Origin of the sequence: Chryseobacterium sp. KCF3-3, from assembly GCF_045865955.1 — a bacterium.
Taxonomy (GTDB): Bacteria; Bacteroidota; Bacteroidia; order Flavobacteriales; family Weeksellaceae; genus Chryseobacterium.
The window spans coordinates 1,555,150-1,612,820 of record NZ_AP035792.1 but is presented as its reverse complement, the minus strand read 5'-3'; the positions used below and the strand labels follow the sequence as shown (position 1 = coordinate 1,612,820).

The 57,671-nt window shown below is 35.5% G+C and carries 42 protein-coding genes (1 of these 42 running past the window's edge); 28 read left to right on the top strand and 14 right to left on the bottom strand.

The window, feature by feature from the left end:
• From ACKTTZ_RS07185 to ACKTTZ_RS07145, 9 genes are all read left to right on the top strand, one after another.
• A protein-coding gene (locus tag ACKTTZ_RS07185) for a DUF4138 domain-containing protein (RefSeq protein ID WP_407848083.1) crosses the window boundary here: on the top strand, positions 1 to 212 show its end. Its footprint begins 679 nt before the window's first position; the window shows 212 of its 891 coding nt (coding positions 680-891); its start codon lies beyond the left edge, outside the window; its stop codon occupies positions 210 to 212.
• An 84-nt stretch (positions 213 to 296) separates the two neighbouring features.
• Positions 297 to 2,285, top strand: coding sequence for a type IV secretion system DNA-binding domain-containing protein (locus ACKTTZ_RS07180; protein ID WP_407848081.1), 1,989 nt, complete (start codon positions 297 to 299; stop codon positions 2,283 to 2,285).
• A 29-nt stretch (positions 2,286 to 2,314) separates the two neighbouring features.
• Complete coding sequence (locus tag ACKTTZ_RS07175; protein ID WP_407848079.1) at positions 2,315 to 3,151, top strand: M23 family metallopeptidase; 837 nt, start codon at positions 2,315 to 2,317, stop codon at positions 3,149 to 3,151.
• Positions 3,141 to 4,325, top strand: coding sequence for a hypothetical protein (locus ACKTTZ_RS07170; protein WP_407848077.1), 1,185 nt, complete (start codon positions 3,141 to 3,143; stop codon positions 4,323 to 4,325). Before ACKTTZ_RS07175 ends, ACKTTZ_RS07170 begins: the two co-directional genes overlap by 11 nt.
• The gene (locus ACKTTZ_RS07165) at positions 4,279 to 4,950 is read left to right on the top strand and encodes a hypothetical protein (protein WP_407848075.1); all 672 of its coding nucleotides are present in this window, start codon (positions 4,279 to 4,281) and stop codon (positions 4,948 to 4,950) included. Before ACKTTZ_RS07170 ends, ACKTTZ_RS07165 begins: the two co-directional genes overlap by 47 nt.
• 81 nt (positions 4,951 to 5,031) lie before the next feature.
• Positions 5,032 to 6,438, top strand: coding sequence for a hypothetical protein (locus ACKTTZ_RS07160; protein WP_407848073.1), 1,407 nt, complete (start codon positions 5,032 to 5,034; stop codon positions 6,436 to 6,438).
• 5 nt (positions 6,439 to 6,443) lie between these two features.
• Entirely contained in the window at positions 6,444 to 7,148 is a 705-nt protein-coding gene (locus ACKTTZ_RS07155) for a hypothetical protein (RefSeq protein ID WP_407848071.1), read from the top strand.
• 916 nt (positions 7,149 to 8,064) lie between these two features.
• Complete coding sequence (locus tag ACKTTZ_RS07150; RefSeq protein WP_407848069.1) at positions 8,065 to 9,711, top strand: NUMOD4 domain-containing protein; 1,647 nt, start codon at positions 8,065 to 8,067, stop codon at positions 9,709 to 9,711.
• Between the two features lie 99 nt (positions 9,712 to 9,810).
• Positions 9,811 to 11,013 (top strand): IS256 family transposase, encoded by a 1,203-nt coding sequence (locus ACKTTZ_RS07145; RefSeq protein WP_407846215.1) that lies wholly within the window; start codon positions 9,811 to 9,813, stop codon positions 11,011 to 11,013.
• Between the two features lie 127 nt (positions 11,014 to 11,140).
• Here the strand turns inward: ACKTTZ_RS07145 and ACKTTZ_RS07140 are convergent, their stop codons facing one another.
• From ACKTTZ_RS07140 to ACKTTZ_RS07130, 3 genes are all read right to left on the bottom strand, one after another.
• Complete coding sequence (locus ACKTTZ_RS07140) at positions 11,141 to 12,109, bottom strand: hypothetical protein (protein ID WP_407848067.1); 969 nt, start codon at positions 12,107 to 12,109, stop codon at positions 11,141 to 11,143.
• A gap of 86 nt (positions 12,110 to 12,195) precedes the next feature.
• Positions 12,196 to 12,450 (bottom strand): hypothetical protein, encoded by a 255-nt coding sequence (locus tag ACKTTZ_RS07135; RefSeq protein ID WP_407848065.1) that lies wholly within the window; start codon positions 12,448 to 12,450, stop codon positions 12,196 to 12,198.
• 7 nt (positions 12,451 to 12,457) lie between these two features.
• Entirely contained in the window at positions 12,458 to 14,836 is a 2,379-nt protein-coding gene (locus tag ACKTTZ_RS07130; RefSeq protein WP_407848063.1) for a cysteine peptidase family C39 domain-containing protein, read from the bottom strand.
• Between the two features lie 787 nt (positions 14,837 to 15,623).
• On the opposite strand from ACKTTZ_RS07130, the gene ACKTTZ_RS07125 reads away from it, so the two are divergent.
• The 15 genes from ACKTTZ_RS07125 to ACKTTZ_RS07055 all read left to right on the top strand — a co-directional run bounded on the left by ACKTTZ_RS07125 (position 15,624) and on the right by ACKTTZ_RS07055 (position 39,570).
• Positions 15,624 to 20,303 (top strand): hypothetical protein, encoded by a 4,680-nt coding sequence (locus tag ACKTTZ_RS07125; protein WP_407848061.1) that lies wholly within the window; start codon positions 15,624 to 15,626, stop codon positions 20,301 to 20,303.
• Between the two features lie 111 nt (positions 20,304 to 20,414).
• A complete protein-coding gene (locus ACKTTZ_RS07120; protein ID WP_407848059.1) occupies positions 20,415 to 25,547 on the top strand; it encodes a fibronectin type III domain-containing protein in 5,133 nt (1,710 codons plus the stop codon).
• Positions 25,548 to 25,552: 5 nt separating this feature from the next.
• Positions 25,553 to 26,083: a hypothetical protein gene (locus tag ACKTTZ_RS07115; RefSeq protein ID WP_105701701.1), complete on the top strand. Its 531-nt coding sequence runs from the start codon at positions 25,553 to 25,555 to the stop codon at positions 26,081 to 26,083.
• Between the two features lie 172 nt (positions 26,084 to 26,255).
• Positions 26,256 to 26,966 (top strand): hypothetical protein, encoded by a 711-nt coding sequence (locus tag ACKTTZ_RS07110; protein WP_407848057.1) that lies wholly within the window; start codon positions 26,256 to 26,258, stop codon positions 26,964 to 26,966.
• 8 nt (positions 26,967 to 26,974) lie between these two features.
• The gene (locus ACKTTZ_RS07105) at positions 26,975 to 27,673 is read left to right on the top strand and encodes a hypothetical protein (RefSeq protein WP_407848055.1); all 699 of its coding nucleotides are present in this window, start codon (positions 26,975 to 26,977) and stop codon (positions 27,671 to 27,673) included.
• Positions 27,674 to 27,689: 16 nt separating this feature from the next.
• Positions 27,690 to 28,388: a hypothetical protein gene (locus tag ACKTTZ_RS07100; RefSeq protein ID WP_407848053.1), complete on the top strand. Its 699-nt coding sequence runs from the start codon at positions 27,690 to 27,692 to the stop codon at positions 28,386 to 28,388.
• A gap of 13 nt (positions 28,389 to 28,401) precedes the next feature.
• Positions 28,402 to 29,106, top strand: a complete 705-nt coding sequence (locus tag ACKTTZ_RS07095; protein ID WP_407848051.1) for a hypothetical protein — start codon at positions 28,402 to 28,404, stop codon at positions 29,104 to 29,106.
• Positions 29,107 to 29,146: 40 nt separating this feature from the next.
• Positions 29,147 to 31,240, top strand: a complete 2,094-nt coding sequence (locus tag ACKTTZ_RS07090) for a hypothetical protein (RefSeq protein WP_407848049.1) — start codon at positions 29,147 to 29,149, stop codon at positions 31,238 to 31,240.
• A gap of 25 nt (positions 31,241 to 31,265) precedes the next feature.
• A complete protein-coding gene (locus ACKTTZ_RS07085) occupies positions 31,266 to 34,484 on the top strand; it encodes a SprB repeat-containing protein (protein ID WP_407848047.1) in 3,219 nt (1,072 codons plus the stop codon).
• 27 nt (positions 34,485 to 34,511) lie between these two features.
• Positions 34,512 to 35,870: a PKD domain-containing protein gene (locus ACKTTZ_RS07080; protein WP_407848045.1), complete on the top strand. Its 1,359-nt coding sequence runs from the start codon at positions 34,512 to 34,514 to the stop codon at positions 35,868 to 35,870.
• 2 nt (positions 35,871 to 35,872) lie between these two features.
• Positions 35,873 to 37,627: a hypothetical protein gene (locus ACKTTZ_RS07075; RefSeq protein ID WP_407848043.1), complete on the top strand. Its 1,755-nt coding sequence runs from the start codon at positions 35,873 to 35,875 to the stop codon at positions 37,625 to 37,627.
• A 241-nt stretch (positions 37,628 to 37,868) separates the two neighbouring features.
• The gene (locus ACKTTZ_RS07070) at positions 37,869 to 38,639 is read left to right on the top strand and encodes a DUF2314 domain-containing protein (protein WP_407848041.1); all 771 of its coding nucleotides are present in this window, start codon (positions 37,869 to 37,871) and stop codon (positions 38,637 to 38,639) included.
• Positions 38,640 to 39,017 (top strand): hypothetical protein, encoded by a 378-nt coding sequence (locus ACKTTZ_RS07065; RefSeq protein WP_407848039.1) that lies wholly within the window; start codon positions 38,640 to 38,642, stop codon positions 39,015 to 39,017.
• A 50-nt stretch (positions 39,018 to 39,067) separates the two neighbouring features.
• Positions 39,068 to 39,376 carry a hypothetical protein gene (locus ACKTTZ_RS07060; RefSeq protein WP_407848037.1) on the top strand — a complete coding sequence of 103 codons (309 nt, stop codon included), beginning with the start codon at positions 39,068 to 39,070 and terminating at the stop codon, positions 39,374 to 39,376.
• A complete protein-coding gene (locus ACKTTZ_RS07055) occupies positions 39,376 to 39,570 on the top strand; it encodes a hypothetical protein (RefSeq protein ID WP_407848035.1) in 195 nt (64 codons plus the stop codon). The genes ACKTTZ_RS07060 and ACKTTZ_RS07055 overlap by 1 nt, the downstream gene beginning before the upstream one ends.
• A 215-nt stretch (positions 39,571 to 39,785) precedes the next feature.
• On the opposite strand, the gene ACKTTZ_RS07050 is transcribed toward ACKTTZ_RS07055, so the two are convergent.
• Positions 39,786 to 40,133, bottom strand: coding sequence for a hypothetical protein (locus ACKTTZ_RS07050; RefSeq protein ID WP_407848033.1), 348 nt, complete (start codon positions 40,131 to 40,133; stop codon positions 39,786 to 39,788).
• Between the two features lie 633 nt (positions 40,134 to 40,766).
• On the opposite strand from ACKTTZ_RS07050, the gene ACKTTZ_RS07045 reads away from it, so the two are divergent.
• The 3 genes from ACKTTZ_RS07045 to ACKTTZ_RS07035 are packed head-to-tail and all read left to right on the top strand — an operon-like array spanning position 40,767 to position 47,682.
• Positions 40,767 to 43,634, top strand: a complete 2,868-nt coding sequence (locus ACKTTZ_RS07045) for a SusC/RagA family TonB-linked outer membrane protein (protein ID WP_407848031.1) — start codon at positions 40,767 to 40,769, stop codon at positions 43,632 to 43,634.
• Between the two features lie 11 nt (positions 43,635 to 43,645).
• Positions 43,646 to 45,100, top strand: coding sequence for a RagB/SusD family nutrient uptake outer membrane protein (locus ACKTTZ_RS07040; RefSeq protein WP_407848029.1), 1,455 nt, complete (start codon positions 43,646 to 43,648; stop codon positions 45,098 to 45,100).
• A complete protein-coding gene (locus ACKTTZ_RS07035; RefSeq protein WP_407848027.1) occupies positions 45,100 to 47,682 on the top strand; it encodes an alpha/beta hydrolase family protein in 2,583 nt (860 codons plus the stop codon). The genes ACKTTZ_RS07040 and ACKTTZ_RS07035 overlap by 1 nt, the downstream gene beginning before the upstream one ends.
• 30 nt (positions 47,683 to 47,712) lie before the next feature.
• Here the strand turns inward: ACKTTZ_RS07035 and ACKTTZ_RS07030 are convergent, their stop codons facing one another.
• The 4 genes from ACKTTZ_RS07030 to ACKTTZ_RS07015 all read right to left on the bottom strand — a co-directional run bounded on the left by ACKTTZ_RS07030 (position 47,713) and on the right by ACKTTZ_RS07015 (position 50,885).
• Entirely contained in the window at positions 47,713 to 47,967 is a 255-nt protein-coding gene (locus ACKTTZ_RS07030; RefSeq protein WP_273637287.1) for a DUF6520 family protein, read from the bottom strand.
• A 32-nt stretch (positions 47,968 to 47,999) separates the two neighbouring features.
• Positions 48,000 to 49,508, bottom strand: coding sequence for a DoxX family protein (locus ACKTTZ_RS07025; protein WP_407848025.1), 1,509 nt, complete (start codon positions 49,506 to 49,508; stop codon positions 48,000 to 48,002).
• Between the two features lie 131 nt (positions 49,509 to 49,639).
• Entirely contained in the window at positions 49,640 to 50,443 is an 804-nt protein-coding gene (locus tag ACKTTZ_RS07020) for a hypothetical protein (protein ID WP_407848023.1), read from the bottom strand.
• Positions 50,444 to 50,639: 196 nt separating this feature from the next.
• Positions 50,640 to 50,885 carry a hypothetical protein gene (locus ACKTTZ_RS07015; RefSeq protein ID WP_407848021.1) on the bottom strand — a complete coding sequence of 82 codons (246 nt, stop codon included), beginning with the start codon at positions 50,883 to 50,885 and terminating at the stop codon, positions 50,640 to 50,642.
• Between the two features lie 277 nt (positions 50,886 to 51,162).
• Here ACKTTZ_RS07015 and ACKTTZ_RS07010 point away from each other — a divergent pair, with 277 nt between their 5' ends.
• The gene (locus tag ACKTTZ_RS07010) at positions 51,163 to 52,896 is read left to right on the top strand and encodes an AraC family transcriptional regulator (RefSeq protein ID WP_407848019.1); all 1,734 of its coding nucleotides are present in this window, start codon (positions 51,163 to 51,165) and stop codon (positions 52,894 to 52,896) included.
• Between the two features lie 465 nt (positions 52,897 to 53,361).
• On the opposite strand, the gene ACKTTZ_RS07005 is transcribed toward ACKTTZ_RS07010, so the two are convergent.
• The 6 genes from ACKTTZ_RS07005 to ACKTTZ_RS06980 all read right to left on the bottom strand — a co-directional run bounded on the left by ACKTTZ_RS07005 (position 53,362) and on the right by ACKTTZ_RS06980 (position 57,128).
• Positions 53,362 to 53,817 (bottom strand): hypothetical protein, encoded by a 456-nt coding sequence (locus ACKTTZ_RS07005; protein WP_407848017.1) that lies wholly within the window; start codon positions 53,815 to 53,817, stop codon positions 53,362 to 53,364.
• Positions 53,818 to 53,921: 104 nt separating this feature from the next.
• Entirely contained in the window at positions 53,922 to 54,398 is a 477-nt protein-coding gene (locus ACKTTZ_RS07000; protein WP_407848015.1) for a hypothetical protein, read from the bottom strand.
• Between the two features lie 389 nt (positions 54,399 to 54,787).
• The gene (locus ACKTTZ_RS06995) at positions 54,788 to 55,744 is read right to left on the bottom strand and encodes a zincin-like metallopeptidase domain-containing protein (RefSeq protein ID WP_407848013.1); all 957 of its coding nucleotides are present in this window, start codon (positions 55,742 to 55,744) and stop codon (positions 54,788 to 54,790) included.
• A 302-nt stretch (positions 55,745 to 56,046) separates the two neighbouring features.
• Positions 56,047 to 56,529 carry a hypothetical protein gene (locus ACKTTZ_RS06990; RefSeq protein WP_407848011.1) on the bottom strand — a complete coding sequence of 161 codons (483 nt, stop codon included), beginning with the start codon at positions 56,527 to 56,529 and terminating at the stop codon, positions 56,047 to 56,049.
• Positions 56,480 to 56,707 (bottom strand): hypothetical protein, encoded by a 228-nt coding sequence (locus tag ACKTTZ_RS06985; protein WP_407848009.1) that lies wholly within the window; start codon positions 56,705 to 56,707, stop codon positions 56,480 to 56,482. The genes ACKTTZ_RS06990 and ACKTTZ_RS06985 overlap by 50 nt, the downstream gene beginning before the upstream one ends.
• A gap of 61 nt (positions 56,708 to 56,768) precedes the next feature.
• Entirely contained in the window at positions 56,769 to 57,128 is a 360-nt protein-coding gene (locus ACKTTZ_RS06980; protein ID WP_407848007.1) for a DUF6876 family protein, read from the bottom strand.
• Positions 57,129 to 57,671 lie beyond the last annotated feature (543 nt).

Here is a 57,671-nt window from a genome sequence, read left to right as displayed (position 1 = left end):
CCAATGTACAGTCCATAGAGGTAGAACCGATATTTAGATTGTATAATGTAAAGAGATTCAAAAAATCTTATCGGAATATTTTTGTGTTCAAAAAATTCACTTATCCTAATAATAAGGTATTGAACATCCGGCTGATTGAAAACCAGATTAGTGGACGGACGATCAACCTGGAAGTAAAATACTCAGATATTTTACAGGCAGATACATTCTAACCCATATTGCCATATTAACCAAACAGTGCAGCCCCGGAAATTCCGGGCTGTCTGCTTTTTATATTCTTAACCAAAGACCATATTATGCAGGAAAGTAAAGAACAACAGAAGATTTACGGCTTCTTTCAGAAAGCGGTGTATATGCTGGTATTGATAGAATGTATCATTTTGTTTTTTGGTGGAACCGAAATTCCGATTCTTCCAAAACTATTAAAGTCGTTTGCCAAAATGCCTTTTCTATTCCCGCCACTCCATGCGAAGTTTGCAGAAATTGTACTGATTATCCTGATTGCCATCGGAACAAAACCGAAGAAGAATCAAAATATCAATATTAACCAATCTATTATGCTTCCCATTATTTGCGGGTTACTGATGATGTTTGGATCACTGATGTTTATTGATGACACCTTTAATAAAGAGGCTATTCTTCTTGCTCCGCATTTCAATCTCTATCAGGCGGGATATCTGCTTCTCTCATTTTTAGGAGTGCTGATTACCTTATTGGGAGCGGATAATATCGGCAAGATTATGAAACATAAGCTGGGTAAAGACCGCTGGAACATTGAGGAAGAGAGCTTTAACCAGAATAAAGAGCTGATTAATACTAATTATTCGATCAACATTCCGTACCTGTTCTATTATAACAAACGGATGAACAAAGGCTGGATCAACATCAATCCTTTTAAAGGCACAATCGTAATCGGAGTTCCCGGAAGTGGAAAATCCTTTGGAATTATAGCCCCGGCCATCCGGCAATTGATTCAGAAAGGTTTCTGTCTTTGTATTTATGACTATAAATACCCTGACTTGGGTAAGATTGCCTATTACCATTACCGATTGAAAAAACAGCATGAAAAGGAGTATAACTATGATTTTGCGGTGATTAACCTCAATGAAGTTGAAAAATCCCGGCGTGTGAATCCCTTAAAAAAAGAATACCTTACTACTTTGGCAGAAGCACAGGAAATGGCGGAAGCGATGGTGTCTTCGCTACAAAAAGGAGGCAGTTCAGGGGGCGGAAGCGATCAGTTTTTTACACAATCGGCAATTAATTTTCTCTCTTCCTGCATTGCATTCCTGGCAAAATACGAGAATGGAAAATTTTCTACCCTTCCTCATCTGCTGGCTTTTATGAACCGCAGTTATGAGGAAATATTCAATACGCTATTTACCAATATAGAACTGCATTCACTGCTGTCAACCTTTAAGTCAGCCTATGACAATAAAGCTTTTGATCAGTTGGAAGGGCAAATCGGTACACTGAAGATTTTTTTATCGAGACTTGCAACCAAAGAAAGTTTCTGGGTATTCTCCGGAGATGAAGTGAATTTAAAAATTTCAGATCATAAAAATCCCACTATTATAGTGCTGGCATCCGACCCCAATACCCAGGATATTAACTCGGCGCTTTATTCCACAGTTTTGAATAGGTTACTCAAACAGATCAATTCCAAAGGGAACCTTCCCAGCGGAATTATTGCTGATGAGCTTCCGACCATTTACATCCATAAAATCGACAACCTGATTGCCACAGCCCGGAGCAATAAAGTAGCTGTTTTATTAGGATTGCAGGAGATCCCGCAGTTTAAGCAGTTTTATAAGAAAGAGGTTGCTGATACCATTACCGCTATTATCGGAAATATCCTGAGTGGAAGTGCAAGGGATAAAAGCACACTCGACTGGCTCGAAAAAGTATTCGGAAAGGTGAAGCAAAAATCACAGTCGATGTCGATCAATAACAATCAGACTACAATTTCCATACAGGAGAAAATGGATAACCTTATTCCTGCCGGAAAAATCGCCGGGCTTCGATCCGGGGAAATGGTTGGGATTGTAGCCAAAGACGTGCAGAATGAAACACAGGAATATACAACTTCGGCTATTCATGGGAAGATTAACCTTGATATGGAAGCTATCAAAACCGAAGAGCAGAATTATGTTGACCTTCCGGTGTATTACAGTTTTACAGATGAATCCGGAAACGACAACAAAAATAAAATCCTGATGTCCAATTTTCTGCGTATTAACAAGGAAGTTGAACTTATTATCGGGGAATTCTCGCGCAGTGCGTGATACAATTTTATTAATACCTAAAAAAGTAAATGAAAAAAATAATAATCCTCATTCCTTTATTTCTTTTCTCAAAATTCTATTCACAGTTCAATACGGTTTCCTACAGAGGCAAACTTAACAGCATTGCGGTTGCCCCGCTTTCTGAGAATCGTTTCAGCGGACATTTTCTATCCTACCACATTGAAGGGAAAACAATAAAAAAAAGAAAGGAAGCAAAAGAAGCAGAAAAAAGGAAGAATTCAGAACCTATAGAGACAAAAGAGCCCTTAAAAGAATCTAAAGTTCAATCGGCAGATTTTTCTAAAGGGTTATCACCGGAAGCCGATGATCCGGAAGAGGATCTGCCTTTAAGAAATCATAAAGAAATAGCAGAGAAAAGACTGCGGTATAAAAAGCTGGACCTGATTACTGCCGACAACTATGATTTTAAAGAGGAGCAGGTCGTGTTTATGCCTTTACAGAGAATGATTATCACCTCAAATTATGGGAACCGCTTTCATCCGGTCGATAAAACAGAAAAGTTTCATGCGGGTATTGACCTGCGTGCAAATAGTGACTATGTATTTGCTGTTTTGGATGGTACTGTATCCGATGCCGGCTACAGTGGTGGCGCAGGAAAATATATTAAAATCCGGCACGGTGATTTTGAGACTGTCTATATGCACCTTTCCAGGACATTTTTTTCTGAAGGTGATATCATCTATGCCGGGGATATTATTGCACTGAGTGGTAATACCGGAAAAAGCACCGCACCGCATTTGCATTTTGCTGTCAAGGAAAACGGGAGATATATCAATCCCATTCAATTTTTAAATGATTTAATACAAACCAATAACGCTTTAGCAGACTATAACAATGGAAAATAACACAACATTTCTCACCGACGATTTAAAGAGATTCGGAATCATGACTGAAGACAACCAGTTCTCTAAAAAACTCTCGCAGCAGGAAGTCTACAACTTCCTGAAAGGCGGGGTCCTTATTGCCGAGAATGATCAAAACCGGCTGACCTTTAAAATAGCTGAAGATAAGCTCAGTGTTAATGCTTATAATAAAGACTGGGTCAGTCATAAAGATTTGTCCTCCGCGGAATTAATGGAGGTTTCTTCTAAGAATGCCAACCTTTATAAAGTAATGGCTGATTATGGCACCATAACCCATATCGGGAAGAGCCATTTCAATAATAACCCCGAAAATGAGATTACCCTCTTTGTGGAAGTTGAAAACGAAAGGGGAAAAACGAGGTTTTTTGGTAATAAACTGGAAGAGAGTCTCAAAAACTTTAAGATCGGAGATCGTGTCCAGATTACCCAGACCGGAATCGAGAAAGCTACCCTGCATGCCAATATAGAGGGAGAAATAAAGGAGATTACCAGATACGACAATCTTTTTATCATTCGCCATTTTGATGAAAAAAATAAAGAGTTCCAATCCAGGCTTTTTGAATTAGACACAAAAGACAAAACCATCAAAGATATTGATACCACCAAATATGAGCTGCAAACGGTAAACGGACATACGCTATCGGAAAAACAGCTTCAGCTGCTGCGTAAGGGAAAAGAGGTAAAACTAGATGATGAAACCACAATCCAGCTCAGTCCTAAAGCAGATAATGAAAAGAACCTTTCTGCTTCGGTAAAAGTGTTGCTCATTACTTCCCTTGCTCTGGACGGAGGAATTACATTCCTGATCATTAAAGGTATCCAGAAACTGGCAAAAATGCAGGAAGAAAACCGTAAGCAGCACGAGAGCAAAAAATACCTTACGGAACTTCAAAAGCTTAAAAGCTTTCTTCAATCCAAAGCAGAGCAGTATCCTGATAATAAGCAAATTATTGCTGATTTGAATATTGTTGGAAAGGAAATTTCTAATGTTCAGGGCAAGGTTTCTGAAACTCAGAATCAGGAAAAGAATGATGATACCGTAAGGTTAAAGGTAGGTGATCCTGACCTGTTTGAAGATGCCAATCAGAAGAAAGAAGAGAAAAGGAGAAATGAAGAAGATAGCCGAAAATCAACCTCTTTTTCCAGAGGAAGATAATATTAAGTTTATAGCAATGCAGCTGGATTTAGAGACCCTTCAATTATTCGAGGGGAAGATCAGTGAGGGCGGCAATCTGTATTTTTCCGGAAGTAATGAAAACTCATGGTGTATCGTTTATCGTGATTTTACAAGTATAGAAACAGAGGATTTTTATAAGATCATCAATCCTTTCGGGGATATGCTGATTTACAATATGTATTGCTTCCGGTATATTCAGGAAGCAATACTATTTTTTCAGGTTAAGAAAGAAGGGTATTTTAGAAATTCTCGAATTATTATTTCAGGAATAAAAAGCAATCAATTTATTACATCCTATTTGCATAGGAATTATATCCAAAATAAGCAGAATATTCCCAAACTCCATTTTTTTCATTCCTTAGAAAACTTTGATCTGGTTGCTTTATACCTCGAACTTCTGGATAAAGGAATTACATGCAGAATCGTAAAATATAATAACAAAAATTTTCTAAAAATCCAATATGGGAGCATACAAATCCAACTCGGCTTCGAGCAGATCAGTAAATCCAGGATTTGTTTTCTGTTAGGAATTAACGACCAGAAATACAGTATCCGAAATTATTATTTATCACGGTATATAGCTAGCCAGAGCCTATTGTGGTAAATCATTAATTCCCAAAAGCCATTATACCCGGAAATTACAACAAATAATAATTTATCCAATAATAACCCAAATACAAAACCTATGGAACAAGAACAAATTGAAAAAACACCTGAAAGAATTAAAGAAATTATTTCTGCTCTTTTACCAAAAGAAAAAGATTTGTTATTGCAGTATGCAAAAAAAACAGCTGAAGACCTTGATAATTTTTTTGCTGACAGCTCCACCTGGAAAGAATATGACCAATACGAAAAATTAAAAGCAGGCTATTCACAAGAAGAGATTTTAAAGATTGAAAAAATGGTGGGTGACAATACTTTTACACATTCTGTTAATAAAACAAGTGAAAAAGTACATATTGATAGATTTATAACCCTTATTGAACAAAATTCAGAAATTATGAAAAATAACCTATTTGAAAACAAAAAAGCAGATTTACAGGTAAAAATTGAATTACCGGGGCAGGAAAAACCATTCTTCGATAAAATGTCAACGCCCAATAATCTGGTCACTCAGATTCAAAAAGCAGGACAAAAGCTCGAAGAAAAAGAAAGCCTTAGCATAAATATCAACGGTGCTTCCTTTGAAATTCCGAAAGAAAAAACGGAAAAAGGAAACATTTCCGAGACAGTCCAATCGGAATATGAAAAAGCACAGAAAAATAATACCCAGGCAAAAGAAGCAATCGATAATGATGAAGCAAAACGGACTGAATCCCAACAGAATGAAGCTCCGGCAAAACAGAAAGAAAAAACAAACTTTGGATACCTGAAAGACCAAATCAAATATCTTGGAATGGGTGAAGATCCTGCCATGCATAAAGAGCTGGCAAAAAAGACAGGTTCAGGAGTCAAAGAGTTTTCTATGGTAGTCGCTTCAGATAAAGCTTCTTTTAAAAACAACAAGGTAGAATTTACTCTTAATTTTCAAAAATCTTCTACAAACAATAAAGTTTATCTAAATACTTTTCTGGCTACCCTTAAGAACGAAGAAAAGAATATGGAGCTCACTCATACATTTTCAGCAAATGGCAGAATTACAGCTAAAGAAGCTATTAATCTTTTGGAAGGAAGATCGGTGAAAACAGAAATTAATAGTAAGCATTCTGATGAAAAAGAAGATGCTTTCATAAAGCTTCTGCTGGGCGAAGAAAAAAATGAAAAAGGAAATTTTAAACTTCAGGTATTTAATAAAAATTATGGCATTGATGTGGAAAAAATTATGGCTAAGTCCAAATTGGTTTTTGATGATGAAAAGCATAAAGAGATCACTCAAAAATCATTGGAAAAGGGAAATATTGTTTCAGTAAAGTTCTCGGATCAGAATAATAAAGTGACAGAGGGGAAAGCGATTCTAAATCCCCAGTACAAAATGCTCAATTTGTACGATAGCAAAATGAAGCGGGTCAATTCTAATGAACAAGCCTTTCAAAAGGATAATTCTGAGACAAAGGAAGTGAAAAACCAGCAAAATTATTCGCGTAAAATGTAGCAGCTATGAAAAATTGCTTTTTAATGGTAATCTTTTCCCTTTTCGTTTCCTGCAATAAAGACAGCAAAATCCGGAGTGAAAAGGGAGGTATTGATGTAATTACCAATATTTACTACAATGCTTCTAAGGGGCTGGATGACCATCAGCAGATTATCATTTCAAAAATTAATTATTGGGATAGTGATATTATTGAGCTGGTTCCAAATATTCACCTGCCGGAAATTACAGACAGAGTATATTATATCAGGGATTCAGTGTATTTTGATGTTGGCAATAAAATGGAAGGCAAAGTCCTTGTTTTCAAAGAAAAACAACTTTCTGACATCCGGAAAAATCTATTCAATAAAAAATCGGGTGCTGTTTGGATCAATATTCCGATCTATGGTTATGAAAACAAAAAGAATTTAACAGATACAATTTTGTACAATAGAAAGGCATTTAAACGTTTTCAGATCGCCTCTAAAGAAAATTTCAGCATTTTTTACATCAACAAAACGGACACTATTCTCCCATACTCCCTTAATCCAATTGCTGACCGCGATTATGGAGGCAGGCTTGAGCGTATTGACAGCTATGATAAAAAAAGAGATCTCTTTACCACGGTAATACTTTTGCCAAGAAAAAATCTGGATAAAGAAGCAGAGGAGATTTTTGAATATAATTATGTTGTTGATCGTATTTACGGAAAAAATCAAAAAAATGAAAAATAATCCAGGCCATATTTCCTTAGACTATTAATAATTCAATCACAAATAACGGAAAGATACAGGGATATTGGTGTAAGTTAGGTTTTCGTTTTCAAATGTTTCCTTTGTAATATTTCGATTTTCAAAAACTTGCGATTAGATTTACCTATTATAAATCCCAGACTATTAAGCCTGGGATTTTTATTTTCTACCAATAAGTAAGCAATATGGTCAAGAAGTTTTGAAAATTGTATTGTTGTATTTTCGGAGTTGTATTAGAAATTTCAATCTTAATAATTTCCCCATCAACGAGATTAAACAGCTGCTCATTTATTAACAAATACGTTTCATCTCCCTGTACAAATAGATCAAAATGAATAGATGCATTTACAAAGAAAACGGAACCATTGATAAGAGTAACCTCTCCCATTTTAAAAGGAGTGTTAACTTTAATTTTGACCTTCTTATTTTTTTTACCCTTTGTCAATAGGGCAAATGAAAACATAAACCTCTTGGAAGACTTTCTGCTTTTTCCTCTTAGTAGAAAATAAAAGATCTTTCCTTTTCTAATTTGATTAAGGGTAATAAAACCGGTAGCAAGATCTATTTTTAGACCTTTTTTTTAATTGAATTATCAATCATAATTTAAAATATTTTAAGTTATTGGATTCTCATTACAGAATTGATAATCAATGTGTTTTTATGGGAGATTGTACTGCAATTCCGAGGTGCAATTTAGGGGTATGGGTATTGGAATGAAAGCTGTTATTGGTGCTTTTCAGGAATAAACACGTTCTAATTCGGGAATTAATACTATTAAAAATTTTAAATTAAACGAGTGTAATCTGAGCCAAAACGAGAATATCTTTGATCTTATAAAATTTCGTTAAATTAGATATTGAGTTATATCAAAGTAATTTACAATAGAAATTTTTGACTTATGAAACTACCTACTGAATTAGGAGATGAATATGTAAACACAGTCCTTTCCAATCATTCTCTGGAAGATCTTCCAGGTGAAGAATGGAAGTTGATAGAAGATTTTGAGAATTATGCTATTTCTAATTATGGTAGAATAAAAAGTTTGGAGCGGTGGGTTTCAGCTCCCAATGGAGGAGAGCAGAAAATATTGGATAGGATTATGAAACCACAAGCTTTTAGATATTTTAATAAACATTTAAAGGCTCATTTTTTTAATGTGAGATGTAACCTTTCTGTTGAAGGAAGAGTATATGGAAAGTCGGTAGCCCGTTTAGTCTATTATCATTTTGTTGAAAAATTTGATATGGATGATCTTGCATTTCGCATGTCTTTTAAAGATGAAAATAGGTTTAATGTACATTTTAGTAATTTGGAAAGGGCAACTGCCAATGAGATACGGAGTAAAGCACTGAACACAGGTAGAGGGAAGAAGGGGAATTATCAGCAGGCAGTGAGCCAATATACGGTTGATGGTGTTTTTGTGGGCAGTTATGATAATATTTATGTGGCAAGTAAAACTTTAGGAATCCATCACACTCATATTCTATCCGTTATCAACAAAAAAAGGACTACTGCGGGAACATTCCGCTGGTTTGTAAAAGGCTACACACCTATTAAAGAAGATTTTATCCCTGAAACTAAAAGTAAACCGGAAAAAGCACTCAATACAAGTCTTTGGAAAAGGCTCGGGCAACCACCAATTGATGAGAGCAATCCGCCTGCCTGTATGAATTTGTCGCTGCAAGATCTTCCTGGTGAAAAATGGAAACCGATTCCTGATCTCGAAGGGTATTTTGCCATCTCCAACAAAGGAAGAATAAAACGGCTAAACAGCTGGACGGAGAATAGAAACAAAACTTTTTGGAAAGAGCATATCATATCACTTTTTGTACTAAAGCCTGATAATAAACCGTATTATTTTTATACTAAATTAAGCTGTAAGGGACGAAATTATCATATAGCAATTACCCGACTGCTTTATTATTGTTTTGTCGAAGAATTTGATCTTACAGACAAAGATTTGAGGATTGTAAACGAAAGTGATTCACAGTTGAATATAGATATTTCGAAACTCACCTTACAATCTGTTAATGATATACTTAAAGAAAGAAATAAAACTTATGCGACTACGGTAAGAACAATAATTAATTCAAAAAAAGTATTTAATGATTCTCTCTGGGAAAAGCTGGGTAAACCTCGTATCAATAAGAAGAATCCACCCGCGATTTTGGATTTATCCTTAAGTAACCGACCGGATGAGAACTGGAAGCCATTACCTGGTTTCGATGGTAAATATGTTATCTCCAATAAAGGAAGAGTAAAACGATTGAGTGGATGGGGAGTAGGTAATCATTTCTATGGAGAGGAGCAGATTATCTCTCTCAACTTAAAGAAATCTGAATCCCCATTTCTTTATTTTTATCTTCATAAGAAGGAAGATGTAAATCCCAAAAGGCTTTTACGGTTGCTTTACTATTGTTTTGTTGAAGAATTTGATCTGAATAACAGAATACTGCGGGTAATTAATGAAAACCAGCGGCTATGGGAGATAGATCTGTCAAAGCTATCACTACGTTCTATGGTTGATTCGGTAGTATCTCACTAACTGTGTAAGTTAAAAAGTTATTCTGGAAAATTTTGAGCCCTTATAGCTCAAAAAATTTTACGGAAATAACTTTTTATTATTTTTAACCATTACATAGTTATGATGGACAAAGAAGAATTATTAAACAACAAGGATTTTTACAAGTCCTTTAAAAATGGAGAAGACTTAACTTCTTTCTTCAAAGAAATGCACAAGCGAGCTATAGAGCATATGCTTGATGCAGAATTGGACTCTCATTTGGATAATGATAAACATCAGAAATCTGCCACTGGAAATTACCGTAACGGTCACGGGACTAAAAAGATAAAATCCTCATTTGGCGAATCTGAAATTAAAGTTCCCAGAGATAGAGGAGGTAGTTTTGAACCAGCATTGGTTCCAAAGAGACATAATATTATCGATGGTTTGGAGAATATTATCATATCATTTTATGCTAAGGGAATGAGTGTGAGTGATATTGAAGAACAAATTAAAGAAATGTATGATTTTGATGTTTCTACCTCTACCATCTCACGAATCACCAATGCGGTTGCCAGTGAAGTTGTTAGCTGGCAGAACCGCCCGCTTGAAGATTTGTATCTCATTGTCTGGATGGATGGGATTGTTTTCAAGGTAAGGGAAAATTCCAAAGTCATTAATAAAACCGTTTATCTGGCTGTTGGATTAAACCGTGACGGGAGAAAGGAGGTCTTGGGAATGTGGCTTGGAAAAAATGAAAGTTCAGCCTTCTGGATGAGTGTTCTCACGGATTTAAAAGCCCGTGGTGTGGAGGATATTCTCATCACTGCTACCGATAACTTAAACGGATTTACCCAAACAATCCGTTCCGTCTTTCCTGAATCTCAAACCCAAATTTGCGTTGTCCATCAAATAAGAAATGCCTGCAAATATGTGGTCTGGAGGGACAGAAAAGAATTTTCTGCCGATATGAAGCATATTTACACCGCTCCAACAAAACAAGCGGCTCAAGCAGCTCTCAATGATTTTGCAGATAAATGGGAAAGCAAATATTCTTATGCTATACAATCCTGGCGAAACAATTGGGATGAACTCACTGTATTTTTTGAATTTCCTCTCGAGATACGAAAAATCATTTACACCACAAATTTAATTGAAAATCTCAACGGCAAAATCAGAAAATACACCAAAAATAAAATGTCTTTTCCTACTGATGATGCGGTAATGAAATCAGTTTATTTGGCATTAAAAGAAGCTACTAAAAAATGGACAATGCCTATACAGAATTGGGGTATTGTCCTCAACCAATTTATGCTTATTTTTGAGAAAAGGCTCAGATTATAAAATCTAAGCCCTGACTTTTTAACTTACACACTTTACGGGATAGTGTCGTTGATTCCTTCAAAAATAAATATAAAAAATAAATATCCTGAACCTTTTTGAACAGGCTTTGGAATCTTAAACAATGCTTCTATCTTTCATCGTTCTTAGTTTGATTAAAAGTAATCATTTCCAGTTTGTCTATATCTGCTATATAGGAATCAATAGAAAAACATGTAATTTTTCCCTCATCTTCATACATATACCAAGTGGTTTCACTACCATATGGATTAAAGATAATAATTCCTTCCCAGTTTTCCCATTGTCCAAATGATTTATGCTTTAGATTACCATTTATTATCCTAGTTGCAAGCCTTATTAATGTAGTATTTTCTTTTGTCTCAAAAGTTAAAATTAGTTTATAGGCGTTATTATTTTCTGCGACATATGTTTTTTTGTATTGTTTATCAGGAAAGGATTCAGAATTGTCTATTCTTTTTAGGTGGTTTCTACCTCCGTTCTGCACCCCATTTGTCAATATTTTTTCATTTTCAAATTTCAGATACTCTTTTATGGAAGAAAACCCAATATGCATATTTTCTAAAATCCTAAATGACATTAGGGACCCCGATTTTGAATAAATTAAACTAACATTAATAAGCACTAAGTTGTTGTTGTTTTGAGTATTAGAAACCAAAACTTTTACTGGAATAAAGATTTCTTGGTTGGGATCACTTTTATCAATTGTGTTTCTGTTTTCTTCTATTAAAATTTCTTTCACAAAAGAATGCTTCCAGTCAATCTTAATTTTTTTGTTATCAACCGTAAATATTTTTTTGCAATTAAGAAAATTTCTTACAATATTATCGCCATACATTGCATTATTGTACTTATAATCCGAGCTGTCAGACATTCTCTTATATCGTAATGTATCACCATTTTTCAAATAGCCCTCCAGCAATTGCCTGTAGCTTTGATGTTTTTTAAAAAATGAAATTAAATTATCATTTTTTAAAAAATTAGTGATTTCTTTTATATCTTTCTCTACAGTTTGCTTATTTTGTGAAAAAGAGATGGTATGTATCGCAACGGTTAGAATTAAACAAACAAAATATTTCATAGTTAGCTGTTATTATATAAATGATGATAAATGAACCACTTTTTACTATACTTCAAAAATGGTTCAGTTTAGAAATATTAAGTTAGTTATTCTTCAATTGGAAAAACCTGTCTTACAAACTTAAGAAGTTCTTCAATGGCCTTAAACTCTTTTTCAACAGGAACTTGTCCAGTGAAATAGTTTACATTCATTTTATTACCATTTTTCTCTATTCTAAATATTGAATCTAGCTTGAAATTTCCATTTTCTGGAATGCCAACTGTTAATGAATTAATAAGATTATGAAACTGAGTAGCATAACCTAATTCTTCTAGTTTTTCTGAAATCTCTTTATAGTCCATAATTAATTTATTTTACTTTATATTTATTTGCCCCTGCTTTTACCCAAGAATAGACAAAATCATCTAAATTTACAATAGCCTCTACACCATTTCCTTTACCTATTCCTTCAATAGGCCATGGATCTCTAATGTAAACTTTATTCTCAATAATTTTATCTACAATAACAGCGTGCTTTTGACCATTTAATGGATGAATAGATGCTAGCCAGCTTCCTTCTTTAGAAATGTCTTTTAAAATATCAGGTATTGCTTCATCTGTATTTCTAAAATAAGAGAGAGCTTCAATATTCTTACCTTTGAAAACATCCTCTAAAGCCAAGACCATTCCTAAATCAGTTGTTCCTAATTCTTCCGTAGTACCTGCTAGTTTTCTTATTGTTGCTTCTGTCATTTCTATTCCATGATCTTTAGCTAATTGTCTGATACATGCAGCAGCACAAGACATACTATGCTCCTGGGCAATCATGTTTCTGGAAAGAACTTCAAGATACTTTAAAATTCCACCTGTTCCAGTTCCTAGTCTAGGTTTAAGAATCTTATTCCAGAAAGCATTGATCTCTTTATAGTCTCCTTTGAATATAGGTTTTTCCTTCCATTTCAGCAGATAACCATCTGCTTTAGCTAGGATTTCAATTCCTAGTTTTTTAAAGCCTATTCTGGCACTAGCAAGAATATAGTAGATGCTTTGGGCTTTTTTTCCTTTTAATACAATTTCTTCAATTTCCTCTACTGTCATGGCTAAATCCTCAGCCTTGGCACCATTCTTGGCACCTTGTAATAATTCTTCAACAAACTTGATGAATCCTTTAAATCCCTTAGCACAAGCTTTCCCAAATCTAACAATAAATCTTGAAAGAAAAGCCAGTAAATCTGTAATTCCTAATGTGGCTACAGAAACAGTTTCCCTTGCCAGAACCTTTAATAAATTTGCTGCTTTCTGGACATAAGTAGCTCCTTTTACCACATTCCCTGCACCCTCTGTAAAGATAAGTAACAGGATATTAATCAGTAATTCAAAGGCAAAAATACCAACATAAAAAGCCACAGTATAGCGAGAAATATCACCAAAATACTCCTTCATTTTATCAAATATCCCTTCCATGTCAGACTTTGAAATACTTCCACTTGCTTTAAAAAGATCTTTAACTCCTTGTAAGAATTTAGGGACATGCTCTGTCACCCAGTCTATTACATCTTCTGCCTTTTCCATTAAATCTCTTCTTTCAAGATACTGCTGATAAGAAAAAGTAGTTGTAGGCTGTAAAAGGAATTCTAAAATGTAAAGTAAGCATTGGATAAGACTGATAAGCCCACTGTTAACACCGCAATAGAAGGCATTAGCTAATTTAAGAACCTCTACCCCTTGTTTTACCAATTCACTAAGATCATCTGTTACATTGGTAAGAAAGGATCTAATATCATTAATGACTCCGGTAATTTTATTGATCAGCTTTTTAAATGCATCAGGAAGATGGTCTACAGAAGCATCTTTAACCTTACTTGCTGCCTGTTTTACCATAGCCCACACTTTTGAAAAAGCAACTTCAGCTCCCTGAACAAAAGGATTATCTCCCAAGTTCTCAAAGAACTGTGCAGCTTTATTCATATTAACAGGAACTGTAACACCTCCTATGATAGGAATTAATGGAGAATAATCTTTAGCCAGAGAATTGTAATTTTTTTCTGTAGGCTTAAAAACTTCCAGCTTTTCAGCACACCACCCAATGGCATTAGCAGGAATAGATGAGATATTTCCAATAATCTCTTCAAATCTTCTGTCACCTGTGTAAAACTGATACTCCCTCATTAAAGCCTGATGAACAAGAGTTGCATCAATCTTATCTTTCTCAAAAGTATAAGCTAACTGAGCTAAATAAGCAGCTTCATCTTCCATAGAAGTGATATTCCTGAAAAACTGACCATTAATACTGGAAGGTAATGGCTCTGGAAACCTTTTAAATAGCTGTACGAAGTAATCTCCCATCTTGGCAATATAGAAGTCACCTGAGAAGTTAGATTTGTTAGGATTGGGCTTCTCATAGAACAGAAATAAAGCCTGTTTCTTTCTTGCATTGGACTGATAGCTTCCATATACCTGTGAACCCGTTTCACAAGGTAATACTTCTGAATAATATTCATATCCCTTTTCTCCTTTCTCATTTACCCCTGTTGAAGCAAATACGGATATAGGATTATCTGTCAGATAGGAATAACCTAAAGGTGTATTTCTGTAATCATGGAACGGGCTTCTGTAATCAGGAGAGTTGTCTTTGTTGATAATTGTGTTGGCAAAAGCATTGTTTCCTGTAAATCCTTGATTTACCTCTTCAAAAGAGAGTATTTTAAACTGTGATAAATCACCAAATTCGTCATCAAATTCTTCCATAAGCTGTGTTTTAGCAATTAATATTTTGTTTTAATGTTTCTAAAGCAAAGCTAATCCTCACCCACGCCAAAACTTGACGTGTTTAATTCTTTTTAAAAAATTCAATTTTTATTGGACTATCCGATAACCATAATATAAAGGAATATTTTTTTTCTTAGGCTTAGGTAAATCCTCTTGCCTAAGAAAAAAAATAATTACTTGATAATTTTAGGATTTTTTTAAAACATGATTGTGATTTAAATATATAGTTTTACATATATAAATTTCAAAATAAATGAATCACGGAAATTCTCAAGTTTAATCATTTTTACCCTTCGATTATTTTATCATTTTATACTTTATGTCAACTCATCGGGAAAAGAATTTTTCCAAAGCCCGTTTTCAGTGAAATTATTTTTATCTTTGCATAAACATTTAATAATGAATTATATGTAATAAATAAGACCAAGCAAACTTGGTGGTAGCCCGTAGTGATAATAGGTGCAGATAGTGATTAGTACTTACTTCAAAGTTCCCATAAGGAGTGGTATATGATCAGTATCCGTTAAATTACGGTATAAATATGGGGAAAATACCTATGCCATAACCAGCTGTTTTACTTATTATTACCAACTCAATTAAAGTTTTTTCAAGAATTAATAATGGTATCATCATTGGCGTTGTTGGTCAATCATAGGGCATAAAATAACAATAGTTACGAATGATTTTCTGTTAATAATGCTTGAAATCTTTCACATTGTTGTTTGTGTAAAAAAACATATGATTTTGTAAAAAATAATACAATTTGATGAAGAATATTTATTTTCTTTTAATACTTTCCGTATATATGCTTATGGGTTGCAATAATGCTTTTGCTGCCCATAAAGATTCACTTCAGTATAATATAAAGGATAAGAGCCGTTTTTCTATTCCGGAACTTTATTCCGATCATTTTATAAATAATTCGGATAACGATCCTGAGACCGATGCTGAGATAGGTAAAGCGATTGGAGCTTTCAATACACTTGAAGCCAATGGCCATTTTACCAATACCATAAATCCGAATGATCTTACGGAATTACCGATTGGGCTTAGAGAAAATATATCCAACGTAGAATACGGAATCGTTGTTACCAAAGCCAAATTCACTCCTGAGTATGCTTTAATTAATGTATATGCCCGTGTAGTAACTCCACAGCAAGGGGCAGAAGGTGGAAAAAAAACGCTGTTTTTTGGGGCGGAAGATGTTAAGCTTTCTTATAATGGAAAGATTATAGGAGATGCCAAGCTATCCTTGCTTGGCGATATCAATATGCCCTTCAACCAAAATCAATGGATGCTTACCCTTGAAGGAGGACGGATTAATAAGCTTAACGGAGGAAGCGTCAACGACAATACGTACGTAATCATTGATTGTGACGGCATAAAAGAGTTATCCTTAAAAGGAAATGTCCAAATATCCAGAAATGTTTTGGTTCCTTTGGACAGCAATGGAAGTGTTTTACCTGAGTTTGGCAGTAACGGACAAACTAACCGGGTTCGTGGAGATTTTGCATTTAAAGCCACAGACTGGAATGATATTTTGGTAAAAGTAAGTATTACACCATTTGCCATTACCTCTCAAATTAAAAATCAGGATAAAGGGTATTTTTCATTCTTTGTAAATAATGCTGTTTTGGATTTGAGTGATTTACGGACTGATCCAAGTGTGATGTTCCCCCAGTATTATAATACGCACGGATATTTAATAGGAGGTACGGAATCATGGCGGGGACTGTATGTTCAGACTTTAAATATAGGACTGCCCCAGGAATTTAAAACAGAAGACCATATTGACAGCAGGGTTTCTTTTGAAGCGAATAATCTTCTGATCGATTCTTATGGTGTATCAGGAAATTTTACGGCCAATAATTTATTCCCCATTGACAGAGGAGTAACCAATAAAGAAAACGCATGGAGATATTCTCTGGATAAAATTGGAATTGATTTAGCTGCCTCTAAAATTGTAGGAGCAAACCTGGAAGGAACAGTTCAGCTTCCTATTCAGAAGAATAACGACAATCAGAATAATACGATTCCAAAGTATTTAGGATATCGTGGTATGATAACAGAAGAAGAGTATTTAATTTCTGTTACGACATTTGATGATATTAACTTTGATATCTGGAGTGCCAAGGCAACTATTGCCGCAGGCTCAACAATAGAAATGCGTGTTAAAAACCGCGAGTTTTTACCCAAAGCTATTCTTAATGGGAGTCTTGCTATCGGAGCGAATGCTTCCGCTGATGACAATGATCCCAATGAAAAGAAAGATGCTGATTTTAAAGGGGTAAAGTTTCAGGGTTTGACCATTCAAACAAAAGCGCCTTACATCACAGCACAGTATTTTGGTGTTGAGGGTGAGCAAAAATTAGCCAATTTTCCGGCAAGTATCAGCGATATTGTTGTTATAGCTGATGGCTCACAGGCTAGCTTAGGCTTTTCTGTAACTGTTGGTCTGCAGGAAGAACGTTTTTCCGCTACGGGTGGAATGATGATAAGAGGTCTTATTACTAACGAAAATAATAAGCAAAGATGGAAATACGATGGTTTTAATTTAACCAAACTAGGACTTAGGAATGTCGATATCGGTGTAGCAATTGTTTCCGGTGAATTTCAGATTATGCGTAAAGACCCCTTGTACGGTAATGGCTTTACAGCACATCTTAATGCCAAGCTAAATGGATTAAAAGGAATCGAGGTTGATGTCAATGCTGCTTATGGATTTAGTACTTTCCGTTATTGGGGCTTCGAAGGTTCGGTTAAAGGGCTAAAGATTCAGGCAACAGCTTTAACGATTACAGGATTTACAGGCGGGGCATTTTACCATATGATTCCGGATAGAGATATGTCTTTAAATCCCGCATATGCCAATAAAGCATTGGTTTTAAAGCCGGATAATACAGTCGGATTGGCACTAAGAGCTGGAATTTATGGTTCAGTAGCCAGTGACAAAGCAGTGAGTATTATGGCCGGTTTTAACATTTCCACGAATCCGAATGGTGGTTTGGCTAATATCGGATTTATTGGAGAAGCTGTTGTGATGGCTGATATATCCAAATTAGTTCCCGGTGATCCTTTAGCAGGAGTAAAAGATAAGTTTAAAGAAATGACTGGAAATTCAAAATTCCTGAATGAACTTAAAAATAACAGTCATGTAAATTCTTTCCTTGATACAAAAACTGTTGACGAGCAATATCCGGTAACTGAAAAAGTTGATGGTGCGATCTATGCCAAGCTCGCTATGAATTACGATTTCAACAATAGCGTTTTTCATGCAAGCCTTGATGTTTTTGTAGATATTGCTCACGGAATTATTAAAGGTATCGGTCCCAATGGAAGGGCTGGTTGGGCTGTGATTCACGTTGCGCCTGATGAGTGGTATATGCACATCGGGACACCTACCGATATGATTGGATTAAAAGTTGGTCTGGGAAGTTTCTATCTTCAGTCCGGAAGTTATTTTATGGTAGGAACCCGTATTCCGGGAAGTCCGCCACCGCCGCCTGAAGTTGCTGAAATTTTAGGACTTCAGCTGAATGACCTGGATTATATGAGCAGCCTGAATGCTTTAGGAGACGGAAAAGGATTTGCATTTGGAACCCACCTGAAGTTTGATACCGGAGATATGACTGCTTTATTCCTTTACGCCCGTTTCCAGGCAGGTTTAGGAACAGATATTATGCTGAAAAACTATGGTGAGGCAAAATGTTCTAACCGTGGTGGAGAGCAGATCGGTATTAATGGATGGTATGCCAACGGACAGGCTTATGTTTATTTGCAGGGTGAGCTTGGAATTAAGATAAAACTTTGGTTCATCAAAAAGAAAATTCCTATTATCAAAGCCGGAGTTGCTTCTTTATTACAGGCAAAAGGACCAAATCCTTATTGGGTGAGAGGATACCTTGGAGGATATTATAATCTGCTTGGAGGTATGATCAAAGGAAGATTCAGATTCAAGATGGAATTTGGAGAAGAATGTGTACTGGAAAACTCATCCGTTCTTGGAGGGATGAAAATCATTTCTGACCTTACTCCTAAAAAAGATGAAACCGATGTAGACGTATTTGCTATTCCGCAGGCAACCTTTGCTGTACGGGTTAATGAGCCTATTGTCATTCCTGAGGACGATGGCGATCATACGTATAAAGTAGTGGTTGATAAAATGACCATCATCGATGACCAAGGTAAAGAAATTAAAGGAGTCATAGAATATGCTAATTCTAAGGATGTAGCCAATTTTGTTTCCGAAGATATTCTTCCTCCAAACAAAACCCTGAAAGCAATTGCGCAGGTAAGCTTTATGGAGAAAAAGAACGGAATGTATGAAGTGGTGATGGCAGACGGCCAAAAAGCAATTGAGATCGAAGAAAGAATCTTTACCACTGGATCAGCACCAAATGTTATTCCTTTAAGTAATATCAAATATGCCTATCCGGTTCCTGAACAGGAAAATTATTACACCGGAGAAGCCAATACCGGTTATATAAAACTGAAGCGTGGACAGGATTATTTATTTGATGATCCTAACTGGAACACCGTAACCGCTTTTGCTGCTGAATCGCCAACTGAAAGTAATTTCTCTTATAATACCAATGATAATACGGTCAACTTCAATACCCCTAATCTCGGTAAACAGAAAGACTACACATTTGCGTTAATTGCTAAAAATAAAAACGGAAATACTACTTCAACAGGAAATGATACGGTTGAAGAGACGGTAAAAACAGAAGAAAATACAGACGACTCTGCTGTATCCGTAACGACGGAAGTGAAGAAAGCGCAAAGTCTTTCCAAAGATGGAGAGATCGAAAGGCTGGCTTTTACTTTCAGAACAAGTAAGTACAATACATTTGAGAACAAGCTGTCTTCATTGAATTTTAATCCGTTGTGGATCAAGCTAAGTTCTGATGTGGTTACCCTTCAGAATAACATGAATGCTGATGAATACTTTGATGCCACTGAAATTTCCGGCTCGAAATATACAGATAATAAGCCTCTTATTGACCTTACAGCATTAATGGATGATTCCTTTGCTAATAAGTTTAAAGGATTGATTTACAACAATTATCCGATTGATGAGCTAACATTAAACAGAGCTGAAAGTGAAGATGATTTTGCCGGAATTCCACCGGTAAAAGCGTTCCCTGTCTTTACTTCATATATGCAGTATTTAGGAAGCGATAAAGGAAACGGATTCTTAAAACAGACGTTCCCATTCAAATATGATTTATTCAGCTATTATAAGTCCGACTGGTATGAGCTGATTTCAAAAGCTGCATCTAAATATGTAGGGTCTCCGGCTAACGTAAGACCAGCCGTGATTAATGCCTTGCTGGAATCAACCTATGGGATTATCCCTGAAACCAGATACAATGTGAAAGCTAAATATACTCTTCCGGGGAATAAGCAGGGAACAGAAAAACAGATTAACTATGAATTTAAATAAGTAAATAAAATTACTTATTCACTCAAAAACAACAAATACGAACACCGAAAGATGACTAAGAGTTATTGTAAACCATATAAAAATAATCGGCAAAAGCTTACTGCTTACTGTATGAAGCTCATGACAGCATTCATGCTTACGGCTTACGGCATATTGCCTACAGCAAAGGCTCAGCAGTATCCTGTTAAACTGATTCCTGTCGTAATACCACCCTATAGTTTAAAAATAGGGGATTATGCCACAAGTACCGATAACAAGCTTCAATTGCAGGTTCTAATGACAGATTTGCTGGAGCCTCAGCATCAGACAGGAATTAAATTTTCCCTGGAGGCGGGATTAAATGCTGTTCCACTGGCGAGATCCAATGATTTTATTGTGGGCATGAATCCTTTTATGCTCTATCCGGGGAACAATGTTACATTAACCAATGTAGACCTCAGATCCTTATTTGAACTGCAGAATCTATCGGGAATCAATGCCGTTCAGTATTCCAAACCGTTGTCGGATGGGGTGTATCAGTTCTGCTTTCAGGCTTATGATTATTTTACTAAAAATAATCTTTCAGCGAAAACGTGTGCTACGGTGTTCATGGTTCAATATGATCCGCCCATGCTTACGCTGCCTCAAAATGCCGAAAAAGTTCAGGCGCTTTCACCTTACAGCGGAGGAGCCGGTATTGTGTTCCAATGGATGCCAAGACAGATTGCGCCCAACACGAAATATATCTTTACTTTAAAAGAGCTTTGGGATCAGGGACAAAGTCCGATTTCAGGATTTCTTTCTGCACCTTCACTCTGGACCGAAGAAACCTATGCTCCTACCTTATATTATGGGATTGATAAGACACAGCTGATACCGGGCAAGAGATATGCATGGCAGGTACAGGCTAAATCAGGAAATCCTGTTTTGGGAGCGAATCCTACCGACGATAACGGTGTGTATAAAAACAATGGTTTGTCCGAGATTTTTTATTTTGATTATGTAGAAAACTGTGCCGTTCCAACACTATTAATGGCTAAAAATGTAGGAAGAGGAAGAGTAGAACTCAAATGGAGCATTGCAGGTCAACCGGCAGGTCTGTATAATGTGCAGTACCGTAAAAAAGGAAGCACGGCAGAATGGGTAAGCCAGCAAAGTTATCAGGCTTCGGCCATTCTTACCGGGCTGGAAGATAAAACTGAATACGAATACCGTATCGGTTCTGTGTGTGGAAATACACAGACTTTTAATAACACCAATCCATTTGAAAACGGCAATTCCGGAGGAAACGCCTATTCATATAGCGGAATACAATATTTCACCACCGATGCTAATGATGTAGATAATAATTACCAGTGCGGGATTATGCCTGCTATTGATATCGCCAATAAAACTCCATTAAATACTCAATTAGGAAACAATGAAGTCTTTATGGCGGGGGATTTCCCTGTTACGGTATTATCAGCACAGGGAAGTGGAGTATATACAGGAGTCGGTTATATTGAAGTTCCTTATTTAGCAGATACTAAAATAAAAGTAAGTTTTACCAATATTAAACTTAATACCGATAAAAAACTGATCGAAGGGGTTATTGAAACCACTTATGACCCAAATGAAACTGCTGTACATTATGCTTCAGGAGGTTTAGGAGAAACATTTGGAGATGCAGGAGTAAAAGACGTTATCTTAGATTATGTTATTACGAATGTCACTTATACGGCGACACCACCTCCCGGAAAAATTACCGTTTATGGCGATTTTGGTACGGGAGGAACCCCAAGCCAGCAAGATTTCCCCGGAGGAAAAGATTATCAGATCAAAGACAAAGATGGGAATATCTGGACCGTTGATGAAAATGGTAACATAACCAAAGTAGGTAAAGAGGCAGAAGGTGGTGCGTCGACTTCATCAAATACAGATGGCGTTACCGGAAGTGGAAATACAGCTGCTGTTAACCAATATACAGCAAAAGGTATTAAAATCGAATGGAAAGAAAATGCCAATGGAAAATTCGCGTATGATACCGCAGATAAAACAAAACTTCCAAAATCTAAATATCCGTCAGTAAAAGATACAGAAAACAATACCGTATATGTACCTTATAAAGCTACGGTAAATAAACAAACTGAACTGTTTGATGCTAAAGTAACCATTACTGATCCAACACTTAAAGATGCCAAAATTATCTTTAAAACGTTGAGTTTAGGTAAGGCCATTGAAGCTATAGAATTGAGCAAGACAGATACGGAAAGAAATTACCAGCTAAAACTTCCGGGAACATTTGATTATGCCGAGGAAGAAGTAATTGTTGTACTGATGCCGAAAGAGAGCACAGGAAAACAAAAAGTAATCAGCAATTTCCGATTAGTACATTTAAGTCCTAAAACTGTTAATGTGAGTTTGGTTCCGTTAGATGCCAATTCTCAATCTAAGCTACAGGCACAGGGCAATAAGATCAATCAGGTCTATAATAAGATTGGAGTTAATTTTACTGTAAAAGAAGAGCCTGTTTTAGATATCAGCAGCATTATCAGCGGTAATACGATTTCAAGTGAAGATGCTGATCTCATGAGTACCTACAGCCCTCAACAGCAACAGATCAATGCATTGTATAAAGGTACCGATGCAAGATATGTCCTATTCGTTACCAACAAGACTTCTTCCACGGGTCAGAATGGATATATGCGTCTGAACGGTCAGTTTGGATATGTATATAACAATGCTCCGCAGAAAACGGGTGCCCATGAATTAGGTCATGGAGTGTTTAAACTGGAACACCCTTGGAAAGCTTACCAGACAACAAAAGGTGCTACGGATCTGTTAATGGATTACAGCACTGGGGAAGAACTTTCTCATTTGGATTGGAAGCAAATAAACGATCCTGCATTTAAATTGTATGCATTCCAAAGTCAGAGTAGTGGTGAGATTGCAGGAGGTTTTGGTTTAACACCAGATTTCAAATTAATTAAAGCTAATACTTCTACTGCTGTTCATGGAAATGTTGTAAAAGTTGGAGAAGGATTCTTACCGGGCTTTATTGAAAATGATATTCAGTATCAGTGGGTAGAATCTCAAAAAGCATATTATCCAAATGGTGATATACAGAAGGGAGCTTATTCATCTACGGTTACTCCAAAAAATGAAAATACAGTCTGGTTAATTTACGATCATGATGCTGTTTGCGGAAAATCGAAATTTATCAAAACTACATTTGCGGAAGTAACAGCCAATATTTTGTCGAAGACTGATAAGACTCAGGCATTGGCGGATTATATCCAGCAATATGATAAAATTGATGATAATACAAAACCTATCTACTCCGGATTTATTGCCTGTTCAGGTACAGGAACGGGATCTGGTAATGGATTAAAATCTATTAATGATCTATACAGCAGACCATCTACAGGTAATGGAACCACAACAGATGAATCCAAAGATGTTGTAGATTATACAGGAAGATTTACTGCCGAGGAAATACAGGCAATGTTAGGAAGCATTGTATCTAATAAAAATTCCACAGGAATTAAAGGTAAAATCTTTATTACTGACGAGAATACTGCTGCATCTGTTCTTCAAAAAGTACAGGCAAGATATAATCAGCCTGAAGCTAAGGAAATGGTCATCTGGCTGAATGTAAACAGTCAGACTAAGAAATACGATATTAAAATCAACGTTGGAAGTGGTCTTCCGGAATATGCAGGAAAATCTGCTAAGGATATAGAACTACTGTTGAAACAGAATTCAGCGTGGATAGATGATTTCTGGTTGATGAAATTCAATCCGCTGACTGCAATTTTAGATGGTCTGTCAGAATTACTTACCAAAGCTAAAATTCCGGAAAGATATTACAATCCTGATAATACAGATTACAATCCTTTCCCTGCAAAGATTTATTCTTATGTCAGTCTAAAAGTTATTGATGATGAACTAAGCGGATTAATTGGATCTCCAATGGGAGACAAATATACACCAAGCCGTGTTGATTTTGCATTCACTTGCGGAGTCTGGAACGGATTAGTTGGAACGGCTGCTGCAATTCCGGAAGGAGGTTCATTCTTAATCAAGATGATTACCAATGAGAATGATGCCAGAACCAATTTTGCAACAACGATCTCTAAAATACAGTGGAAGGATGTAAAAGGAATGGTAGGGGAACAGTGGAATAAGTACACTTCCAATCCTTGTATGATATCCTATGGAGCAGGTGAAGTAACTTTTGTGGTAGCATCTTGCTTTATAGGGGCTGGCGAAATAAAAGGAGCAACTGCTATTGTCCAGACAATGGAAAAGCTGGATGTGATGGGACAATTACTAGGAAAGACTATCCAAATTGCAGGAAAAGTAATAAAACCTGTTGCAAGTGCATCCGGCAAAGCCGTAAAATATGTTCTGAAAGAAGGTGTTGATTTTATAAAAAGAATTGATATCAAAGTTACGCCAAGCGGATTTGGATGTGGTTTCCCAATTCAGAATATAAAAATTTCTTTAAAAAATAAGCTAACCAATCTTACTGAGCAGGAAGCTCAAGGAATTAAACAAAAGATTGAGCAGGCAATAAATAATGAAGGAGGACTGGATAAACTTCCTGTTGATGAAAATGGAAATCATTTGGTGGAAATTGAAGTTGATGGAGAAAAGGTAACTGCGGTTGTAGGAAGTGAAGATGGATTAAATAAGATTAATAACATTGACAATATCATTAGTAGTCTTGATGACCTTTTAAAAAATCCTAAATTTAAACAAATATATGAGCCTTTAGAAAACGGATCACATATTAGAAAATTTGGTGATGGTGTAACAACAGCAGAAGAAGCTTCTTTAAAATTATTTATACAAGATAATTATTATAGTGATTTTAATAAAGCATTGGCTGGGGAAATACCTATGACTGCTGAATATAATGAAATGAAAAAGCTAATGGAATCTGCACAATCTAAGTTGCCAAAATACAATGGTATCGTTTATAGAGGAGCAGGAAAGGCGGAATCTGATTTTGCTAAAACCTTAAGTGTAGGAGAGGATTTTGATTTTGGCGGAAGGTTTACTTCTACTTCTACAGAAGTTTACATTGCAAGTGATTTTATGCGAGGTAATAATGGTAGTGTAATGTGGGAGATCGAAGCGAAATTAGGAACTGATTTAAAATCAATCAATAGTTCTGAATTTGAAGTTTTATTAAGAACAAATAGTAAATATAAATTAGTAGAGATTAAAAATCATCCAACATCTTCAGATGTGAAAATTTATAAAATTAAAGAATTGTAATATATATGGATTGGAGAAATATTAAGGAAAATTATTCAAATTACTTAGGCCCATATAAAGACTTAAAACAAGAATTTGTATGGCTAGATAGTGAATATAATTTTGATGAAGCAGATACGGATGAAACTTGGAATAATATAAGTAGTAAAGAGAAGCAATTGCAGAGACTTTATAGATCGAAATCAAGTAAAAAGACAGAAGGTTTTAGATTGGGTCTTTTTAATTATGAAGAAAGTATATTAGATTTAGTAGAAGCTATAAACTTAGTACTTCTAAATCTGAAAAAAACAAAAAAAACTAACATTCAAATTACAAGGTTAATAGCACATCTATATTTACAAAAAAAATATATAGATACGTTTCGAAATTCTAGAAAAATTAAAAATTTATTGTATGATCGAATAAAATATATAATTTATGATTGCCTAAATGGTGAATTGGAAGAGTATTTTGTTGAAAAAATAAATATCCTTTATTATGAAAGTAAATTAGAAATAGCCCAAATGTATTATAAGAATATAACTAATGAAGATTAAAAGAAATTGTTTTACTTTCTTGTAAAGATTTAGAATCTGCAAAAGCTTTAGCTGCTTTATTTTACTGGAAATTCAAAAAGGCCAAATGCAATTGACGTAGATGTGTACGTCGACGGTCAACATAATAATAGTTTGAGTAAAGAAGGAATTACTAACCCTTAATAATAGTAAAATGGATGTTAATCATTTAGTTTCAGAAATAAAAAATTACTACAAGGAATTTGAATATGACAAATTAATTGTCGACTACATATTCACATTACAGGGTAGTTACAATTTTATTGTTCAATATGAGAAAGATAATAGGTACGTAGAGTCATTAGTTTCTAATAAACCTATAAGAAGTGTTGTGAGAGAAATGGCTGAAAGATATGAAGAACTTAAGGATTCTAAACAAAAATTTAATCATGTAAGAATAGAGATTAATATTGATGGTACTTTTTCCGATAAATATTGGTGGGACATAGGTAAAGAACATCAAGATTTATTTGATTATGCTAATGTATTTTTTCAATGGGCAAATGAAAGAATGATGTCTATGATATTTGAGTTTGAAAAAGATAATAATTTACTGCCAACTCAATATGACAATGATGATGAATTAGAATATTTGAGTTCTTGGGATAATGGGGTATTTACTTTTCATATTAATGATAAAAATGAATTAGAATATAAAATAGTTCTTATCAAAGACGGACTTGAAAGAGTTTTGGAAATGCCTTTGAAAGATTATTTTATAGAAGGAATTTTGGAACATCATAAGATTACCAATACAGAACTTTCAGATGTATGGAAGTCTTGGAATACACTAATAATTAAGTCACCTCATACTGGTATTCCTTATGACAGAGTTGATGAATTTGTGAGTTACATTTTAGAGTAGGTAATATTATGGAGGCGATTTTTAATCAACTTAAAGATGTAAAATGGGAAAAAATTAATATTATTTTTAATATTAATGGAGGAGCAATTGGTTATGATAAAATAGAATATATAGATGAGTATGGAACCACTAATTCTTTTTGGATAAAATTTAAATTAATAGATAATCTACTCAATTTGATAAACAATCAGTATAATCAAAGTTTAAATGATGTATCTAAAAGATTTAATAAATATCAGATTGAAATATTTTCAGACGGTAAGACTATAGAAAATAAATGGTGGGATTCAGAAAAAGATAAACAAGATTTACTTAAAGGAGCAGAAGTAGTTTTTCAATGGGCAAACGACAGAATGATGTCAATGATCTTTGAATTTGAAAAAGAAAATAACTTATTACCCACTCAATATGATGCCGATGATGAATTAGAATATCTGAGTTCTTGGGATAGCGGGGTATTTACTTTTCATATTAATGATAAAAATGAATTGGAATATAAAATAGTTCTAACCAAAGATGGAGTTGAAAGAGTATTGGAAATGCCATTAAAAGATTATTTTATAGAAGGGATTTTAGAACATCATAAGATAACGAACACAATCCTTTCTGATGAATGGAAACCTTGGAATACTTTGATAATTAAGTCACCTCATACTGGTATTCCTTATGACAAAGTAGATCAGTTTGTGAGCTATACTTTGGAGTAAACCAATTGTTACATGTATGGAAAAAATATTAACTATTGTAGATGAGTTTTTCAAAGAAAAAGTTTGGGAAAAAATTTTAATTGAAATAGATTTTACTGAAGCAGGAGGTTACGAGCCACAACTTACAGTAATTAAAGGTGGAGAAAAATCTTTATGGGGAGAGTTTGAATTGTTCGATATAGCTGATATAATACATAAAAAACAAAAAAGAGTATTAAATACGTCAGAAAAATTTAACAAGGCTAAAATTGAAATTTATCCCGATGGAACATATTTAGAACGTTACTGGTGGGATTCTGGTCTACAAAAGCAAAACCTGTTAAATTATGCACAAGTATTTTATCAATGGGCAAATGACAGGATGATGTCAATGATATTTGAATTTGAAAAAGAAAATAATCTTTTACCTACTCAATATGACGGAGATGGAGATTTAGAATATCTAAGTTCTTGGGATAGTGGAGTATTTACTTTTCATATTAATGATAAAAGTGAATTGGAATATAAAATTGTCCTTACCAAAGATGGTGTTGAAAGTGTATTGGAAATGCTATTAAAAGATTATTTTATAGAAGGGATTTTAGAACATCATAAGATAACGAACACAATCCTTTCTGATGAATGGAAGCCTTGGAATACTTTGATAATTAAGTCACCTCATACTGGTATTCCTTATGACAGAGTGGATGAATTTGTGAGCTACATTTTAGAATAATTTTATGGTAAATATGAAAACTGTAGTGGAAGCTTTTTACGGATATTATGATGAATTTCCTTACGACATATTAGAAGTGAAATTTATATTTACTCTTGGGGGGAGCTATGATGTTTTCATATCGTATCACGCTAATGATGATAAAAAAAATACTTCATTAGATGGGAGAGAGTTATTTAAATATGAGCATCAAGTTTATGAACTTTTTAAAACTAAAATTGACACTGAAGAAAAATTTAACGTGGCAATCTATAAAATTAAAAAGGATGGGACATACTCAAGTTTATATGAGTGGGAAAGTGAGAAAGCAAACGAAAATTTGATAGATTATGCAAACGTCTTTCACCATTGGGCAAACGACAGAATGATGTCAATGATTTTTGAATTTGAAAAAGATAATGGTCTTGTCCCAACACAATATGATAATGATGGAGATTTAGAATATCTGAGTTCTTGGGACAGGGGGATATTTACTTTTCATATTAATGATAAAAATGAATTGGAATATAAGATAGTTCTAACCAAAGATGGAGTTGAAAGAGTTTTAGAAATGCCTTTAAAGGACTATTTTATTAAAGGAATTTTGGAACATTATCATTCCACGAACACAGAACTTTCTAATATATGGAAACCATGGAATACTATGGTTTTGAAATCGCCACATAATGATATTCCTTCAGATAAAAAGGATGAGTTTGTGAGCTACATTTTAGAATAGCTATTACGCAACACGTATGAAATTAAAAAAACAACATATTTTGAATAAATATTTATTACTGCTATTGCTGTTTTCGTTTCCTTTTTTATGGGGACAGCAGAAGGATAAAGACAAAACAATCATTCCTCATATCCGTCTAAAAGTAGACGGTAAGAAAGACCGTATTTCTTTGCGATGGGCAGTAGATGAACCTATAGCCTGGCAGAAAGCCAATAAAATTGGATTTTCCTTAAAAAGATTCACCCTTTCCCGTGACGGAAAAGTTCTTCCAAAAGCGGAAGAAAAAGATTTGGGAATTTTCAAACCCGCTTCCGAAAACGAATGGAAGAAAGTGGTTGAGAAAAATGATAATGCAGCCATTGTTGCACAATCTCTTTTTGGCGATAGTTTCGAAGTAGAAATGGGAGAGAAGCAGGGTAAGCTTGAAGGTGTAGTCAACAAATCTCAGGAAGTTGAGCAGCGGTTTGCTTATGCTTTAATGGCTGCCGATCTGGATTTTGAAGTGGCAAAACTGGCAGGCTGGGCTTACACAGACACCAATGTAAAATCTAATGAAAGATATCTTTATACCGTAAGCATCAATACTTCCGAAGGGACATTGTTAGTTCAAAAAGGAGATGCCTTAGCGGCCGTTTCATCAACTCATGAACTTCCTAAACCTATTGATTTTATCGGAATATTTAAAGATAAAACCGTTACCCTTTCATGGGAATATCTACAATTAAGAGATACGTATACAGCCTATTATGTTGAAAAATCTCAGGATGGAGCCAGCTTCAAATCCTTAGGGGATCTTCCTGTGATGAATATGAATGACAACGATGGAAGACAGGTGCAGGGAATGACCTTTGTGGATTCTTTAGCTCAGAATAATTCTAAATTCAGCTACCGTATCCGCGGGAAAACAATTTTTGGGGATTATGGTCCTTATTCCGATGTGGTTTCAGGAGCAGGAAAGAAAAGCCTTGAAGCAACACCCAGGATCTCAGATTTTATTATTGATGAAAATGAAGATATCAAACTTGAATGGGAATTTCCACAGGAAGACGAAAAAAATATTGCTTCTTTCGAATTATTGCACTCCGAAACTGATCTACAGAACACCTATAAGGTGATTAAAAACAAGATTCCGGTTAGCAGCAGAAGCATAATTACAAAAAGCTTAGCGCCATCCAATTATTATAAGATACAGGCCATCGGTAAAGCAGGGGATAAAAGAGAATCTTTCTCAGTTCTTGCACAGCCTAATGATACAACACCTCCGGAAACGCCATTACAGTTTGAAGGGAAAATAGATTCATTGGGAGTAGCCCATCTGAAATGGAAAGCCAATACTGAAAAAGATCTGGAAGGCTATCATATTTTCAGAGGAATTCAAAAAGGAGATGAATTGGTTCGTGTTACACCTCAGGCGATTACAAAAAACCATTTTGAAGATCAGGTTGTGTTAGAAAACCTTAACTCCAAGGTATATTATTATGTGACAGCAACTGACAGAAGGAAAAATCAGTCCAAGCCATCAATTATTCTTGAATTGGAAAAGCCCGATAAAGTGAAACCTCAAACCCCAGTTTTTACAGAATATAAGCTGGAAGATGACGGTAAAATTACCATCAGCTGGATGAGAAGCCACAGTGATGATGTTGAGGTTCATCAATTATTCCGTAAATCAAAAGATGATGCTGACAAAAGCTGGAAAATGATTTATGAGACTAAAGATATAAAACCAGACTATACGTACACCGATAAGGATGTGGAAGCAGATAAAAGCTACACGTATTATTTATTGGCGGTTGATAAAAGCAAGCTGAAATCTGATAAGTCTCAGGAAATGACCCTCAGAAGCAACAGAATTGAGGCTTTATCAATATTGACTAATCTTTCTGGTTCTGCAAATCGAACTAAAAAACAAGTTGAACTTAACTGGAAAATTACTGGTAAAGATGTTGGCGAAATTATAGTCTACCGTCAGAAAGGCACTGAAAAGCCAACGATGTGGGGAACCCTTAATGGAGCACAGAATTTTCTCGAAGATAAATCGGTTCAGACAGGTAATTCTTACACATATCTTATGAAACCGATGCTGAAAAGCAATCAATTGGCTAAAACCGAAAAAATTACAATTGAATATTAAATATCAAACACAATAAAATAAGGCAATGAAAAAATTTTTATTATTACTATTAATAACTGCAAATGTTTTCCTTTGGGGGCAAGGAGGACAGGCTGAATATAAGATTGAACTATATGGTCTTAACTACAGTGTTAATGCCGGAGTGAAAAACAATACAAGCTCTCATGTTACCATTACGGTTATTTATAATGATAATTCCACAGAAGATTTGTATTTCAGACCTATTGCCAATAATGGGGATAATGAGAATAACTGGACATTAAGCCCTCCGCAAACTTCATCAAAGCTCCCTGTTACTGCCCATACTGAGGGATTTGTGAATTTCAGAACCGGTACAGATGCCAACTACGATCAGTATGATGCCATCAATATATGTAATGAGAATAACTATAATGTTGATACCCATTCACCGAGAATGACATGGATATCGTATAAGATGAAGGTAACTCCTATTCATACATTAGTATCATTAACCGATGCAGGAACTTCAAATACGGTTTTGCCTTCTGAGGATAAAATTAATTTATATGCCAGACAGGGATTTGCAGCCAATTTATACCATTATCAGTATAGCTTGGATAATGTAAACTGGGTTGATATATCTCCTTCATTATCAAATCTCAACAAGCTAAGCGTTTCTGCCAAAGACCTTTTTGGAAATAATTACTCACAGTATATTGGCCAGAACATTTACTTTAGAGTTGCTTCTTGTTTGTCCAACGGAGCTTATCAGTCTGTTTCTTCGCCTGTTGTTTTAACCATGATAAAATCTGCTCCACATGTATTTTCAAGTACAGTTACTCCTACCAAATGTTTTGATACTACAGATGGTACGGTAACTTTAAACTTCGACAGAACACTCGTAGCAGGTGAGACATTAAAGATATCTTTAGTCAATACCGTAACAGGCGCTGCGGTTTTAAATCAGGATATTACTGGTGATTTGCAGGCCAGCACATCATACACCTTACAAAACTTACCACCCGGGACCTATAAATTGGATTTGTTAGGAACTTATAACGGAAATGCAACCTATACCGACAGCCCAAGTCACACCATTAATTTTGAGATAACAAAACCCACTCCGGTTACTTTTTCCATGACTTCCCAAACCAATGTGTATTGTTTTCAGGGAAGCGACGGGGTTATTAATTTAACCGCAGCAGGAGGACAAAACCAATTTCAGTATAAAGTAACCAAAGACGGACAGCCCTTTTTGGATTGGACGAATTTCAGCAGTGGAAATACTACCCAGATACAGAACCTTGCAGCAGGAATTTATAAAATCAAAGTAAGAGATTCCAATCTTTGCGTAGCCAAGGAAAATGGTAATGAAAAAGAAATTACAGTTACCATTACCCAACCTGGCGCAGCTATTGCCATTCCGTCTGCTGAAGTCGATATTTCACAGCCAACAGGGTATGGATTAAGCAATGGCTACATCTCTGTGAGAGTGATTGGAGGAACACCTAATACAGACGGATCATACAATTTCGAATGGAGAAAAGACAGCCCTACGGGTCCTGTAATCAATACCGGAATTACAACTGATCTGGTGAATAATCCTTATACCATTAAGATAGGTGGGCTTCCGGTCGGAAACTATTATCTGACGGTAAAAGATAAAAATTATGCCAGTGCATCAAGCCAGCTGGGCAATTGTGGAATTATCTCCCAGGAATTCATTGTAAGCCAACCAGATCCTCTTACAGTTAACATCCAGGTTGACAAACAGATATCCTGTAATATTGCCAATAATTACCAGTATAAACCGGATTTGGATAACAACGGAGTTCCGGATGAGGCAGAAGACGGTATCCTTAAAGCTATTGTAACAGGTGGTGTAGGAACTTATACTTACCAGTGGCAGATTTTAAATGGCGGGCTTTTCCAGAATATTGCTGGAGCAGCGCAGTCTACCCTGGGAAATCTTACAACCGGAACGTATAAAGTATTGGTAAAAGATGCCAATAACAATATGGCAGAGACACAATATACTTTAGTATTTCCGGCAGAACTTGCGATAACTCTTTCAGCCAATACAATTGCCTGCTACAACCAAAGCAGTGGTCAGGTTTCCGTGGCCGCCACAGGTGGTACAGGCGGATACACTTATCAATGGAATACCAATGATACTACACCTACGGTAACAGGTCTTTCGGCAGGAAACTATTTTGTTCTGGTTAATGATACCAAAAACTGTAAAGTAAGCGGAAGTGTCCAGATTCAAGGGCCAGATCAGTTATTAATTAATGATTTATCAGTGCAGAACCCGATATGTTTTGGTGCCAATAACGGTGAAATTAAAATAGAGGTTTCAGGAGGAAAAGCTCCATACAATATTGTTTGGTCCAATGGAGTAACAGGACTGAATAATGCATTAATTCCTTCAGGAGTTTATACTGTCACAGTTACAGATGCCAATGGATGCAGTATTTTCAGAAATTACACGCTGACAGATCCCACACAGCTTACCGTAAATTTAGGAAAAGATATTACACTGTGCTTAGGAGATACCCAGACTTATAATGTGGCGGTTGGTGATCCGGCAGCATCCTATCAATGGAAAGATCAAAATGGAAATATAATTTCTACAAATCCGTCAATTACTTTATCTGATGCGGGAACGTATACTGTACTCATTACAGATTCAAAAGGTTGTACAGCTACTGACAGCGTTATAATCAAAAACTCTTCAGAAGTTTTGAACCCACAGTTTATGCTGACCACTCATGCCTACAGAGAAGCAACCGTAGTTCTGGTCAATATATCCCCAACCCAGCCACAGACTGTAGAATGGGTGATTCCTGATACATCTGACATTCAGGTGATTAATAAAACAAAGGATTTTTTAGAACTGAAATTCTCTAAGCTAGGTGCTTACGAAATTGGGCTTAAAGGAACTCAGGGAGCATGCGAAAAAACATTCTATAAAAAAGTAATTGTTGAAGAAAATACTACAGGAGTAAATCTTAATCCCGAAAAAGCCTCTAATGTTAGAGAATTTACCATTCTTCCGAACCCTAATAACGGACTGTTCAAAGTATTGGTAGGTCTGGAAAAAGCAGCTATAATTAATATCAGAATTATTGATATGATTTCCCATGAAGTGTATCCTGCCACAAAGTTGACTCCATCAACGTATTTTACAGTACCATTCAATACATCGCTTCCTGGCGGATCTTACCTGATCATACTCGAAACAGGTAATGAGGCATTGGTAAAGAAAATGCTTGTACAATAATAACCATGACAAACTAAAAAATAACAGATGAAATTTCATAAAAATCTAAAAACGCTATACTTTTTTCTTATCGGTGTACTCGCATTTACATTTAATGCGTGTGCAGTGGAAGAAAGTATTCCGGTGAAGGCTGATTTTAGTATAAAAGTGATAAACGATGATTATTCCGTGCCTGTAAAAGTGGAAATTACCAATAAATCGACAGGGGCGGAGACGTACCAATGGTCATTTGAAGGAGCTTCAGTAACAAGTTCTACAGAAAAAAGTCCTTTACCCATCACTTATGCCAGTCCCGGAGTCTATAAAATAAAACTAAAGGCATCCAATAAAGATGGAAATGTTGATGAAAAGGAAATAGAAGTAAAAGCAGATGCTGCGATGAATGTAGATTTCGAATGGCAGATGCAGGGCAGTGATATTTCTCCGGTAACCTTACATATGATAGACAAATCTTTAGGCGCTACACAATACCTTTGGGAGTTTGAGGGAGGAAGTCCTGCAACTTCCAATGCCCAAAACCCTGATGTGGTATTTACAACTCCGGGCGACCATATCATAAAATTAACAATTTCCAATGGACTGGAAACTTATTCAACCCAGAAAACAGTTACCATAAAGCCGGCAATGACCATAGATTTTAACTGGACTGTTGACCCTATTGATAATGATTATCAGGCTCCGGTATTATTACACTTGAATAATATATCGACTAATGCCTTTACGTATGAATGGACCATTGTAGGCGCTAATCCTGCAACTTCAACAGCGGTTAGCCCGGACATTAATTTACCGGCGGCAGGAACATATACGATTATTTTAAAAGCAATCAACGATAAAGAAACTAAGATTTTACAAAAACAGGTAACCGTTTTACCGGATGCTAATCTGTTATCATTTTCAAATATTCAGTTGGGAATAAGCAGTGCCAGCTCAACGGTAGGTTCTTTCTTTTCATCTGAATTGGGAACTGTGCTTAAGCAGAATGAAGTAAATGCAGCCAATGGTTCCAAAATAGATTTTGCTTTTTTTGGATTGAATTCATCCTTTATATATAACCAGTTTGTATCGCCTGATGAAGTCCAGAATAATGGATTTTTAGCTATTCCTAATGCTACTCATACTAAAGTGATCAACTCACAGGAACTGGTTGGAACACAGCTTTCTTCATCAGGGTTTGATACTCTGGATGCCGGAAATGATTTTAATACCATTACGGTTACAGAAACTAATGCTGGAAAATCACCTTTCAGTAATTCTGTAGTTCCAAGGGTTATCCTGTTCCAAACAGCAGACGGAAGAAAAGGAGCTGTTAAGATTAAGAGCTTTGTGGCTAATGGTTTAAGCTCTTACATTTTGGTAGATATTAAAGTTCAAAAACAGCCTTAATTATGAGGAAGATCTATATAAGAAGCTTCATGCTGGCTCTATTTGTTTCTGCCGGTGCAATGTATAAAGCACAGGAGGTAGATTTGGAAAATCTTGGGAAAAGGACAATGGAGGAGCTCAAAAAGAACCCTTTTAAAATAAGCGGCGGAGTTTCTGCTAATTCTGTTTTTTACAGTTCCAATGTATATAATGGAAGAGCCCCGTTTACTTATTTTCTGAATGGGAATCTTAATCTCGGTTTGTATCGGTGGTCAATGCCCATATCATATAGCTTGACTAATCAAGGGAGTCAATTAGGGTACCAGGTGCCATTTAAATTCAACAGAATAAGTATTGCGCCAAAATATAAATGGATAAAGGCTTATATCGGAGACGCTAATATGACATTTTCTCCTTATACATTTAATGGATTGTTATTTACAGGTGCCGGTTTAGAGCTGAGCCCTAATATGCCTCTTAAAGTAGCTTTAATGACAGGAAGGCTTAACAAAGCTGTTGAAGATGATGGAAACCCCAATACGATTCCTGCTTACAAAAGAATGGGATATGGTACGCATTTGAGATGGGAAAAAGAAAGATATAAATTGGGACTGATCGGCTTTTATGCAAAAGACGATGTGGGTTCACTGTCAGCAGCTCCCGATGCAAAGGGAGTATTGCCGCAGGAGAATCTGGTACTATCCATGACAGGAAGCTTTATGATCGATAAAAATCTTGAAGTATTTGGGGAATATGCCAATACCGCTTTGGTTAATGATCTGAGGGCAACTTCAAGCGGTGCAGAAAAAAAGGGAATTGCAGCCAGGTTTCTTTCTCCTAATTCATCTATGGAAAGCTACTCAGCATATAACGGAGGGGTAAACCTAAAGCTTAGAAAAGGAATGGTAGGGGTAAAATATGAAAGAATAGATCCGGGGTACAAAACGCTTGGAGCTTATTATTTCAATAATGATCTTGAAAATATTACATTGAACACGTCTTTTACTTTATTGAAGGATAGATTAGCCCTTTCAGCTAATATAGGAAGACAACGAGATAATCTGGATAATCAGAAATTTAAGCAGACGAGCCGCTGGGTTGGGGCTGTCAATGCCAATTTTAAAGCATCAGATAAATTGATGGTTACGGCAAGCTACTCTAACTTTACCATGTTCACCAACAAGCAGCTTAACCAGTTTAATAACATTAATAATAATCCCCTGCTTATTCAGCAACCAAAGGATTCGATAGATTATAAGCAGATTTCGCAGAATACAAACATTAATGTTAATTATATCATTTCCAGCAGTAAGGAAAAAGTACAGAATATCAATATCAACTATTCCCTAAACGAGATGGTCAACAGGGAAAACGGTATAGTAAGAAAAGGCGGCTTATCCAGATTTCATAATGCGAATGTCAACTACACTCTCGGATTCCCGGAAAAGAAGATGAATATTGCGGCATCAGTAAATTATACTTATACCTATGCCGCTTCACAGATATCAAATATTTGGGGGCCTGCGGTTACTGTTACTAAGTCTTTCCTTAAAGAAGACAAGCTAAAGACAAGTGTTGGAGCATCCTATAATCATTCAGGAAGTTCAACGGCAAATATCAATGTCATGAATTTCAGATTGGGGGGTAATTATATGCCGTGGAAGAAACATAGCTTTGATCTTGCTTTTATTCAGATGTTCAGAAATACAGACCAAGCGGTTGAAAACCCTAATCTAAATGAAATGACCTGTACGGTGGGATATAATTATAGTTTTTAAAACCGGGGAAAATAAGCTGGAATATTTAAACTTTATTCTTATGGATGGAATATAATCGATGCTTTATATTTGAAAATGATATACAAATTTAAAACAACAGCTTTAGAAATAAGATATGAAGAAACTGGTATTTATTTTTCTGCTACCGTGGTTTGGGTTAATGCTATTGCGAGGGATGGTATGAGGCGCAATGGAGTGACTATACAGCACAACGAGCACAGTGGATAAAAGATATTTTGTAATGAATAATAGTGCAAAAATCGTAGAAGATAATACTTATCAATACAATTTATATAAGGCGAAAAATACTTTATGGCATTTTAATTCTCTAATTATGAATACGCAGACAGAATATAATTCTGTTAAGTTTAAAAATAATGAAAATGCTTATGTATGGTTAGAAAATGTTAAAATTGAAGATAATTATTATTCGGGTAACTTGGCTGAAAATGGAAATTCCCAAAAGATTTTAATAAATGATGTAATAGATTGGATGATTATTGAAAAAGGAAGACTAATAGGAGGTTATACCATACGACATTATAGAGATACTCTTGACGATGAATCAAAAATGAACTTTGATATTGATTTTGGAGTAAAAATTGATGATGGAAATGATTTTTTTAAGCCGGATTTGACTACACCTGAAGGAGCTATAATTAAAATTGAAAATTATTACTCAAATAACGATTTAAAAGGTGTGATTTCTTGTAAAGATTTTGAAATGGAAGCAGAAAATTTACTGAAGGAAAGAGGCGCAATTATTACCACAGAGATAAAAAATAAAATAGTAGAAGCACTAAAATCATCTTTGATCGAAACTTTTCAATCAAACGCATTTCCAAATTTCGAAAATATAGAAAGGTGTTTTACTCTTGTAGAAAAAAAAGAGGATCAGCGATTAATTGAAGAAAAAGTTATCTATCAAAACGGAAATTTTACATTCAACAAATTATGGGTATGGCGATCTAAAGAAGGAGATTGGAAAGTTTTAAATCTGGTCGAAAATTAAATGAATACTGCTGAAAAACTACTTGAAGCTATAAAGGAACAGGCTGAATTATTTCTAATTGAGAATGGAGAATTTGCTCCGTATGGCACATATATAAGAGCAAACGGAGATTTAACCTATATTGGAGCTTATTCAGAAACTACTGATTCAGAAGAAATGTATGATATTTTATTAAACGCTTTTTATAATGATTTAAAAGATGAAGATGTAAGGATTTGTGCTATTGGTCTGGACGGAAAATATGAGGGAAAAGATGTTTTAATAGTTGAGTTTATTTTATCTCCGGAACATAGATATAAATTCGTTTACCCTTATGTTTTAGAGAACAAAACAGTCACTTTTGGAGAAAAATTTAATTATGATAAAAATCTTTTTTAGTATTTGTAATGAACAATAGAGATTACTTGGAAAAACAACTGAAGATGTGCATGAAATATTCTCAAATTTCAGATTTAGTTGAATTAGACACATTAATTGCTTTGGGTAAAAATTTTAATCCCAATATTCAAATAAATGGATTAAGACACCCTCGAACAGAAACTTTAAATGGTTGGTATATTTGGTCAGGAGAATACTCAGATGCATTTGATTTTTTTCAGCCTTCACACGCATATCATTTATTGAAAAATGCTTCTTTTGTTATATCATATTTAGGACTTCCGGCAGGAAATCGTTTTCTGATAGATAATAAAGGCTATGAAGATGTATGGTTCGATGAAAATTTATTAAATGTATAATGACTGAGTATCATGTTATTTTTGAAGTTCTAAAAATTGAACAGGAATTAGAACAAGGCTCTACAATTCAGATAGGCGAAAGGTTTGTAGGGTTTTATTATCCGGATAATAGAGAAATTCATTTTACCGATGATAACGGCCAAGAGTGGATTTTTTACGATGGCGATACATGCAGTATTATCAGCAAGATTTAGCTGACCTTTAAGAAAGGGCATTGAAAGAGGCGATTTATATTCATCCAAAATCAACTAAACACTGGTCAATTTTAACAGATTGTACAATTTTACATTTTAGAAGAATTAGAGAGCAATTTGCTTTCTAATTCTTTTATCATTATTCCCATAAATTGCTTGCAGTCTATTTATCTATTAACAAATAACAGATGGTTGAAATATAATTATGGAATTTACTAACTTTTTTTAAGCATTTCTTCTCTGAATTTATTAACATCTCTTTCCGAAAGCTTATCATAAATTTCAGCAAAATCAATCATTGTATAACCCATTGACTCAACAATAAGAACAATAGTTGCCATCGTTGACCTTTTCTTTCCGCTAAAAGCACTATTTACTGTAGCTTTGGTCAGTTCTGAATTAGAGTTTGCAGCTATTTTATCATAACTATTGACTATGTCTATACTACCATCCGATTTCGCTGAGGAACTCTTATTGTTACTTAGCATTTTACGCAAAGTAATCGCAGTTTTTATAATTATAATTTTTTCACTTTCTTTAATCATAAATGCAATTAAGCACATAATGAAAAATATTTTGGTATAGTTTTGTATACCAAAATATTTTTTCTTATCTTTGTAAAAGAAGTTACTTAATTGTAATTTTGCGAAACTTCAAAAAATATTAGAAGCTATTCGCTTAGAATCTTGTATCAGAAAACTGGCACTTTTCATTTTACCACAAGACAATAAGCAGATTGCTCACGTTCTAGGCGTGGGCTCTCTTATTCGTGGTAAAGGGTATGCCAGTACCTCTGATACGGTAGGTAGAGTTCCACGCTGTTTTTTCAATGATGTCCGCCTTCTCTACATTTCTCTAAGCTGCTTTTACTATAAAGATTAGATAGGATACAATGGCAGCGCATCCATTGGAGCTTTACAGTTCACACTCGAGGTTAATTTCATTCATATTAATTCTTTATGATGTGTTTAGGTTGGAGGTTTTGTAATCTCCCAAAACTTCCTCCTAGACAATATTTAAAAACACAATGTAACCATAAAAGACTATCAAATGAAAATAAGCAGCACCTATTATAATGATACTTAGTTATCTTTTTGTTACAGAACGCTAGGAAATAAAAAAGCCCTTTCCGCAAAAGTTGACCGCTTGGGCAGGAAAGAGCCTAATTGCTTAATTAAATTAAACTTTTCAAATTTATGAAAAAATCCTATACCAGCATAGGGAGCATAGCTTTTGTCTTTATGCTGACGATAGCAGGCGTCTCTTTTCAGGCACAGGTACAGAGCAGTTCTGATACTATTCCTCGAAAAATTCCTCCTGAATCTTCCGTACTAAGGAAAAAGACAGACACTTTATCTCCTTCAAATAAGCCATCTTCAGAAAAAGTAAGTAGCATTGAAGAAGTAGTGCTTAATGCAGGGTATTATAAAGTCAAAGATAAGGAGCGTACTGGAAGCATAGCAAAAGTATCGGCAAAGGATATCGAAAACCAGCCTGTAGCTAATGTGCTTTCCGCTGTACAGGGCAGAATCTCCGGTGTCAATATTACCCAGAATTCCGGTGTTCCCGGTGGAGGTGTTGATATCCAGATCCGGGGGAAAAACAGCCTTAGAAGAGAGGGTAATGACCCGATGTATATTGTTGACGGCGTAGTGATCAGTTCCGAGAACCCATCCCGGTATTCCAGCAGCATTATGCCTTACTCTTCCATCAGCCCATTAAACAGTATTAACCCTAATGATATTGAAAACATCGAAATACTGAAAGATGCCGATGCTACTGCTATTTACGGTTCCCGAGGAGCGAATGGTGTGGTCCTTATCACCACCAAAAAAGGAAAGAAAGGAAAGACACAGCTTAGCGTTAATACCAGCTATGCTTTAAGCCGGGCTGCTTCCAAAATGAAGATGATGAATACGGAAGAATATATTCGCATGCGTAAACAGGCCTATGCTAACGACGGGATTACCACTTATCCAGCCACCGCCTATGATATCAATGAAACCTGGAATCAGTCACGGTATACTGACTGGCAAAAGGTACTCATTGGAAACACCGCTGAAACGATAAGCACGCAGGTTTCTGTCAGTGGCGGAAATGAAGGGACTTCTTTTTTAGTAAGTGGCAGCCACAATGAGCAGACCACGGTATTCCCAGCATCGTTCCGGTACAAAACCAACAATATTACTTCCAGCATTTCCCATCAATCCAAAGATCGGAAATTTACCGCTAACCTTTCCAACCTGATTTCCTTTCAGACCAATAATATGCTCAATCAGGAGATTACCAACAAATCATTATTTCTAAGCCCGAATGCCCCGGCATTATATACATCTGGCGGCAATATCAACTGGGAAAACAATACGTTTGACAACCCTACTGCCCCGTTTGTAAGCACGTATTCCAATGATAGCAAGCAGTTCACTTCCAATATCAATATGAGCTATGAAGTATACAAAGGAATATCGGTTAAGCTCAATGGTGGGATTAATTACCGGGCTTTTGAAGAATATTCGTTGCTACCCCATACCATGTACAATCCTTCTTACGGATTAACCAGTGCTACTTCTTCAGCCTTAAGAAACAGGCGCCAATATTTCTCATATATTATTGAGCCACAACTTGGCTGGAAGCATACCTTTGGAGACCATCAGGTTGATGTGCTTGCCGGGGGAACCTTCCAGCAGGATTCCGGTTACCAGTCCCAGAACCAGGGATATGGGTTTGAAAGCAATGCCCTGATCCACAATATCGGAGCCGCAAAAACCAAAATTATTACCGAAGCAGGGAATGAGTACAGGTATGCTGCCTTATTCGGGCGTATCAATTATCAATATAAACACAGGTATATTCTCAATATCACCGGAAGAAGGGATGGATCAAGCAGATTCGGTCCGCAAAAACGATTTGCCAATTTCGGAGCTGTAGGGGCGGCATGGCTCTTCTCTAACGAACACTTCCTTAAGGAAGCTAAATGGCTGAGCTTCGGAAAACTCAGGGGCAGTATCGGTACTACAGGAAGTGATAAGATTGGCGATTACCAATATTTAGACACTTATACCGTTTCCGGGACAGATTATGGCGGGATTACCGCACTGAATCCTTCTCGGTTATATAACCCGTTTTTCAGCTGGGAGAAAACGGTAAAGCTTGAAGCTGCTGTAGAATTAGGCTTCCTGAAAGACCGCATCAACCTTTCGGCAGCATGGTACAGGAACCGTTCTTCCAATCAGCTTGTAGGGGTTCCCTTGCCTGGAACGACAGGTTTCAGCTCTATCCAGGCCAATCTTCCGGCAACGGTTGAAAACAAGGGGTTTGAATTTGACCTTAGTGCTTTTCCAGTAAGAACTTCTCATTTCAAATGGAATACCAGCTTTAACATCAGCATTCCGACCAGCAAGCTTGTTTCTTTTCCGGGGTTGCAAGGTTCAACGTATGCTAATCAATATGTCATAGGATATCCTGTCTCTATTGTCAAAGTATATCAGTATGAAGGGATAGACCCGGGAACGGGGCTTTACCGCTTTAAAGATTTTAACGGTGACGGGAAAATCACTTCGCCGGATGATAACCAGGTGGCCGAAAGAATAGGGGTCCGGTATTTTGGAGGGTTACAGAACCAGCTCCAGTATAAAAACTGGACATTCTCTTTTTTATTACAGTTTGTTAAGCAAAGGAACTGGAATTACCACAACTATATGCCAACTCCGGGAACGATGAATAACCAGTCTGTAGAGCTGCTCAATGTATGGTCTCAGGCGAATCCGAACGGGAGCTATATGCCCTATACTTCAGGGGCTGACACCCAGAAAACCGCTTTGCAAACCTTCTTTAAGAACAGTACGGCAGCTATAAGTGATGCTTCATTCATCCGGTTGAAAAATATTCAGTTAAGCTATAGGCTTAGACCTGAAAACGGGATTGTAAAAGATGCCATGATTTATTTTCAGGGTCAAAACCTGTTGACGTTGACTAAGTATTTCGGGCTCGATCCCGAATTTGTCCTTACAGGTTTCTTACCCCCACTCAAAACCTATTCTTTTGGAATCCAGCTTAACTTTTAAAAACTAAGAAAATGGAAAAATATAATATCAATCTCAGGACTACACCTATAATTGAATCAAAAATAAATGGTAGAGATATACTCCCAATGGCTTTTGCAGCAGTAAAAATACCATTCTTTTTTATCTTCCTTTTGCTTATGGCAGTTTCGTGTGACAAGCTGGTGGAAGTTGATGACCCGGATAACCAGATTGGGACAGAGCAAGTATTTGAAGACCTGCAAAGTGCCAATGCTGCTCTGTCAGGTTTATATTCAGGACTTTTGAATTCATCTGTTATTTCAGGTGGAAGCGATGGCATGGGGGCTGTGCTGGGAACCTATACGGATGATCTGGACTGCTATTATGTTAATAACAATAGCGGAGCACTGGAACTCTACCAGAACCAACAGATTCCTACCAACCCGATGATCGAAAAAACATGGAATACAGCGTACCAGCAAATTTACGCTGCCAATTCCATTATCATGGGTGTAAATGGCTCTGTATCTCTAGTGACGGAAGATAAAAACAGGATCAAAGGGGAAGCGCTTTTAGTGAGAAGCCTTATCTACTTTTATTTACAGCAGGTTTATCAGGAAATTCCATATACGGAAACAACCGACTATCAAATCAACAGCCATTTATCGAAGCTTTCCAGAGAGGCATTATTACAAAAATTAGAGACTGACCTGAGTCTTACCATCAGCTTACTTTCGGATACCTACCGAAATGCCGAGAGAATTTATCCCAATAAAAAGGTGGCGGAGCTGCTACTGGTCAAAGTATATATTCTTCAGCATAAATGGGCTCAGGCAGAACAATTAGCCGTAAATATCATCCAAAATCCCCTTTACCAGCTAGAGCAGGACATCACCAAAGTTTTTAAGAAAGGAGGGAAGCATATTCTCTGGCAGCTAAAACCGTTAAACTCCGGGGATTCTACCAAAGAGGCTTCCCTGTATTACTTCTCAGGGGCCGCCCCCAATGCCTATGCCATTAGCACAAATCTTGTTAGTATTTTCGCTCCTGCTGATCTGAGAAAACAGACATGGATCACTCCTGTGACCGTTTCCCAGAATACCTGGTACCGCGCAGCTAAATATAAAAACCTTTCAGGAAACACAGATGAGTATTCTATTATTTTCAGGCTTGAAGAAGCATACCTTATTATGGCAGAAGCTTTAGCGCAGCAAAACAGGGTAACGGAAGCGCTGCCTTATCTCAATGCCACCAGGCAAAGAGCCGGCATTCCGCCGCTAACGGGAAGCTGGACAAAGGAAGCTTTTCTTCAGGAACTGTTGTTAGAAATCAGAAGGGAATTTTTTGCAGAAATGGGACAAAGGTTCATGGCCTTAAAACGGTTTGACCGTCTTGGGGATTTGGCTACTATAAAGCCTAACTGGAAAAGCTACCATACAGCATGGCCGCTGCCTCAAAAGGAACTATTGCTGAACTTAAACCTTAATCCACAAAATCCGGGATACTGATGAAAACCGCCTATCGTTTGCTTATGATCCTTATGACGCTGCTTTTACTATATGTGCTGAGGTGGCCGCCTGTACCTTTGCCTTTACTCTCAGCACAGGAGCTCAAAGTAAAAGACATCAATCATCTGCAAAAGTTAACCTCAGAATCCTATGAAATTCAGCTAGTCAAAATGTCAGCGGACGGAAAATGGGTGGCAGTAAAAAAAGTGATAGACAGCGGGGAAGACACGCTTATGATCTTAAGAACAGATGTCCCCGAATCCATTGCCCTTAAAAGAACCCATATTTCTGATTTACAGTTTCTCGTCAATAACAGAGTATTGCTGTTGGATAAAGATGGAAAGGCGGAATACCTGAGCTTAAGAGAACAAAAGAAAGGAAAAGTGCATGAGAAAGATAGCGAAAGTAATATTTTTGTCAATGGTACAGTTTTTACTCAAATAAAAAAAATAGAATCTCTTAAAAACGGAAGAGAATTTTTGTTATGGTCTGATATCTCACAAAAGAATTCCCTGTCATGGTTTTCAGCAGAAGGAAGCCTGTTACGGGTCTTGGAAGATGTTACAGCTTATGTAATGGAAGATAATTCCGATCTCTATGTAGTACAGGAGACAATAAATGAGAATAAAAAAGATAAATGGTATAGTATTTTCAGATTATCCGGTTCTGTGAAACAGTTGCTGTACCAAACCAGCAGGCCCATTGAAGGTATCAGTGTTATTTCAGATACAGAAAGTCTGATCAGCTTAGAAAAAGACCCCGCCACCGGGTATATGAAAATAGTATATACAAATGTGCAGGATAATAAAAGTTATCCATTAGATGAAGACCTGTTGTTTCATCACGCTACGGTAAAAAGCTTTGGGCAGGGAAAACAATTTTTCATAAGCACCATCAGCAATAAGACTGAAACGAAGAAATCTTCACCTGATATCTGGTACAGTGATGATACAAACCTTGAAGGTAAGTTTTTACTGCAATTCCAAGAAAAGCAGTATTTCTGGGAACCTGAAACAGGGCGGCTTGAAAACCTGAATGACAGCAGTGGATTTCAAAAAATCATTCCCCTACATAACGAGCGGTATTTCCTGGCTTTTAATCCCCGGGAGCTTAAAGATTATACTCGAAAAACATCTCCTCTGCTGATTTCTGTATACGACCGGATGAACAATACTTCCGTAAAGGTAGATACCGTGTGTACTGAACTATACGTCTCTGCAAAGGGAGAATATCTTCTCTACCCCCAAAATAACCAATGGAAATTATATAGGATTTCTGATGGAAAAACAACCCTTATCTCAAAAAATGGAGTAGAGCAGCCTTACTTTACCCTTGATGGTAAAGGAATTGTTTTTGGTGGGAATGATGCTCTCTGGTACTATGATATCCGGAAAGAAGGCTTTAAAACCTTAACCGGAACAACTAAAGGATACATATATCGTATTATGGAAAGTAAAAGGGAATCACTCTTATCCAATTACAATTTTTACCGCTCTGTGATTGATGATAACCGCCCGTTCATGGTAGAATACCGGAATGAAATGAATAATCAGTTCGGGTATCAGAGATTGTATGGGAATAAAAGCTATACCGCCATTCCTACTACTAATGGCAGAATGAGTTCTCTCTTGTATAATCCCCCTTGTATCACCTTTGCTTATTTGCAGGAGAACTACAATATGCCCCCTCAGATTGTTGTTGCTAAAAATGGAAAAAATGATGTGATCTATCAAAGCAATACGCAAGATACTAAGATTTCAAAAGCAAGGATAGACATTATTGACTATACCGGACCGGAAAGTATTCCCCTGAAGGGGCTGCTTTACTATCCAATAGATTACCGTCCTTCGCTGATCTATCCGATGGTGGTACATATTTATGAGAGTCAGCACCACCTAAGCTCACAATACTGGCGGCCAACTTATAAAAACAGCTTGGGTTTTAATGTGAGGCTATTACAGGAAAAGGGATATTTTGTCTTTTTACCGGATATTGCTTACGGTAAGGAAGGCCCAGGAATTTCTGCACTACAATCCGTGGAAGCATCTATAAAAGCGGTACTAAAAAATAAGGCTATTGATGCCTCAAACGTAGGGCTTATAGGGCAGTCATTTGGCGGGTACCAGACCAATTTTATTGCTACCCGTTCAGAGCTGTTCAAAACTTATATTTCCGGAGCAGCTAATACCGACATCGTACATGTTTATCATACTTTTAATGAAAGCTACCATATGCCGGAATTTTGGAGGTATGAATCCGGGCAGTACAGAATGGGAAAATCCTTTTCACAGGATAAGGAGCTTTATTTTAGGAATAATCCTCTGTATAATACCGATCGGGTAAGTTCGCCCATGCTTTTATGGTGCGGTATGCAGGATAAGAATGTGAACTGGGAAGAAACCAGGACATTTTACAATGCTTTAAAAAGAAATAAAAAAAAGGTCGTGGCAATATTTTATCCCGATGATGGGCATGGTATGTGGCAAGAGACTTCAAAGATTGACCTTACCTACAAGATACTGGATTGGTTTGATTTTTACCTGAGAGATCATAAGAGGGCAATATGGGTTAATAATAAATAAAGAAGGGTGCTTTTGACACCCTTCAGATTTTTAGTTAAGTCGGTACAATGGCGCTCCACAAGCAGTGTCATTGATCTTTTCTTTCAGTACTTCGGAGTTCCATGTACATTCTGCACCTTCGATGGTGCTGCACTGGGCAACTTCGATACATTTTACTTCTGATGCAGATGGGTCAAACCTGTGACCAGGTACCATTGTTGAATCTGCGGTTTTAGATACGGTGGATGCAAATGCACCTCCTGCGCCTGTTAAGAAAACTACAACAGGCAAAATAAACTTTTTCATATAAAAAGATTTTGATGTTATGCCTACTCTTTTTACAGGTTTTCGGCTTTCCCTGTGCTGAAATGCCGGATAAGGGACGGATATAACCGATACCTGACAATTTCATTTCCGATAAGAATATAGAAATACTTATCGGTAACCAGCATATGGGACATTTTATCCTTCCCGCGGTTGAAGATATAAAAACTTCCCACATATTCCTGCCGGTCGGTACGGTACACATCTATAATAGCTGCTTGTTTCCAGGCTTTTCGGGATTCATGTTTTCCCATTAGATTAGATTCATTAAACAAGAGCTTGCGATATGCAACCATATCTTTATTCACTGTTAAGGGCGGTGCACTCATTTTGTGCTGTCCGTCTTTCAGTTGTGTTACCTGTATTTGTGCCTGGGTAACTGTATCAATCGTATGAAGCTTTCTCAGTACATTCAGTTCATGATCCATTTCTATGAACTTGTTGCGGTAGAAATAAATGTACAAAAGTTTTCCACTTGCATGATCACGAATCATTTTACCATCGGAATCAAAAACCCCATCCTTTTGCCTTTCCAATAAACCGGGATACAGTTTCACTTTTGGGTCTTGCTGAAGGTCCAGAATACCCAATACACGGTTTTGTGTTTCGCTACTTTGTGTCCTGATGGCGAAGCGTGCAGAATCCAAAGGAATGATCTGGTTGAAGTACGCATCCTTATAGCTAATCGTTTTAGCATTTTGTTTTCCGAGCTCACCTCTGTAAATTACAGGGACATTGCCATCATAAATATAGTAGTAAGGCTTCTGTACCTGTATCTGTATTGACCGAAACGGATGGTTTTTGTGGTCTATAACCAAAGTAGATGATGCCTTAGAGGTAAGGGCTGTATCAATCACAGTTAAGATCAGAGGGGTTGTATAGTTACCCAAATATATTTTGTTATCAGCAGTTCCGGCAAAATAGAAAGAATTCGCTCCCAAGTCCATTTTTTTATCCTCTTCCATTGGATACTGAAGAAAACGTCGGGTAAAATTATTCTCTGTCTTCATGATATGTTCCGAGCTAATGAACAAAAAAATCACCAATCCGCAGCTTATAACTCCAATGGTTACGGAGAGAATAAGATAACGTTGCCGATTCGTACCTCTTTGCCTTTCCAAAATGATAATAGCTCCCAAGGCAAGCGCAATGCAAGCTACATTAAAGATCATATGTTCCGTCCATCCCAGCTTTTCCAGGATTCCCCCGCATGAACAGGGTACAAAATCACTAAAATTCAGTATCAGGTAAATATATAAGGTAAAGCTCACCATCAGTCCGAATGATGCATAGAGCCCTAGTAACCGTGTACTGTTAATGCATAATAATGCTGCTATGATGAGCTCAACAATAATAACAGCATAAGAGATGAATCCGGCATATGCACTTAATAGTGGTGACTGCGCTAACTGTACCTGAAAAGCCTCAAAATCTAATAGCTTACTTAACGCAGCATATACGAAAAGCAATACAAAAAAATAGGCTACAATACCAGGGAAATGATAAGAGAACTTTTTCTTCATGTTAATTTTATGGTGATTAGTTAGTGGTGTAAAGTTCTGTAAATTATATAATTATACTATTGTATAATTTGTCCAAAACATAGTAAAAAATGACTAAAACATAGTAAAAAATGGCACTTGTCGAAAAATTGTCAGTTTGATCCATTTAATATTCTTGGAATTATGTATAATGGGAAATTGTATTTTCTTTTAAATAACTGGTGCATTGCGATGTAGCTGGAAAAATTATTTTTATGAGCAATTTCCTTTAGTGATAGATTGGTCAGCATAATATCATCAAGTACATCCAGCATTTTCATTTTCATATAAAAATTGTAGAAGGTGGTTCCCAGGCAGATTTTGCAATCCTTCCTAAACTGCCGATAGCTTATGTTATACCGGGGATATAAGTTATGAATGCTTTGTTTTTCATTATATTCCTCTGCATAAAATATATTCAAAAGGTAATTGCACTTTGCATGGGAAGTATAACTTATATGGTTCACAGGCATTGACATTTCATGCAATAAGCTGTATACTATTGATTCATCCTGCTTATATAGGCTAATTCCCGAAAATAAATAGACTTCTGTATTTGTTGTGAAATGAATATGGATTGGAAATATTTGCTTTTTATCAGAGGAATCGCCAACCAAATGCGGCAAAACAAGATTTTGGATTGCTGTAAGGTAATCCGGATCAATAGTCCCATCAGCTTCAGCTCCGTTGACAGTATGCTTTATTAGATAATGTTCTTTATAGTAGTGATTTTCTTTAGGTAATATTTGTAATGATTTCAGTAACGAAATATATGTTTTTATTAGAACCCTGCTATCATCCAAAAGCTGTTCAAAAAGAGCTGCATCAAAAATAGAAGTATGAACCGGAAGCAATGAAAATTTAGCCATTGCTTCTTTTAGTTTTTGATCAATGATGGCAAGCTGATAGATGTGCATTTTATTAGGTATACATTAATATTAGGTTAAAAGAACTGAATTCAAAATGTAACAATACGAGCTGTTGCGAATTCGTTTACATCAAGAAAAAAATAAAAGTAACCCGAATAGCATTTTCAGGTTACTTCATGTTGGCTAAAATGATTGATTAGAGTGTGTAAGTTCCATTTTGAAAAATTAATTTCTTATCGTTATATTATTGTTTTACTTTCCACCTGATACCATCTTTGGGCGGTGGTTCAGTATCCCCATCAACAGGTGATGTTTCTTGTTCCGATTCTTTTAGAATTACGATACTATCCATTTTCTTACTGTGTGAAGTATTTTCTGTTTTGTTTTTTGTTTCCAGATAAAATGGTTCATCTGTGATATCTTCTCCTCTACATGACTGAGCGGATATAATCAACAGAATAACCGTTAAAGATGAGATTAACTCTTTCATTACATTTTGATATTAAAAGTTATCTCCGGCCGGATTGAAATATTTATTAGAATTCTGTTTTCGAAATTATAAGGTCTTCTTCGATAGAAAAAGAATTTATGGGCGCCTTTCGGGAAATACGACGTGCTAATTCGGGAAAAATAACATCAATAAACAGATATATGTTGTTAAAATACAAATAATTAAGGTTAAAACGTTTCAAATCAATTTCCATAAAAAAGAAATGATATATTTTATGTAATTTTGACAATCTTTCACCCACCTCACATCAACATTAATGGACAAAAAAGTTTACATTGTTATCTTATTTTTTTGTTTTGCAGTTGTTTTTTGTCAAAAAAGTGACTTCAATGAATATGCGCAACTTCGTAAGAAGTATGAAAACTATCCGGATAGTGACATAAGGGCACTGCCTCATATTAATTTATATATTGCAAAAGCTAAACAGGAAAAGAATTATCAGAGGTTATTCCAGGGCTATAAAGATGCAGTAATGTATTCCGTTACAAAAGAACAGAAGCTGGTATATTCAGACAGTGCTGTTTTTGCCGCTAAAACTTCAGGGAATAATGATCTGATAAGTGTCGCCCATCTAGGTAAAGGTGTTGTTTATTATTATAATTATAAGAAGTTTAAAAAGGCATTGGATGAATATATGGTTGCTTATGAATATTCTAAGCATTCTAAGGATGAATATTTTAAACATAAAATATTGTACCATATAGGTGTTGTGAAAAGCTACTTAGGTTATTATGAGAATGCTTTAACTCTATTTGAAAAATGCCGAATTTTTTTTAAATCTAAACTCGGGGCAGAATTGCACCCCAATGAAATATATAATAGTACCAAAGGCTATTATAATACTCTTCATCAAATGGCTATCTGCCACAGGAATTTAAAACATTATAAAATATCAGATTCTTTGACCGAAATGGGATTGAGGCATACTTCTATTGATAATGATTTATTACTGGAACACAGTTATTTCCTGAAGTGTAAAGGAATTGCAAGTTATCGAAAGAAAGATTATGCGCAAGCTCTAAAAGAGCTTGGTCTATCACTTCCTGAAATCAGAAAAAATTCAGATATTAGCTGGGAGCCCATCATTTATTTTTATATGGGAAAATCCTTTTTAGCCCAGGGTAAGACTAAGGAAGCAATTGATAATTTTCGTAAGGTAGATTCAATTTTCCAAAATTACCATTTTATTTTACCTGAGCTCCGGGAAAATTATGAATTATTAATCAAACATTATCAACAACAAAATAAAGAAAAGCAACAGCTCTATTATATGAGCCAGTTATTAAAAATAGATGAAATCCTTGGTGAAGATTATGTTTATCTCATAGATAAAATTCATATAGAATTTGATACCCGTACTTTACAGGAGGCAAAAATGAAACTTGAAAAAGCAAATTCCAAAGGAATCCTTATCAATAGTGGACTAATGGTCCTCGCCTCCAGCCTTGTTATTGCCTTAAGTATTCGTTATAAGCGAGAAAAGAAAATCCGTCGGCAGTACCTAGCATTGGAAAATAAACTCATGACAATAAAAAAAGAGACTTCAAAACCAGTTATTAATGTAAGGATCGAAGATGGTAAAAAATACGAGATCGCTAAAGATAAAATAGAAGAACTTTTACACAAGCTTCAAGTATTTGAAGATAAAAAGAGATTCATTCAAAAAGGGCTTACTATTTACAAATTAGCTCAGCAGTTTAATACCAATGATAAATATCTTTCTTATGTTATTAATGAATACAAAGGAAAAAACTTCACTAAATATTTAAGTGAACTGAGAATTGAATATATAACGGAGCTCCTTTTTGAGGATAAAAAATATCTCGATTATAAAATAGTAAGTCTTTCTGAAGAATGTGGAATTGCTTCCAGGCAAAACTTTTCAAACCTTTTTTATGAAATTAACGGGATACGTGCCACTGATTTTATAAGAAAGAGAAAAGCAGAGTTACAGGCTAACCTAAAATCTCAAACTATAAAATCTGCCTGAAGATATATTTGTATTCAATATCTTGTCAATTCCAAAGAATGCTTTTACTGCACAATCTAAAATCTTGCTAGCTAAATCATAAGTTCCGAGTGATTTAAATCCTTTTGTAAAAAGGCAGGATACTCTTTTGCGGTCATTTTTCATAAAAATGGACGTCCAAAAGGACATCTTGCACCTCCAAAAAAACATACACTACGAAATTACAAGTATGCATTAATTTGTACAATTATACAATTGCTTTTTTTATTTAAATCATACCATCGTATAATAGTTCAATAGTGTAACTATATAAATGTGTTATTATTGAACTATATCAGTATAAATTTCAATATTGCTATAACTATAGATTTATATATTTATTGCAAAATATTATTACTTAATTAAATGTTTGTATAAATACTGTATTACATAAATATGGAATTATTTAAATCTATACATAAGTAAAAGTACAAATGTTGAATTATATTATAATTCGACAGGCAGAAAGTTCACTTTATTATTGCTTACGAAAGAGACAATAAATTCAAAAAATAATGAAATGGAATAACTTGATGAATCTGATTTCTCATTAATATAATAGGTGTGCATCAGACTATAATACAATTCAGAAAATTCGATCGGAAGCAAAAAATTAATACTTTCCAATACTCTTTCTTCCTTGACCTGGGTTATCTTGGTTCCCCGTTTTTTATAGAACACCAGATACTGCTCATCTGGAAAAGATATATTTCCATATCTATCCTTAAAATCCTGCTCAATATTCAAAAGAGCAAGTGCCAAGTAATGGCGGAAAGAGAATAATGATAAGAGCCCATTATCTTTATAATAGGTAAAGCTATATACTTTAAAATTATCAATTAAGATTTTATCCGTTTTAATTAACAGGTTTTTAGTTTTCTTGACTGCTTTTTTTGCGCACATCACTACTTATTTTAATTAGCCAACTTGCCCAAAGGGCAACAAAATATTATTCACAAAAGTAGAGTAAAAACATGAATGCAAAGTTGCATTTCAATGTTTTTAGATCAATAAATAATAGAAAGGTCTATATTGCTTTTTTTCAGTTTCTGTACTATCTCTATGGCTTTCTGTCTCTGAAATACATAATAAGCCAGTTCTTTGGCAGGGCTGAATAATGGAAATATATGGTTGTATAATTTTATGTATTTGCTGTAGTACAGCCCGTCCTCTGAGGTAAATAAATAAATTTTTCTGTGAGCTGCCGATTTCACCCACTTTTCCAGCTGATCTTTAGCATTTTGGGCTTCCTTTTTTAGTTTGATGGTAAATATTTCTTTACCCTCAAACGAATTATCCTTAAAAATTAAATTGAAATTACTGACAAAACAGCTCAGTACAATATTATCTTCAGTTACAATGAGAGGATTATTGATATCTCCAAGAAGATTTACATGAATATCATTGTATTTGAAAAATTGTTCTAGATAATAGTTCCGTCTTATGATATCAGTAATCATATTGTCTTTTTTACTTTCTTCCATGCCTATATAATATTAATTTAGTGAATAAAAACAAAAATACTATTTTTTACCTATCAAAACAATTAAAAATATTATAACAACTAATAAAAAAATTCTTTATCTTTATCATCCAAATCTGCAATAACTATATGATTATGAAAAGGATTATTAAATTTGTGGTTTATGGTGCTATCGCATTTTATATATTTTTGTTTTCTTTCATAGGAACAATATCAGACAATAATGACGCAAGAAAGATTTCTCTTGCCCTACTTATTATCGTCGTTGGCTGGAATATTTTCAAAGCTCCTTTAAAGAGTTTTGTAAGGAAGATATTGAATTAAAAAACAATTTTGGACGATAATACAGAGGCTGCCGAAAGGCAGCCTCGATTTTATACTGTTTGGGAATCAAAATTGTTCTAAAAATTTCTTTGCTTTTTTGGATTCGACAAATGCTTTTTTGATATTCTCAATTCTGTTTTCTGAATTATTTACAGACCAGCTTTTTAAATAGCGCACAGAATTAATAAATTCCGAAGTGATTCCAAATTGTAAGCAGATTAGCATACTTCCCATTTCGGCGATCAGCTCTTCAAAGGAATAACTTGTAACATCATAATGCCCTTTCAAATTTCTGTTCAGTCGGCTTTCGTGACCTGTCCAGTGAATGATTTCATGAAATAAAGTGGCATAATATCCGTCTTCTGAGATAAAGAATTTCTTTTCAGGAATAGCAATATAATCCTGTATAGGCGAATAGCAGGCTACGTTTAGCCTTGCGTGGGTAAGTTGCAGATTTCCGGATGTAATTATTTTTGTGATGAAATTCTCACAATTTATTTGCTCCTGGAAATCCAATTCGTGATTTTCATCTTCAGGATCAATATTGATGTCAATCTTTTCCAAATTTTCGATAAATTCTGAATTGAAAACCGTATAGTTCCGTATGCAGATAATTTTGGTGAGGTTTTCTCTTTCAACCGAAGACATTGTTGAAAACTGTTCAGCTGTGAAAATTTCTCCTGTCTCCTTATGTTTAAAAACATGGCTGAAGAATTCAATGACAGTTCCTTTCGCTCCTTTTTTCAACTTTCCGCCAGCTTTAGATATAGAGCTGAATGTCGCATAGCAGGATGTTTTAAATTTGTTAACAAGCGTATCTATATATAATGCGAAGGTATTGAAACCCTGATATTCTTTTTTGGTAAAGAGATTTTTAGGATGCTGAAACGGGACATTAGCATACTGTTCCCAATCGTTGGCATTTACATTATCAAGATTTTCAAGGATCTTGGAAATAAATTTGTCTTCTTTAGAGGTAGAGAACTGTGTTTTTGAATTTGTTTTTTTAGTTAAAGCTTTCATAATGTTTGATTTTAAATTGTTCTGACTGTTTCTTGTTGTTTTCTTTTGCTTTATGGCTACAGGAAACTGTATTCAGACAAAACCGAAATGGAAGCAATGGAATGAAGGCTCTGAAATCTTTTTGTTCACAGAATTCAGGAGTGTCTGAGAAAATTGTTGGAACTTGTGAAAAGAATTTTTTTAGATACCCAAAAAGATTTTTTTGTACTGAAGTGCAGATTTCTAATTTTGCGAACAGAAAACAGGAAACAGCCAGAATAAAAAGCAATCAGATAGATTCCAATTGCTTTAAAAAAAGAAAATCATAATCTGATAAGCAGTAACCGTTGAAGATTTTTTGACTTCCTGAAATTGATATACCTTTTAAATTCAGGAGTTTTGGAAAATTCCTGTAAGGCTTTAATAATTTCTACATCTTTTTCAGCAATGCAGGAGATTTTAATACATGTTGTGCCGATATCTCCGAAACAGTTTTTAGCCCCAAATAGTAGTGAATAGTATGTTTCTCTGGAAATCGGGCGTTGATAATGGGGAAGATTCGTCCTGCCTTCCTGATCTTCATTCATAAACCTAAGATCTTCGTCGAACATTTCCTGTGTAAAGAAAACGCCGTAATCGACTTCATTATAGTTTTCATAGTTGAGTTTATATTTTTCCTTTAGAAATTCGTTGACCTCTTTAGCCTGATCCTGTTTTTTCAGATAAATAATAGTGTAAGTTCCCATGATAATGTGATTATTTGTTTGTAATTCTGTAATTCCACCATCCGTAAAATTCTCTGTCATCTATACTTTCGCAGAGTTCCCCGGCAGTATAGCCGTCTTTTGTGATAAAATGAAAAATGCTTTCCTTTGTCTGTTTTTCCAGTATTTCTCTTTCTTCAATAGATAGGTTACCCAAGTCTTCATGATAGACGAACCAAAATTCTATTTCTATTTTCCATTCAAATGTTGCTTTATTCATATTGTTGTTATTTAGGATTAAAAAAAATACGATTGCCTATACATCGTGAGGTATTTTGAGACTAATGTTCGCTTGGGAGCAGTAAGACGTTCGTTTCTTTCCAAATGGTTAATTCATCAAAGAAGAAATCGGAAAATGCAATATCTTGTGAAATGAGGACATTATTGTTCCCGTCAGTTGCGGTAAGTTTGAATTTGGTATCTTGAATTCTTTTGATTTTCCACACCTGGAACTCTTCCTGTTTAAATTTTTCTTCAAATTGGTAAGAGGCAATGCAGTCTAAGAACCAATGGCATTGTTCTTCATCTGCAATGGTTTTGACACCATCAGTTAATAACAAGCCTAAAAGGTAAGAGTAGTAGGATTCTGTACCTATAAAATGATTGTAGTATTCATTGGCTGAAATGTTTGGATTTTTCATAATCTGAAATTTTAAATTGTTAATATTCATTTTTGGTAGACATCGGCTTGTATTTTAGTTGTGGAAATGTTAAAGAACGCTATGCTTTTTTCATCTAGCCGGTGTGCTGTTTTTCTTTGCCCACTGATGATAGAAATCAGGTTTAGCACAAAACCGGAATGAGAACATAGAATGGAGGCTCCGAAATCTTTTTGTCAGGAGGATTTAAGGAGTGTCTGGGAAAATTATCGGAGCAGAGCGAAAAAGAATTTTTCGAGAAACCCAAAAAGATTTTTTTGAGTAGAAGCCTGATTTATACTTTTGCAATATGAAAACAGCTCATGGCCAGAGAAAAAGTGAAGATTGGATTTTTTCATATCCAAAGCAAAGTAGGACAGATGTAGCAGTTTTTGCAGATTGTCGGTTCAGGACGTGAAAAATTATAATTTTACTAGGACTATTATTATATCAGTAGGCGAAATATATACATTGCGCTTATTGTACAGATATAAAATAATCTAATTTAAAGTTTTTTATTAGATATTTGTATGATCTCTTTTTTGT

Coding starts and splice junctions, on each gene's coding strand:
- ACKTTZ_RS07180 (WP_407848081.1), top strand. CDS start 297: ATGCAGGAAAGTAAAGAACAACAGAAGATTTACGGCTTCTTTCAGAAA.
- ACKTTZ_RS07175 (WP_407848079.1), top strand. CDS start 2,315: ATGAAAAAAATAATAATCCTCATTCCTTTATTTCTTTTCTCAAAATTC.
- ACKTTZ_RS07170 (WP_407848077.1), top strand. CDS start 3,141: ATGGAAAATAACACAACATTTCTCACCGACGATTTAAAGAGATTCGGA.
- ACKTTZ_RS07165 (WP_407848075.1), top strand. CDS start 4,279: ATGAAGAAGATAGCCGAAAATCAACCTCTTTTTCCAGAGGAAGATAAT.
- ACKTTZ_RS07160 (WP_407848073.1), top strand. CDS start 5,032: ATGGAACAAGAACAAATTGAAAAAACACCTGAAAGAATTAAAGAAATT.
- ACKTTZ_RS07155 (WP_407848071.1), top strand. CDS start 6,444: ATGAAAAATTGCTTTTTAATGGTAATCTTTTCCCTTTTCGTTTCCTGC.
- ACKTTZ_RS07150 (WP_407848069.1), top strand. CDS start 8,065: ATGAAACTACCTACTGAATTAGGAGATGAATATGTAAACACAGTCCTT.
- ACKTTZ_RS07145 (WP_407846215.1), top strand. CDS start 9,811: ATGATGGACAAAGAAGAATTATTAAACAACAAGGATTTTTACAAGTCC.
- ACKTTZ_RS07140 (WP_407848067.1), bottom strand. CDS start 12,109: ATGAAATATTTTGTTTGTTTAATTCTAACCGTTGCGATACATACCATC.
- ACKTTZ_RS07135 (WP_407848065.1), bottom strand. CDS start 12,450: ATGGACTATAAAGAGATTTCAGAAAAACTAGAAGAATTAGGTTATGCT.
- ACKTTZ_RS07130 (WP_407848063.1), bottom strand. CDS start 14,836: ATGGAAGAATTTGATGACGAATTTGGTGATTTATCACAGTTTAAAATA.
- ACKTTZ_RS07125 (WP_407848061.1), top strand. CDS start 15,624: ATGAAGAATATTTATTTTCTTTTAATACTTTCCGTATATATGCTTATG.
- ACKTTZ_RS07120 (WP_407848059.1), top strand. CDS start 20,415: ATGAAGCTCATGACAGCATTCATGCTTACGGCTTACGGCATATTGCCT.
- ACKTTZ_RS07115 (WP_105701701.1), top strand. CDS start 25,553: ATGGATTGGAGAAATATTAAGGAAAATTATTCAAATTACTTAGGCCCA.
- ACKTTZ_RS07110 (WP_407848057.1), top strand. CDS start 26,256: ATGGATGTTAATCATTTAGTTTCAGAAATAAAAAATTACTACAAGGAA.
- ACKTTZ_RS07105 (WP_407848055.1), top strand. CDS start 26,975: ATGGAGGCGATTTTTAATCAACTTAAAGATGTAAAATGGGAAAAAATT.
- ACKTTZ_RS07100 (WP_407848053.1), top strand. CDS start 27,690: ATGGAAAAAATATTAACTATTGTAGATGAGTTTTTCAAAGAAAAAGTT.
- ACKTTZ_RS07095 (WP_407848051.1), top strand. CDS start 28,402: ATGAAAACTGTAGTGGAAGCTTTTTACGGATATTATGATGAATTTCCT.
- ACKTTZ_RS07085 (WP_407848047.1), top strand. CDS start 31,266: ATGAAAAAATTTTTATTATTACTATTAATAACTGCAAATGTTTTCCTT.
- ACKTTZ_RS07080 (WP_407848045.1), top strand. CDS start 34,512: ATGAAATTTCATAAAAATCTAAAAACGCTATACTTTTTTCTTATCGGT.
- ACKTTZ_RS07075 (WP_407848043.1), top strand. CDS start 35,873: ATGAGGAAGATCTATATAAGAAGCTTCATGCTGGCTCTATTTGTTTCT.
- ACKTTZ_RS07070 (WP_407848041.1), top strand. CDS start 37,869: ATGAATAATAGTGCAAAAATCGTAGAAGATAATACTTATCAATACAAT.
- ACKTTZ_RS07065 (WP_407848039.1), top strand. CDS start 38,640: ATGAATACTGCTGAAAAACTACTTGAAGCTATAAAGGAACAGGCTGAA.
- ACKTTZ_RS07060 (WP_407848037.1), top strand. CDS start 39,068: ATGAAATATTCTCAAATTTCAGATTTAGTTGAATTAGACACATTAATT.
- ACKTTZ_RS07055 (WP_407848035.1), top strand. CDS start 39,376: ATGACTGAGTATCATGTTATTTTTGAAGTTCTAAAAATTGAACAGGAA.
- ACKTTZ_RS07050 (WP_407848033.1), bottom strand. CDS start 40,133: ATGTGCTTAATTGCATTTATGATTAAAGAAAGTGAAAAAATTATAATT.
- ACKTTZ_RS07045 (WP_407848031.1), top strand. CDS start 40,767: ATGAAAAAATCCTATACCAGCATAGGGAGCATAGCTTTTGTCTTTATG.
- ACKTTZ_RS07040 (WP_407848029.1), top strand. CDS start 43,646: ATGGAAAAATATAATATCAATCTCAGGACTACACCTATAATTGAATCA.
- ACKTTZ_RS07035 (WP_407848027.1), top strand. CDS start 45,100: ATGAAAACCGCCTATCGTTTGCTTATGATCCTTATGACGCTGCTTTTA.
- ACKTTZ_RS07030 (WP_273637287.1), bottom strand. CDS start 47,967: ATGAAAAAGTTTATTTTGCCTGTTGTAGTTTTCTTAACAGGCGCAGGA.
- ACKTTZ_RS07025 (WP_407848025.1), bottom strand. CDS start 49,508: ATGAAGAAAAAGTTCTCTTATCATTTCCCTGGTATTGTAGCCTATTTT.
- ACKTTZ_RS07020 (WP_407848023.1), bottom strand. CDS start 50,443: ATGCACATCTATCAGCTTGCCATCATTGATCAAAAACTAAAAGAAGCA.
- ACKTTZ_RS07015 (WP_407848021.1), bottom strand. CDS start 50,885: ATGAAAGAGTTAATCTCATCTTTAACGGTTATTCTGTTGATTATATCC.
- ACKTTZ_RS07010 (WP_407848019.1), top strand. CDS start 51,163: ATGGACAAAAAAGTTTACATTGTTATCTTATTTTTTTGTTTTGCAGTT.
- ACKTTZ_RS07005 (WP_407848017.1), bottom strand. CDS start 53,817: ATGTGCGCAAAAAAAGCAGTCAAGAAAACTAAAAACCTGTTAATTAAA.
- ACKTTZ_RS07000 (WP_407848015.1), bottom strand. CDS start 54,398: ATGGAAGAAAGTAAAAAAGACAATATGATTACTGATATCATAAGACGG.
- ACKTTZ_RS06995 (WP_407848013.1), bottom strand. CDS start 55,744: ATGAAAGCTTTAACTAAAAAAACAAATTCAAAAACACAGTTCTCTACC.
- ACKTTZ_RS06990 (WP_407848011.1), bottom strand. CDS start 56,529: ATGACAGAGAATTTTACGGATGGTGGAATTACAGAATTACAAACAAAT.
- ACKTTZ_RS06985 (WP_407848009.1), bottom strand. CDS start 56,707: ATGAATAAAGCAACATTTGAATGGAAAATAGAAATAGAATTTTGGTTC.
- ACKTTZ_RS06980 (WP_407848007.1), bottom strand. CDS start 57,128: ATGAAAAATCCAAACATTTCAGCCAATGAATACTACAATCATTTTATA.